At 44.8% G+C, this 57671-nt stretch carries 50 protein-coding genes (1 of these 50 running past the window's edge); 31 read left to right on the forward strand and 19 right to left on the reverse strand.

Going from position 1 to position 57671, the window contains the following annotated elements; all coding sequences use genetic code 11:
• Positions 1 to 301: 301 nt before the first annotated feature.
• The 3 genes from OEV42_03495 (at position 302) to OEV42_03505 (ending at position 1706) form a co-directional block, all read left to right on the forward strand.
• Positions 302 to 736 carry a GFA family protein gene (locus OEV42_03495; protein ID MDH3973323.1) on the forward strand — a complete coding sequence of 145 codons (435 nt, stop codon included), beginning with the start codon at positions 302 to 304 and terminating at the stop codon, positions 734 to 736.
• Entirely contained in the window at positions 711 to 1070 is a 360-nt protein-coding gene (locus OEV42_03500) for a hypothetical protein (protein ID MDH3973324.1), read from the forward strand. Before OEV42_03495 ends, OEV42_03500 begins: the two co-directional genes overlap by 26 nt.
• A gap of 177 nt (positions 1071 to 1247) precedes the next feature.
• On the forward strand, positions 1248 to 1706 hold the full coding sequence (locus OEV42_03505; protein ID MDH3973325.1) for a c-type cytochrome: 459 nt from the start codon (positions 1248 to 1250) through the stop codon (positions 1704 to 1706).
• 205 nt (positions 1707 to 1911) lie between these two features.
• On the opposite strand, the gene OEV42_03510 is transcribed toward OEV42_03505, so the two are convergent.
• Entirely contained in the window at positions 1912 to 2514 is a 603-nt protein-coding gene (locus OEV42_03510) for a DUF445 family protein (protein ID MDH3973326.1), read from the reverse strand.
• A gap of 168 nt (positions 2515 to 2682) precedes the next feature.
• Here OEV42_03510 and OEV42_03515 point away from each other — a divergent pair, with 168 nt between their 5' ends.
• Together OEV42_03515 and OEV42_03520 are read left to right on the forward strand one after the other, a co-directional pair.
• Entirely contained in the window at positions 2683 to 4203 is a 1521-nt protein-coding gene (locus tag OEV42_03515) for a hypothetical protein (protein ID MDH3973327.1), read from the forward strand.
• The gene (locus tag OEV42_03520; protein MDH3973328.1) at positions 4175 to 6766 is read left to right on the forward strand and encodes a hypothetical protein; all 2592 of its coding nucleotides are present in this window, start codon (positions 4175 to 4177) and stop codon (positions 6764 to 6766) included. Before OEV42_03515 ends, OEV42_03520 begins: the two co-directional genes overlap by 29 nt.
• Before the next feature lie 54 nt (positions 6767 to 6820).
• Here the strand turns inward: OEV42_03520 and OEV42_03525 are convergent, their stop codons facing one another.
• From OEV42_03525 to OEV42_03550, 6 genes are all read right to left on the reverse strand, one after another.
• Positions 6821 to 7438 carry a hypothetical protein gene (locus tag OEV42_03525; GenBank protein ID MDH3973329.1) on the reverse strand — a complete coding sequence of 206 codons (618 nt, stop codon included), beginning with the start codon at positions 7436 to 7438 and terminating at the stop codon, positions 6821 to 6823.
• Positions 7439 to 7667: 229 nt separating this feature from the next.
• On the reverse strand, positions 7668 to 10034 hold the full coding sequence (locus tag OEV42_03530; GenBank protein ID MDH3973330.1) for an FtsX-like permease family protein: 2367 nt from the start codon (positions 10032 to 10034) through the stop codon (positions 7668 to 7670).
• Positions 10035 to 10067: 33 nt separating this feature from the next.
• The gene (locus OEV42_03535; GenBank protein MDH3973331.1) at positions 10068 to 10742 is read right to left on the reverse strand and encodes an ABC transporter ATP-binding protein; all 675 of its coding nucleotides are present in this window, start codon (positions 10740 to 10742) and stop codon (positions 10068 to 10070) included.
• A 100-nt stretch (positions 10743 to 10842) separates the two neighbouring features.
• Complete coding sequence (locus tag OEV42_03540) at positions 10843 to 11394, reverse strand: PadR family transcriptional regulator (protein ID MDH3973332.1); 552 nt, start codon at positions 11392 to 11394, stop codon at positions 10843 to 10845.
• A gap of 47 nt (positions 11395 to 11441) precedes the next feature.
• Entirely contained in the window at positions 11442 to 11669 is a 228-nt protein-coding gene (locus OEV42_03545; protein MDH3973333.1) for a hypothetical protein, read from the reverse strand.
• 1016 nt (positions 11670 to 12685) lie between these two features.
• Entirely contained in the window at positions 12686 to 13141 is a 456-nt protein-coding gene (locus OEV42_03550; GenBank protein ID MDH3973334.1) for a hypothetical protein, read from the reverse strand.
• Between the two features lie 90 nt (positions 13142 to 13231).
• On the opposite strand from OEV42_03550, the gene OEV42_03555 reads away from it, so the two are divergent.
• A complete protein-coding gene (locus OEV42_03555; protein MDH3973335.1) occupies positions 13232 to 13399 on the forward strand; it encodes a hypothetical protein in 168 nt (55 codons plus the stop codon).
• Positions 13400 to 13587: 188 nt separating this feature from the next.
• Positions 13588 to 13923, forward strand: coding sequence for a helix-turn-helix domain-containing protein (locus OEV42_03560; protein MDH3973336.1), 336 nt, complete (start codon positions 13588 to 13590; stop codon positions 13921 to 13923).
• Between the two features lie 206 nt (positions 13924 to 14129).
• On the opposite strand, the gene OEV42_03565 is transcribed toward OEV42_03560, so the two are convergent.
• From OEV42_03565 to OEV42_03580, 4 genes are all read right to left on the reverse strand, one after another.
• On the reverse strand, positions 14130 to 14750 hold the full coding sequence (locus tag OEV42_03565) for a hypothetical protein (protein MDH3973337.1): 621 nt from the start codon (positions 14748 to 14750) through the stop codon (positions 14130 to 14132).
• A gap of 91 nt (positions 14751 to 14841) precedes the next feature.
• Positions 14842 to 15864, reverse strand: a complete 1023-nt coding sequence (locus OEV42_03570; GenBank protein ID MDH3973338.1) for an RES family NAD+ phosphorylase — start codon at positions 15862 to 15864, stop codon at positions 14842 to 14844.
• 1 nt (position 15865) lies between these two features.
• Entirely contained in the window at positions 15866 to 16804 is a 939-nt protein-coding gene (locus tag OEV42_03575; protein MDH3973339.1) for a sce7725 family protein, read from the reverse strand.
• A 10-nt stretch (positions 16805 to 16814) separates the two neighbouring features.
• On the reverse strand, positions 16815 to 17705 hold the full coding sequence (locus OEV42_03580; protein ID MDH3973340.1) for a sce7726 family protein: 891 nt from the start codon (positions 17703 to 17705) through the stop codon (positions 16815 to 16817).
• 789 nt (positions 17706 to 18494) lie between these two features.
• Here OEV42_03580 and OEV42_03585 point away from each other — a divergent pair.
• The 3 genes from OEV42_03585 to OEV42_03595 all read left to right on the forward strand — a co-directional run bounded on the left by OEV42_03585 (position 18495) and on the right by OEV42_03595 (position 20626).
• On the forward strand, positions 18495 to 19061 hold the full coding sequence (locus OEV42_03585; protein MDH3973341.1) for a hypothetical protein: 567 nt from the start codon (positions 18495 to 18497) through the stop codon (positions 19059 to 19061).
• On the forward strand, positions 19058 to 20134 hold the full coding sequence (gene serC, locus OEV42_03590) for a 3-phosphoserine/phosphohydroxythreonine transaminase (GenBank protein MDH3973342.1): 1077 nt from the start codon (positions 19058 to 19060) through the stop codon (positions 20132 to 20134). The genes OEV42_03585 and serC overlap by 4 nt, the downstream gene beginning before the upstream one ends.
• 201 nt (positions 20135 to 20335) lie before the next feature.
• Positions 20336 to 20626, forward strand: a complete 291-nt coding sequence (locus OEV42_03595) for a hypothetical protein (protein MDH3973343.1) — start codon at positions 20336 to 20338, stop codon at positions 20624 to 20626.
• A 222-nt stretch (positions 20627 to 20848) separates the two neighbouring features.
• Here the strand turns inward: OEV42_03595 and OEV42_03600 are convergent, their stop codons facing one another.
• Together OEV42_03600 and OEV42_03605 are read right to left on the reverse strand one after the other, a co-directional pair.
• A complete protein-coding gene (locus OEV42_03600; GenBank protein MDH3973344.1) occupies positions 20849 to 22045 on the reverse strand; it encodes an ATP-binding protein in 1197 nt (398 codons plus the stop codon).
• Positions 22046 to 22576: 531 nt separating this feature from the next.
• On the reverse strand, positions 22577 to 24664 hold the full coding sequence (locus OEV42_03605) for a S8 family serine peptidase (GenBank protein ID MDH3973345.1): 2088 nt from the start codon (positions 24662 to 24664) through the stop codon (positions 22577 to 22579).
• 217 nt (positions 24665 to 24881) lie between these two features.
• Here OEV42_03605 and OEV42_03610 point away from each other — a divergent pair, with 217 nt between their 5' ends.
• From OEV42_03610 to OEV42_03630, 5 genes are all read left to right on the forward strand, one after another.
• The gene (locus OEV42_03610) at positions 24882 to 25163 is read left to right on the forward strand and encodes a hypothetical protein (protein MDH3973346.1); all 282 of its coding nucleotides are present in this window, start codon (positions 24882 to 24884) and stop codon (positions 25161 to 25163) included.
• Positions 25164 to 25482: 319 nt separating this feature from the next.
• Positions 25483 to 25926, forward strand: coding sequence for a DUF4231 domain-containing protein (locus OEV42_03615; protein MDH3973347.1), 444 nt, complete (start codon positions 25483 to 25485; stop codon positions 25924 to 25926).
• Positions 25927 to 25998: 72 nt separating this feature from the next.
• A complete protein-coding gene (locus tag OEV42_03620; GenBank protein MDH3973348.1) occupies positions 25999 to 27324 on the forward strand; it encodes a DUF4071 domain-containing protein in 1326 nt (441 codons plus the stop codon).
• Between the two features lie 186 nt (positions 27325 to 27510).
• Positions 27511 to 27639, forward strand: a complete 129-nt coding sequence (locus tag OEV42_03625) for a toll/interleukin-1 receptor domain-containing protein (protein ID MDH3973349.1) — start codon at positions 27511 to 27513, stop codon at positions 27637 to 27639.
• Positions 27636 to 30389: an NB-ARC domain-containing protein gene (locus OEV42_03630; protein ID MDH3973350.1), complete on the forward strand. Its 2754-nt coding sequence runs from the start codon at positions 27636 to 27638 to the stop codon at positions 30387 to 30389. Before OEV42_03625 ends, OEV42_03630 begins: the two co-directional genes overlap by 4 nt.
• A 111-nt stretch (positions 30390 to 30500) precedes the next feature.
• Here the strand turns inward: OEV42_03630 and clpB are convergent, their stop codons facing one another.
• On the reverse strand, positions 30501 to 33098 hold the full coding sequence (gene clpB / locus OEV42_03635; protein ID MDH3973351.1) for an ATP-dependent chaperone ClpB: 2598 nt from the start codon (positions 33096 to 33098) through the stop codon (positions 30501 to 30503).
• Positions 33099 to 33357: 259 nt separating this feature from the next.
• Here clpB and OEV42_03640 point away from each other — a divergent pair, with 259 nt between their 5' ends.
• The 5 genes from OEV42_03640 to OEV42_03660 all read left to right on the forward strand — a co-directional run bounded on the left by OEV42_03640 (position 33358) and on the right by OEV42_03660 (position 40103).
• Entirely contained in the window at positions 33358 to 33708 is a 351-nt protein-coding gene (locus OEV42_03640) for a PilZ domain-containing protein (GenBank protein ID MDH3973352.1), read from the forward strand.
• Positions 33709 to 33799: 91 nt separating this feature from the next.
• A complete protein-coding gene (locus OEV42_03645) occupies positions 33800 to 35035 on the forward strand; it encodes a cbb3-type cytochrome c oxidase subunit I (protein MDH3973353.1) in 1236 nt (411 codons plus the stop codon).
• Positions 35036 to 35291: 256 nt separating this feature from the next.
• Entirely contained in the window at positions 35292 to 36560 is a 1269-nt protein-coding gene (locus OEV42_03650) for a carboxylate--amine ligase (protein MDH3973354.1), read from the forward strand.
• Positions 36561 to 36580: 20 nt separating this feature from the next.
• Positions 36581 to 39280 carry a CoA-binding protein gene (locus OEV42_03655; GenBank protein MDH3973355.1) on the forward strand — a complete coding sequence of 900 codons (2700 nt, stop codon included), beginning with the start codon at positions 36581 to 36583 and terminating at the stop codon, positions 39278 to 39280.
• A gap of 283 nt (positions 39281 to 39563) precedes the next feature.
• A complete protein-coding gene (locus tag OEV42_03660) occupies positions 39564 to 40103 on the forward strand; it encodes a hypothetical protein (protein ID MDH3973356.1) in 540 nt (179 codons plus the stop codon).
• On the opposite strand, the gene OEV42_03665 is transcribed toward OEV42_03660, so the two are convergent.
• A complete protein-coding gene (locus OEV42_03665) occupies positions 40092 to 41288 on the reverse strand; it encodes a phospholipase D-like domain-containing protein (GenBank protein MDH3973357.1) in 1197 nt (398 codons plus the stop codon). The genes OEV42_03660 and OEV42_03665 overlap by 12 nt on opposite strands.
• 334 nt (positions 41289 to 41622) lie before the next feature.
• Here OEV42_03665 and OEV42_03670 point away from each other — a divergent pair, with 334 nt between their 5' ends.
• The 4 genes from OEV42_03670 (at position 41623) to OEV42_03685 (ending at position 44488) form a co-directional block, all read left to right on the forward strand.
• Positions 41623 to 41973 (forward strand): phasin family protein, encoded by a 351-nt coding sequence (locus OEV42_03670; GenBank protein ID MDH3973358.1) that lies wholly within the window; start codon positions 41623 to 41625, stop codon positions 41971 to 41973.
• A 147-nt stretch (positions 41974 to 42120) separates the two neighbouring features.
• On the forward strand, positions 42121 to 42993 hold the full coding sequence (gene dapA, locus OEV42_03675) for a 4-hydroxy-tetrahydrodipicolinate synthase (GenBank protein ID MDH3973359.1): 873 nt from the start codon (positions 42121 to 42123) through the stop codon (positions 42991 to 42993).
• 14 nt (positions 42994 to 43007) lie between these two features.
• Positions 43008 to 43526 carry a YqhA family protein gene (locus OEV42_03680; protein MDH3973360.1) on the forward strand — a complete coding sequence of 173 codons (519 nt, stop codon included), beginning with the start codon at positions 43008 to 43010 and terminating at the stop codon, positions 43524 to 43526.
• Positions 43526 to 44488, forward strand: coding sequence for a calcium/sodium antiporter (locus OEV42_03685; protein ID MDH3973361.1), 963 nt, complete (start codon positions 43526 to 43528; stop codon positions 44486 to 44488). Before OEV42_03680 ends, OEV42_03685 begins: the two co-directional genes overlap by 1 nt.
• A gap of 118 nt (positions 44489 to 44606) precedes the next feature.
• On the opposite strand, the gene OEV42_03690 is transcribed toward OEV42_03685, so the two are convergent.
• Positions 44607 to 45770 (reverse strand): ATP-binding protein, encoded by a 1164-nt coding sequence (locus OEV42_03690; GenBank protein ID MDH3973362.1) that lies wholly within the window; start codon positions 45768 to 45770, stop codon positions 44607 to 44609.
• A 487-nt stretch (positions 45771 to 46257) separates the two neighbouring features.
• On the opposite strand from OEV42_03690, the gene OEV42_03695 reads away from it, so the two are divergent.
• The 5 genes from OEV42_03695 to OEV42_03715 all read left to right on the forward strand — a co-directional run bounded on the left by OEV42_03695 (position 46258) and on the right by OEV42_03715 (position 52403).
• A complete protein-coding gene (locus tag OEV42_03695) occupies positions 46258 to 46839 on the forward strand; it encodes a nucleotidyltransferase family protein (protein ID MDH3973363.1) in 582 nt (193 codons plus the stop codon).
• Positions 46820 to 47035: a hypothetical protein gene (locus OEV42_03700; protein ID MDH3973364.1), complete on the forward strand. Its 216-nt coding sequence runs from the start codon at positions 46820 to 46822 to the stop codon at positions 47033 to 47035. Before OEV42_03695 ends, OEV42_03700 begins: the two co-directional genes overlap by 20 nt.
• A 1107-nt stretch (positions 47036 to 48142) precedes the next feature.
• Positions 48143 to 51232 (forward strand): zinc dependent phospholipase C family protein, encoded by a 3090-nt coding sequence (locus tag OEV42_03705; GenBank protein MDH3973365.1) that lies wholly within the window; start codon positions 48143 to 48145, stop codon positions 51230 to 51232.
• Between the two features lie 31 nt (positions 51233 to 51263).
• Positions 51264 to 51896, forward strand: a complete 633-nt coding sequence (locus OEV42_03710; GenBank protein ID MDH3973366.1) for a hypothetical protein — start codon at positions 51264 to 51266, stop codon at positions 51894 to 51896.
• Between the two features lie 48 nt (positions 51897 to 51944).
• Positions 51945 to 52403 (forward strand): hypothetical protein, encoded by a 459-nt coding sequence (locus OEV42_03715; GenBank protein MDH3973367.1) that lies wholly within the window; start codon positions 51945 to 51947, stop codon positions 52401 to 52403.
• Between the two features lie 478 nt (positions 52404 to 52881).
• Here the strand turns inward: OEV42_03715 and OEV42_03720 are convergent, their stop codons facing one another.
• Together OEV42_03720 and OEV42_03725 are read right to left on the reverse strand one after the other, a co-directional pair.
• Entirely contained in the window at positions 52882 to 53832 is a 951-nt protein-coding gene (locus OEV42_03720; protein MDH3973368.1) for a hypothetical protein, read from the reverse strand.
• A 2-nt stretch (positions 53833 to 53834) separates the two neighbouring features.
• The gene (locus OEV42_03725) at positions 53835 to 54410 is read right to left on the reverse strand and encodes a D-sedoheptulose 7-phosphate isomerase (GenBank protein MDH3973369.1); all 576 of its coding nucleotides are present in this window, start codon (positions 54408 to 54410) and stop codon (positions 53835 to 53837) included.
• Between the two features lie 140 nt (positions 54411 to 54550).
• On the opposite strand from OEV42_03725, the gene trxA reads away from it, so the two are divergent.
• The gene (gene trxA, locus OEV42_03730; protein MDH3973370.1) at positions 54551 to 54877 is read left to right on the forward strand and encodes a thioredoxin; all 327 of its coding nucleotides are present in this window, start codon (positions 54551 to 54553) and stop codon (positions 54875 to 54877) included.
• 71 nt (positions 54878 to 54948) lie between these two features.
• On the opposite strand, the gene OEV42_03735 is transcribed toward trxA, so the two are convergent.
• Entirely contained in the window at positions 54949 to 55983 is a 1035-nt protein-coding gene (locus OEV42_03735; protein ID MDH3973371.1) for a rod shape-determining protein, read from the reverse strand.
• A gap of 245 nt (positions 55984 to 56228) precedes the next feature.
• Here OEV42_03735 and OEV42_03740 point away from each other — a divergent pair, with 245 nt between their 5' ends.
• Positions 56229 to 57671 carry the 5' portion of a SurA N-terminal domain-containing protein gene (locus OEV42_03740; GenBank protein MDH3973372.1) on the forward strand. 453 nt of this gene lie beyond the right edge of the window, so the window shows 1443 of its 1896 coding nt (coding positions 1–1443); its start codon is at positions 56229 to 56231; the stop codon falls past the right edge of the window.

Consider the following 57671-nt stretch of genomic DNA (forward strand, 5'->3'; position numbering starts at 1 on the left):
TCGGAGATCTCCGAATCCCAATTTATTACATTGAATGAGTACTGGTACCGATCTCACTTCCCTCCTTAAAACTATTTACAAAAAAGAATACATCATGTATATAAATAAAGTTAAAAGCCTGGGGGAAAGTTAAATGGGAAAAGTAAAGACATTGAAGGAAAGAAAAAGCCCGGGCCGGTGATGGTTACGGGTTTTTTTGATTTTGGAGGCTCTTTTTTGTGAGACGGCAGGAGGATAATTCCTGGAAGATTGCCCGATTAATTGATAATAGCGACGAGCAGGTTTAAAAAAGGAGAGGGAAATGACTGATAAAAGTAAGGGGGAAGGGCACTGTCTTTGTGGGGCCGTGTATATTACTGCCTGGGCAATGAGCAATAAGGTTGGGGCCTGTCATTGCGGAATGTGCAGAAGGTGGACGGGGGGGCCTTTGATGGCCGTTAATTGCGGCAGTGAAGTTACTTTTGAGGGGAAGGAAAATATTAGTGTTTTTGAATCTTCACAGTGGGCGGAGCGTGGCTTTTGCAAAAAGTGCGGCAGTCATCTCTTTTACCGGTTAAAAGAAGAAAATCAATACATCATTCCCGCCGGTATCTTTGAAAACGGTGAAAACCTTGTTTTTGATAACCAGGTTTTTATCGATAAAAAACCGGCATATTATAGTTTTTCCAATGAAACGCAGAACATGACCGAGGCGGAGATATTTGCCATGTATGGTTCATCGCCTGAAAAGGGATAAAATTGAAAAGGGAAAACAAATCCGATGTCCCTATACGGTTACAGTAGTCGAAGGGATAAGCGAACTGGAAGCGGGAATTCTCAATGATTTGCAGACCCTCATTGTTTCCGGTAAAGAGAGGAAAGAACGCGATGAGATCATCGAAGATTTTGAAGAGGTGACGGGGTATGCGCCGACAGATGAGAAAAAAATGGACAAGAGGATAAAAGAACTGGTAGAGATTATTGGAGAACTTGATGAACTAAAATCAGATACGGATGCCGTCAGACTCCATATGGATAAACTGCTTAAGGTCTACGAAAGGAGATGGACTAAGGCCGTGGAATCGAATTGAAATGAAAGAGAGAATGTAACTATTCAGCGTTTTTACTCATACAGGATTTTTCGCTGAATAGTTACGAAATATTTTTATTACAGAGGGCCGGAAGATATTCCGGCCCTTTTTATGGCAGGTAACATTCTTCCGTTGCTTTCCTTGACAAGATGATGAACACACAAATATACTTTGTCCATGAAGAAACTCTTTTTTATTCCCCTTTTCATATTACTGTTCACGGCATGCTCGAAAGAGGAAGAGCCGCCCCTCATTATTCTTACCAATGAAGTCGCTACAGATAAGGATAAAAAGAAAACAGTTTTTACAAAACCTCCCAAGCAGATGCGCCACTGCACGCCCTGCCATAATTTTAAAAAAGAGGGAAAGCGCAAGATAGGTCCCAACCTTTACGGCATTGTGGGCAAAAAGGTGGGGCAGGCCGAAGGCTTCAGGTATTCTAAAGCCTTTGCCGAAGGGGAGTGGACCTGGACACGTGAGAACATCCGTCTTATTATTAGCCGAAGTACGGGCGCTGCCACGGAAGTCGTCAAGACCTTGAGTGGTGATCCTTCGGCCAAGACGAATATGAAATTTTACGGCGCCGGCGATTCCGATGCCGAGATTATTCTTGATTATCTGGAGACGCTTAAATAAGGGTATTAATCAAAAAAAAAATTGGACACAGATTTACGCTGATTCACTATGATTTTCACAGATTTTTTAATTAATCATTGAAATCCATGTCCTTTCGGCGTGGATTCTTTGCTAACTCTATCTACTAATTTTTATATTTTTTATCTGTGTTCATCATAGCTTATCTGTGCAGATCAGTGTCTAATGAATATTGTTAGATTGAAAACTAATTCAGAAAATGGACGACTGCAACCTGGACAGAGCCGATGATAAAACCGAGAACGGCTCCTACGATCTCAATATGTCTCAGTTCTCTTGCCACCAGCTCGAAGACAAGCTTTTCGAGTTTCTTGATGTCAAAGGCATCCACCCTGGCTGTCACAAGTTCCTTTACATTGACCATGTCGTGAAACCTGTCGAGCAGTTCGGGTTTTTTCCCTTCAACCTGCTTGACGATCTCCTTTGAAAGGTAGTACTTGATGCTGTTCAGGATGGAATCGGAGATAACGCCGACAATGGGGTATTTTTTCACTGATTCCGTTCTGATGTAGTTTTTGATAATCCCCTCGATGGCATGTTCCACCTCATCTTCCCAACCCGAATCTTCCAGTATTTCCGATATGTCCTTTGATGACAGCAGTTCCCTTTCAATGGTTTTTGCAAGGCTGTGTGCAAATGCCTCGCGCCGCTTTGGAAGCACGCCGTGAAAGGTAATGCCGAGAACCTTAACGGGATGATAAGGCTTAAAAAGCATTTTTATGGCGATATAGTTGGTAAGCCAGCCGATAATTGCGCCGATAATGGGCAGAAGTATAAGCCTGTAGTCCATGAAAACCTCGGGTTTGACAATGGCTTAATTCTACTTCAGGGAAGGGACGGAGTCAAGGCGCCGGGGGATTGCTTCCACAGGACAGAGGCGGGTTATACCGCGTTTATTTGTGCATTCCGCAGTTTTTTGTGGTAAAAATAATATATGGCATATTTAAGAGGGAGCGCAATGATGACTATGTTCAAAAATATTAAATTATCTTTTTCTGCTCCTTCCATGCTGCTTGTTATCCTCCTTTTGGCGGTTTTGTCCGGTGGATGCTCGGGTTCCAGGCCTAAAGCCGATGCGGCGCCGGGGATGGCGGGAAAGCAGGAGCTGGAAGAAATCATTCCTTATACAATGGGGAATATCAAATGGCACAAGGCATTATATAAAGAGGGGTGGCGTGTTGTCACGTCCAGCGAAAAGGCATTGAGCTATGCGAAAGAGAAATCCATAAAGTCTTCCGGCAGCGCCCTGTCAGAGCTTCTTGCGAGCTATGGCAAGAGAACGGGAGACCTGGGCCGGGATATGAAGGATGCTGTCGCTGCTGCCGGAAGAAGAACGCAAAAGGTTTTTAGGGAAGGGAAGGAAAAAAGCGGCGACATTATTGAAAAGACCCATGTCCTGGGCCAACGTGAAATTCACTACGGAGAGGAGAATTTCCGTGCTGCCTGGGGCCACCTGATCAAAGGAAATATGTCTATAGGAGCAAGGACCGAGGCGGACAGAAAGGAACTGGCCGCACTTCCTCATAACTATTATTCAGGTATTAAGGAGGACTTCAGCAACATAAAAGAGGCAACTGACGGCTTTCTTGAAAAGGTTACCGGACCCATAAACGATTCATGGGAAGATGCTTTTCAAAAGGCAGGCAATGAATTCAGGGAGCAGTATGAACTGTCGGGACAAAAGGGGAATTCCCTGACCGCTCTTGGGCCTATCCTTTACGGTTATCTCAAGGTTTTTTACGAGGGATTTGCAGCCCCTTCCTCAAAAACGATTGTTAAAAAAGGGATCATCGGCACAAGCCGGGCCCTCTTTCTTCCCGCCTCGGCAACGGTGGTAGCAGGCAGGACTGTTCAGTCTGCCGGGCTCGCTGTTTACTATACGGGCAAGAGCGGCATAAATATTATAGCGCCCACCGTGGAGGGCGGATTTTATACGGGGCTTGCCATGCTCTCTCTCGGCGCCGTTCCTCTTACCTATGCGTCAGGTATTACGCTTGGCGCCATTAACCAGGTAGCCTTCACGGCAGGAGCGCCTGTTGCCGGGACTGCCGAAGGCGCAGCCCGGGGGGTGGGCGGTTCGGCAAAATATGTGGGATTTCTTGCTTATGACAGCGTTAAGGGGACGACGAAAGTCGTTATTAACCAGACAAGCGCCGGTATTGTCCTTGGTTATAACGCGCTCACTGCCATCCCCCTGCACCTTCTTGTCGGCGCCGTTGACAGCGCCATTTTCCTTGCCTGGGACGGGCCGAGGCTTGTTTTAATCAAAGCGAGCGGGCAGGCAGGTAAAAACTATAGCCCCGGAGACCTTCCATCGGGAGTCGTTGTTAATATTGATGAAATGAGGAAGGAAAACGGTATTAAAGTAGAAGTTTTGTCCGAAGATCCTCATGTTATAAAAGAAGTAATCGAGAAAATTCCATGTGATTTAAGGGAAGGAGGCGGGGCCTGTGAACAATTGCAGCAGGAAATATTCTAAATTATGGGCAGTGGCGCTCATTGTCTGCATGGCGGGCTGTGCAAAGAAGGTTGATGATCCCCTCAAATATACGAAGAAGCTGGCAAAAGAAGGCCATTTATCGCTCTATAATAACGGCGCCTTCAGGGTGCCCCATACGTCCATAACGCTTATACCGCCCGGTCCCGATACCCTTCAGTTTGCCGGGGAACTGGCGGGCCTTCGGGCAAAGCAGTCAATGACGCTTTCTCTAAAAAGGGCTGCCGAGTCAGTTGATGTCGTCGTCGAGGGGACAAAAGAGAGCTACGAGCTGGCAAAAAAAATCCATCAAGTGACAGACAGGGGCGCCAAAGCCATAAGGCGGGAGGTTAGCGGTACGGGGATTATACTCGTTTCCAAATCATACAGCGCCGGTAAAAACATTGCCGTCAAATCATGGGAGTTTTCAAAAGAGAGGGTGGCCGACATAAACAGGCTCACATCAGCTACGATTGAAAGCTTTGACAAAAGCGGGAAAAAAGTTAGCGGCGCTATGGGAAAAGCGGGAGAATCGCTGTCTGAAAAATCAGAGCGCCTTGGAGAAAGCATGGCAACCGGCGCTGCTCAAAAAGGGGAGCAGATTGCCGGGGCGTCAGTTATTGAGGGTGAGGAAATAGCGGAAAGCGGAGAGATAAAAAGTAAGGAAATTGCCCGTGGTGCAATCAGAAAGGGTGATGACATTGTTGAAGGTTCCATTGCCAGGGGGAAGGAAATTATGATGGCGCCTGCAAAAGCGGGGAAAGAAATCATCAGGAAGTCGAGCGAAGTGGGTGATGAAATTTCCGCAGAGGCCACTAGGAAGGGCGAAGAAATGGCAAGGCGCTCTGTCGAAAAGGGTGAAGAAATCGGGGAAAAGTACAGGGAGGCAGGCGAAAGGCATATAGATAAATCGCTTGAAAAGGCAAGGGGGATTTACCGGCGGAGCAGGGAAAGAAGCGGAAAAGCGCTTTACTACGGATATGAACAGTTTGTTGTCGGTTATGCCACACTTCCTTCAAAACTGGGCAAGAGAAAAGAAAGCATAGGGGATAGCCTGGAAGAACTCAAACTGGGTGATATAGCCAGGGAAGAGTGGGAAAGGGCAAGAAAGCTGTCTAAAGGTCCTGCCGGACTTGCAGTAGAGACAGTAAGCGATTATGCTGAAGACGTTTCTGAACCCTTCAGGCGGGCAAAGGAAGAGCTTTCCGAAGGTTACAAAACATCAAGCATGAGTTTTTCCATATTAAAATCCATCGGCTGGGTACTTAAAGGGCTCTTATGGGATGCGACTCTGGAGCCTGCCGCAAAAATAACAGCCGCTTCGGTGGGCTATATTGGCGTCAACATGGTTGCTTTCCCGGCAATGGTTGTCATGAGGGAAGGCATAACAACCGTTGAGGTGGCGGCAGAGGTTACATGGAATACGGCAAGAGGCGCTTATGATATTGTGGCGCCTACTCCCATTGCCGCCGTTGCCGGTGTATACAGCCTTGTCGATTATGCCTCTTCCAATGTTGTTGCCGGCGTAACCGCCCTGGGGGGTACCATGGCAGGAATGACTGAAAAGGGAGGGGGAGAAGTTGCCCGTCAGACGGTGAAGGGTGCCGGACAGGTAGCCGGCGCTGTTACAAAGGCCGGCGGCAAGGTGGCCGGTGAAGTTGTCAAGGGAGCAGGCGCTGTAACAGGCGCTGTCGTGGCAGGCGGGGGAACGGTACCGGCGGCAGCGGCAGGCACAACGGTTATGGGCGCCGGCCAGGTGGCAGGTGTTGCAACCAAAGGGGGCGGGCAGGTAGCTGCCGTGGCGACTAGAGGAGGCGCAGAAGCGGCGGCAGTTCTTGTAAAAGGCGCAGGAAAAATGACGGATCTCGTTATTACCGGTGCCGGCCAGGTTGCGGGCGCGCTTACCAAAGGGACCGGAAAAGTGGCCGGAGCAACGGTAAAGGGGGCCGGCAAAGTAACGGGCCTTACCATCAAGGGGACAGGCTATGCAGGGGCAGGCTTGCAGTACATTGGTGTTCCCCTCGCTGCGGCAGGCATTACCGTCACAGGGGGAGCGCTGGGAACGACTGTCGGTACGGCAGGCGGTCTTGCCGGAGGAAGTGTGTCAATCGTCGGTGAAAGCGGCGCAGCGGCAACGCAACTCTTTGGAAACACCATTGCAGGGACGGCATTGGCAGGAGGAACGGCAATCTCAACGGCGGGAGGAGGCGCTCTGGGTGTCTATGAGCTTTCAAAGGCCGTCGTCGTTCCCGCAGGATATGAACTGGGGAGCGGTATTGTTCTCAGCTACGGCACCCTCTCCCATATGGGCGCCCATTCCATCCTGGCCGTATCGGATTTTTCCTATATGGTTCTCTCTCTGGAAGGTCCCCGCTGGGTTGTTTATGCCGTTAAGGGAAACCTCGGCCAGGGAGAAGAGCTGATGGCAGGAACGGTTCTCGATCTCAATAAAATGCAGGAAGGCGGTGAAGAGATGGCCTACCTGCCGCTTTCTGATGAAGAGATGAAAAATGTCGTTGAATCAGTTTATGAAAACCTGCCTGTTTTTGAGGAAGGGCCGCAATAAGTATTGCATCGGTGGCTGATATTTACAGGCAGGGAAGGGCAAAAGAGGTGTGGCTCAGAGTTCGCCTTGCCTTTTATCGGGCTTTTTCGTCCATCGGAGAAATAGCAAAATCACTGCCAGCAGTAAAAAGGCGCAGCCAACCTCCACCAGGAGTCCCGCCCAGATGTAGGTCCTTTTGAGCGCTTTGGGAGAGATTTCTATCTTGATTTTCGGGTTCGTTTGCTGCAATTTAAGGGATGATCGCTCCACAGCCAGAGTGATATTATAGCGCACTCCCTGCCGGGCCGGAAAGCGGCCAAGCAGTTTCCCCATTTTTTCCCTTTTGTAACCCTTATTACTATCCAGTGAATGACCGTGAGCCACCTTTTTCCCGTCCACCTCTACAGTCCAGGAAATAAATAATTCGGCAGGAAAGGGCTCACACCGTTGCGGCGCTACGGTTTCGATACCGAGCAGGCAGATTTGTTCCTGTATATCCAGCTTCCGTTCCGTCTCAAGGCGAATTTCATAAATGGCGTTATAGCGCGCCATATACTCCCTCTCCAGGGTCTCGCCTTTCTCCACTTTGACAAGGAACTCAAGGGGCTCCGCCTTGAGGCTGAAGAAAAGGAAGGCCGCAATTGAAAAGAGCACAACAGCCCCAACAAGAAGAGTAACGGCATTTCGCAGCATAACAAGCCCTTTTCCTTTTTAAATAGAGACGCTTTTTCCCTTTATGCAGTGTGCTAATTTAAGACTTAACAGGCCTTTTTGTCAAATTTATAAATTCTTTTCCCTAATGATGCTGTTTTCAGCCTGAATGCAATATTGCAATAACCTGACCTGATCTTTAGCCGGAAGCATAAATAGAGGTAGATGACCGGGCAATATCATGTTGAGAATATTGGCCGTTGCCCTTCATTTATTCATAGGCAATGGCCTGGCGAACAGTAATCTCTGTGGCTTTATTGGCGGGCACCCGGCTGGCGATATAGCCAAATAACAGCGTTACAATAAGGGTGATGGTAAAGCCCGGGGTGCTAAATGCAAAGTCAAGAGGAGTATCCTCGCCTAATATCAATTCACCAAAAAACCCGGCCGCAAGGCTGCTCATGGGCAAGGCCAGTAACAGGCCGGAGATAATACTTGGTACGCTAATGATAAATCCTTCAAGGACAAACAATTGAATAATCATTTTTGGTGTGGCGCCGATAGCGCGTAAAACGCCAATTTCCCTGGTGCGCTCAATGATATTGATACCCATGGCAGAGCCCATACCCATGGAACTGACGGACAGAACCAGTAAAGAAAGAAAGAGGATAATCATCAAAATGATATTCAGATGATTAAAAATAATGACCGCCCTTTCGGCTTGTGACATTACATAGATCACATTCATGCCGGATTTTTCGATGATATGTTCAACCTCTTTCTTGACCCTGATAACATTATCATAAGCACGATCATTCAGGCTGATCATAAGGCTGTTAATGTTGTTGTCAGGGTTTGCCAGACGGTTATAGTTATCAAGGTCGACGTATATTTTGGCAACATCGAATTCACGCACCACACCTGCCAATTTGGCTGAAACCTGTTTGTCTCCAGGAGCAATGGCGTAGTGCCTGCCGATAATAAGGGGCTTAAGCTCCATTGCCGCCTGTTGATTGACGACAAATTCCAGCTCTTTTGATCCCGTAAGCCAGGTTCCTTGCATCATGTCATGGTCTTTCAGTTTGCTGTCAAAGGGCGCGGCAATCAGTCCAATAGGGGAAGCCGTTGACAGGCTGTCATTTTGAATTCGCCCAACACCGCCAAGCCAACCTTCAATACTTTTAATGGCGTCAATATCTTTAAAAGGCGCTATGGCAATTTCAGGCGGCAGGCTTTGTTTCAATAGGACCTTAATGTCATATTTCATCGATTGACCGGTTTTATCCAAAAACTCACTCAATGATGCGCGCACATTAAAGCCCGTTAGAAAAATCGCAACACCCAGCGCCATAGTCGCCATGGTCCCCATCATTCGGGTTTTGCGACGGCCGACATTTCTTATGGAAAGTGATAAAACGTTTGTGTTTGTAATGCCCGTGGCCTTACTGGAAGCTGTGCCGTCATTCGTTATTATTCCGTAGTCACCAAGCGCGTCATTGACCGATATATTCATGCCTTTAAGCAGCGCAGGCAGTGAAAATATAAGAGGCAGCGCAAAGCCGAGCAAAGTGATGACAGCATAGATGGCAGGCGGTATTTGCGTCGTTAGAATATCAAAATTGAGTATCCCTGCGACAAATGCCGAATAAGCTTTGCCCGTCATTATCGCCAATGGCAGGCCAATGATTATGGAGGCAAGTGACATGGCTAAAATATAGGTAATATAACTTTTTAAAATATGCCCTCCCGTTGCACCAATGGCTTTCATAATACCAATCTGTCTGATCTGCTGAGTTAAAATACTGCTCATCAATTGCGACACCAAAACCATGGCCATTATAAAGGCCAGCATGCCCATAGCGCCGTTTAAATAGAGCAATGTGTTGAGCTGGAACTGATGGGGATGTTCATTAAATTCAGGGATATGAAAGCTTTTTACTTTAATAGCCGAACGTGAAAATTCGTCAGATAGTTTTTCAAATTTAGCCTTTACATCCTGCTTTGTCTCAACATTGCTAAATCGAATGATAAGGCGTTGATTTACCGGTTCTCCCGTCAATTTGCGGTAAGTTTTTTTGTCCGTATAGGCATAAACAAAGGCATCTTGTGTGGCGGGCGCCTGGGCAGGATCAAAGATAATCCCCGATATTTCCGTTTCAATAATTTTGCCTTCAGATTGTACACGTGCGGTAGAATTTACGTCAAAATCAGAAATGAGCAGGCTGTTCCTTTCAACGAGTATTGTTCCTTCAGTGGGCGGGAAACTTCCCCTTTGCCTGAAAAATTTAGCCAACGATAATTGCTCAAAATCATGGACCGAATAAAGCCATAAGGGCAGCCATTCATCTTGATGCACTTCAACGCGCAACACCGCTTTATCCCGAAATTCAGCTGCCAGAATATCCGGTTTTGCAAGTAATTCATGAAGCTTTAATTTGTTAAAATCTTCCGACTCAATTGAGATGTGTACAGGCTCAGTCTGCAAATAATTTTCAGTCAAATCATGGGTCATAATATGCATGGATACCAATAATGAACCAACACCCCAAAGTCCAATGGTCAAAGCCAAAATAGCAACCAATGTCGATCTGTATCTAATTGTCATGTCGCGGATGGATTTTTTAAAAATAATAGGCATTCGATTTACTCCTCATAACCTGAAATGTCGGATTTATTGGGAAATTTCACCATCTTGCAGCCTGATAACCTGATCGAATTGCCCGCCATCGACATTCTCATGCGTTACTGTAATAACTGTTGTGCCCCCGGCAACCAATTCAGCAAATATAGCTTTTACTGATTTGGCGGCGCCGCTATCCAGGTTGCCTGTCGGTTCATCCGCCACTAATATATCGGGATCATTGGCCAGCGCACGGGCAATAGCCGCCCGTTGTTGCTCTCCGCCCGACAGCGCCGCAGGGAATTTCGCAAAATGGTCCAATATGCCTGCCCTCCTGAGCAATGATCTGGCTCGTTCTTGTCGTTCATTTTTGGGTATGGCTTTTACAAACTCCATGGCTAAAAGGGTATTTTCAATAATAGTCAATGTGGGAATAAGTTGAAAAAATTGAAACACAATGCCGATATTTTTGCCGCGCCAGCCGGCCAGTTCACTTTCACCGAGTTCATGAATATTTGTGTCCTTCACTTTAACCAGACCGTCAGAGGGATGATCAATTCCCGCAATCAGGTTAAGCAGGGTTGATTTGCCGCTGCCGGACTTGCCGACAATGGCGATATGCTCACCTTTTTCGATGCCGAAACTAATGTTTTTAAGCGCCGTAAAAATCCTGTCGCCCTGGCTGAAACTCTTGGTCACCTCTTTTAATTCAATAATATTCATCATATTCCTCCCTGGTGTTATAATTAATAATACTTTACGGTATAGTATTGACTGCTAAAAAAAGGGCCCTTTCGCCCTATAATTTCCTAAGTCCGACAGACTTCTAGCGGTGCTCTTTTATAAATTCCTCACGCAATATTTTTACCCATTTCACTAAAACATCAACAACCATCAAATATTGTTTTACAATCAGACGGCCGGCAAAAGTGGCTTTTCCCTTGCCTTCTTGTGAATGAGGTATTAACCAGGATTGTATGGCTTTAATTTCGGCCGCATAAGCATCAATCAATTCAAGCCCTTCTTCATAATCCAACGATTCCAGGCTATAAACGACGCTGTTAATATCGAAGTAAAAGGGGGTAATTGTGCCGGCAAAATGTGTCATCAATTCCCTGAAGTGTTCATGACCCACTTTGCTCACTCTATACATCCTTTTTTCAGGCGCTTCGCCATCACGCCTCACCTCGCCACTTAAATGCCCTTGTTCAAAAAGTCTTTTACAGCTTTTATAAATGGCAGGCGTGCTCAGCTTTACCAGGCGCGTGACTTGATGTTCTTCAACAAATTGCGCAAGCTTATAGGCATTCATGGGCTCTTTGTTCAATATGCCCAATACGACCATGTCGATTATAGAATATGTTTTCTTGTCCACCATGTACTATACTATATAGCACTATTGCGTCTAGTTGCAAGTCCTTTCTGTTACCATGAGTCTTTCCCCTGATCCAAAAGCGCTTCAGAAATCTGCATTGTCGTATCTTCCAGTAAACTGACAAGGAATATCAAACCCTCCCTGCTTCGCCTGCTAAAAGAAACCTCATCGGAATTGTAAGACTGAAAATCCCTCAAAAAGCTCAAAATATAACTAACCCTCTGCAAGGCATCGATGGGATCATCCTCTTCGTTAAAAAGTGGATTTATTCTCTTCATTGTTACCCCTTCCTCAATTTTTTAGTTACCAGTTTTAGTTTATTATCCTTAATCCCTGAAAAGCTCTTTTAGTTCTATCTTTTTTAAAAATCCGGTCAATCCTGTAAATCCTGTCAAAGAAAAAAGACTTAAAGATTTTTATTTAGACCCCGTTAAGAGGTTTAACGGGGCAGGCGGGATTAACGGGATTGACAGGATAAAGCAAAGATTTTTTTACCACGGAAACACGGAAGTCACGGAAAGTTACGATCAAAAGCATCTTTTTCCTTTCCCGCACAGCGGCCCCAAAAAACTCTTTCTATTTTTTTATTCCCATTAAACGCAGCCGAGTGGAGCTGTTCTCTGTGGAAAAAGGGTTTATACTGTCTGAGCGAAGCGAGTTTATAAACCCGCCACAGATAACAGTGGAGCGAGGGAAGCCGCAGGCCAAGATGTCGGGCGGCCTTTCTTTTGCTTACTTTCTCTTTGGCCGTTTGCTATGCCCCTTGGGTACAAAGAAAAGTAAGAAAGTTTCTGCCCTTATTCTGTATTTTTTTCTGCCCTGTGGGTGCTGCACGCTCTACAGCAAAAAGCCCTTTTAAGGTTTTTAAAATCCAGTTGATCCTGTAAATCCTGTCAAAGAAAAAAGATTTTAAAGAGTTTTATTGAGACGGGATTAACGGGATTGACAGGATAAAGCAAAGATTTTTTTTACCACGGAAACACGGAAGTCACGGAAAGTTAGAATCATAAGATTTTTTCCATCATTAAAATATATTCTTACTTTATCTTTTACCCTCAAGGGGCATAAAGGCCGTCAAAGAAAAGTATGAAAGCTCTTGCTCTTCCCCTGCGCGAAACAAAATTCTAATCCGCGTCATCTGCGTCATCCGTGTCCCATTTTTTTTGCCCTTCCCGCGAAGCGGCCCTAATTTATACTTTTTCTTAGTGGTCCTTCGTGACCCTTGGTGGATAAAAAATCTTTTCCCGTGGTTAAATCCGCGCCAATCCGCCTAATCCGCGTTATCCGTGTTCCATCATCTTTTCAACCGCGCCTCACACTGCCTCTTCAATTCCTCCGCCTCGCCCTTAAGCGGCCCGCCCCGCCCGATAACAATATCAAAAGATTCCATAGCGCTTTTCAGCGGTTTCTCTTCACTTGCTCTTGTAATACAGGACCCCTGCAAGACACTCTGCAACTGATTCTTTCCCCGTTGAAAAATCACAAGGTCGAAATCATTGAACTTTTCCGAATATTCAGTAAGAATCCTTTTTTTCTTTTCCAGATAGAGTTCGATAATCTGCTGAATCCCCCAGCGGAGGCTGTCGCTGCGATTATCACTCCCATTTTCACTGCTAAAACCTGTCAGACAGGATGTGGCAATAAGCATCCCCAGTGCCTCCAAAACAGAGGATTGTTGGTCCAGCGCATCATACATATTCCCCACGAGCCATATATCAAATTCACCTTTCTTTGGTTTTGCTTCTGACATGGGTTGCCTCCTTGTGTGAATGATTTGTAGTTTATTATGAGCTCATAATAAACTATTGTCAATTATTTTTTGTTATATTAGATTGAGGGCATGAAAAAGGATGAGGAAACAAAAAGAGGAACGACGGTCTATCTAAGCCCCCGCATTAATAAAACGGTTAAAGATGTCGCTAAAAAAGAAGACCGTTCTTTTACAAAACAGATAGAGCGCATGTTGAAAGACTGGCTGATCGAGCGGGGGTATTTGGATAAGGAGTGAACGTTCTCTAAACTGGCAGATAGAGCGGATTTTGAAAGATTGGCTGCTTGAGCAGGGTAAGATTAAAATTAACGAATGAATGACTATTTGGGAAGGTTTGGAGCCTTCCCTTATTTTTTGGTGCCAGGGTAAAAAGTTTTGTATGACAGGAGACTCTATAATTCTTGGTAGAGTGGAATAGGTATAGGATGATTGGAAAAGATATCTGTTCGAGAATAAAAGGAATTCGTCAAGCAATGAAGCTGACGCAAAGTCAGTTTGCAGAGCTTACTAATATTAGTGAAGATAGCCTTGGAAAAATTGAGAGAGAGGTCAACGTACCGTCGTTAGACACATTGTATAAGGTCGCAAAGGGTATCAAGATGCCTTTGACAGAGTTGCTTTCTCCTTTTGATGAAAAGACAGCCGGAAAGGTTTGCAGGGAGTTAGAGGATTTACTGACTTATTTAAAGACAAAATCACCGGATGAGATAGAACTTATTCATGAGCTTGCTGTAAAAATTCTTGATAGACCCAAAAAGTAATTCTTCCTGTTTTTCACAAACCCTCAAAGCATATTCTTCCTTTTCTTATACCGCTCATTTCACTCGCGAAAAGAGTGCTCTAAGGCGAAAAAGGAGGCTTGTTTAGAGGTTTTATCCTTTAATATTAGGGAGTTGACTTGGTCCGACCCCAAGTTGCGAAGCTTAGTAGGTACACTGGGCCTTTGCATTGACATTCAACGATTGGTTCAAGTGATTTTCATGAGAAAGTAGACTGGCTTATAGCCACCCATAAAAGCCATTGGATGGTAATATCCAAGCCCTCTGCTTTTCATTTTTACGCCCTTAAAAGCTTCTAATGCATCAGGTAAACTCAGCAGATTACAATTGCCAACAATATAATTTAACAAATCTTCTTCAGAGGCAAAAATATGTTTATGTAGTAAAGATTTCATGTGTCCATTATCCATCTCAATATGATAATTTTCACTTGTGCTTTCATACAAGTTAAACCATATGCAATCTGGTTCACTTCCCAATGTCTCAAAATTATTTGCGAGAGGACAGCCCGCGACTACAGGGATTCCATGTTCCAAGGCTGATTTTGCACCTGCAATAATTTCGCGGTTTATTTTGATATGTATTTCCGTACCTTCCGCATTTGCCAATTTAGGGCGTCTTGGATAAAGTCCAACTATATGAAACTTTTCTTTTTCGTGAACTGCTTTTGAAATGTTACTTCCTTCTCTCGTAATCCAAGGAAATATTGGCGTCACAAATTCATATTTTTTTTGAAGAATTTGTTTTAGTGCAGGAATTAATACATATTCCGCAGTACGTTCGCATATGAAACTTGTCGATTTATTCATTTACCAATAACATTGTTTGTCGATAGAAATAAATAGTATCAGCAACGACTGTTTTAGAAACTGACCGCCACTATTGGAAAACAGAACTAATTTATACCACCCTTTCTTCAGCTTCTATCGAAACATCGGTTATATCATAAAGCTGTACTCCCACTATCTCAAGCTGATCGTCATTGAATATGGCGTAATTAACACCATTACCAACAGAGCTTTTATATACAACGCCGTCAAAGCCTGAATGTTTTATAAACTCACTCAGATATTGAGTCGGCAGATATTCCAAGTTTGCTTCACGAGGAAGAATAGGTTTTTCCAGTTCTTCGCCCAGGCGGCAAAGATATTCAATGTCCATATAGAGCTGGCTTAAGTCATCCTCGTCCAGTGCAAAAGGTGAGATTGTCTTGCGTGGAGACCTCAAATCCAGCAAATTCAACTCTCCCGATACTTCAATTTTTGCAACGGATACCCAATCGCTTTTATGAGGCCTTATTTCCGCTATGGCAGTTTCGGGATCGGAGGCGGCGTAAAGATAAGGGATGCCGTGAGGGTTTGCCCGTCCACCACCCACCAGCTTTTCTGGCGGCTTCTTCATTTCTTCTTTAGAGTAGGCCTCATTCTCGGTGTTGCACCTTGCGCGATACATCAATTTAGGCTGTTCATCTGTGGGAAGGATAACAAAATCAAGCAGGTTTTCGAGATGGTCCAGATCGGGTATCTGCTTCGGAAAATAACGGTTCTTGTGTTTCAACTCTTCCCTAAAGGCGTTCCAGTTAATAATGCGAACTGAATCGGGGTACATCTTCGGCAGGTATTTTTTAGATTTAAAGTCTGTTCCGGGGTAGATGGCGTCTAAGATGGCAAAGCTCTTGTCGTCATCCAGTGTATCGAAGAGACTCCAATCCTTTTTCAATAATGCTACAAGCGAAAAAGCGGCATCGTCTTCAGAGACGCCGTAAAGATCGATAACCTGCTGAAAAATGTCCGCAAGGGTTTCGGGCGCTGCGAGATCGACAAACTTGCAGCCGCAAAAGCTGCAATCTCCCTTTTGGGGTGATTCTGTTACAATTTGAGATGATAGGAACCTGTCTGAAAAGCAATTGCCGCAACAAAACATATCATGCCTGCTTCATGTATTCGGCAATCAGTTCAAGGTGGTGTACCATTGAGAGCTTTTTTACTGTGCCAAGACCGGGAAAATGCCCTTTTTTGTGGAGCGCTAAATATTCTTCGCAAGCCGACGACCTGAAGATGGGACAATCTTCGCTTTTAAGTACCTCGACAAGCTTTTCGAGGGCTTCGAAAAACTTGCCCGCCGGGTCGGTCGGTGTGTTCGTCCTATCCGATATAAAATGCCTGACAAACATGTCCCCTTCACCATCGAGGCAAGTCAGGTGGATGGCGATGGCATAGGCAGGGCCACCGGTCTCCATATAATCATCGCCAACAATAAGGAAGTCACCGAAACCATTCATCCCCTCATCTTCATAGGTTACATGAAGGTCAAAAAAGTGATCCTGTTCCTTATAGTCTGCATTCTTTTGTTTTTCGAAGCCGTCGCGTATTAAGACACGGTCAACTTCCTTGAAGTGTTTTTGGTAGAGCTTGCCCGAATAGCCATCGATAAATATATGCTTCGTCACATTGTCTGTTTTCGCCAGCAGTGTGCTTAAATCCTTGCCCTTCGGGAAGCCGTAATGTATCAGCGCTATTGAGTGCCCTTGATAGTCGTCGATGAAGGTCTTGATGTCCATCAGGTTGCAATCGGCATCGGCAATGTAGCCAAGCGAGAATCGCTCATACCCCTTTAAAGAGTCATCTATAAGCTCCGAAAAGAGGGGGAGGGTGTTGGTCTTCAGGTCTCCAAATTTAGGGTTGACTATAAGAATGAAGTTTGCGTTTTTATCGCACAACTCGGCTGTCGTTTTTTTGAGGGAGGAAAGGTTGTCTTTGACAGGCTCTATAATGGGGCAGAAATCATGCTGTGCAATCAACTCGGAGCGTTCCCGGATCGTGATCAGTTCGTACTGCTTGCCTCTGAAATAGGGGTGATACATTTGGGCTACCTCAAGATTTTATGAGCGATTTGTATTGAATTTTCAGCAACTCTTTAAAAGGAAGGAATTCCCTGTCCTTTAACCCAGAATTCAGGGTGTAGGCACGCAGACATTCAGGAGATGTTTCTATAAATTCTTTGAGCGCCTTGCACTGACCTCTCTTCTTCAACGCTTTTACCATACCGTCGTGGGCTGCTTCGGGCGGGAGCTTGCAGAAAAGCTCCCTACAGACCTTGTATATTTGTGTATTCGGAACTGCCGGAATGAAACCGAAATGCTCTTTCACCACAGCCGTGTACTCTTCTTTGCGGAGCGAGTCGAAAACAACGCCCGGTTCGATCAGCCCCTTTCTCGATTTCGCCTCCCGAATGGTGGAGATATTATGCCTTTCGTTGAGGGTTATTATGCCAACATGCATGGGTACGTGTTGCTGCACCTTCTCAATCTGCGAAGGCGCGGTTATAACATGCACCATATCGAAAGCCTTTTCATAGGCGGCAATCTGGCGGTGGAGTCGCTCCATAGAATCGAACTCCGACTTGATCTCATAGACATTTGAAGTGCCGTTGATTACGACCGCATCAGCCTTGCAGTCATCAACGCGGAATTCGGTCAGCATGAAGGAAGTATTCAGGCTGTGTTTGCCGAGCAATATCTTGTTGGCGATGGCGTTTTTGTAGATGTATTCGCTGCGGTAATTCAGGCAGAGGTGCTTATATACCCGCTGAAGAAGATCACCCAGGGTTACTTTCTGGGCCATTGCTTCGTTAAGACCTGCATAAGCGGCGAGTTCGTCCAGTAAAGAAGATGAGCCCTTCCTGAGCAGGTCATTGAGGACACCCGGAGAAAAGAAGCGGGAAAGACCGGGGTTGTATTTGCTGTCGAGAGATAAAGTTGTCATTTTTTAAAGGATTGCAGATTTAGCTTTATCTTTAATGACATAGGGTACCATTTTATTTAAGTGGTGCAAACAAAAAAGCCCGTCCCAGCATTTTGCCGGATCGGGCTTTCAAATTTATCCTTTTCCTTTTTATTTCTTCCAAACTTTCCCCCGTTAGAGCCAATCATTCCCGCTGAGCGTGAGGCTCTAACGGGGTAAACCCCTTAATGGTTTCTTATAAAAACGTTCAAAGAAACATGAATCACATTTTTGTGGATAGAGATATTCATAATACACTATGGCTCTCATATCAAAAGGATAAAAACCTTGTTCTGCCCTGAAAATACCCCGTTTGGGGATTGTTGATTTTCGATTGCGGATTGCGGATTGAAAGGCATATTAAAAAGAAAATTTGCCACGGAGGACACAGCACCCACAGGGCATAAAAGGGAACGGTGCTTAACTTAGCGCCATTCCAGCCTGTCCCCTTTTCCTGTCCTAAATTATCTGAAAAGTGAGAAATATAGCAATAAAACTTTGTAATAGATATCTACTTTTGATATTATCGGGAAAACTAGCTAGTTTTCATCGGTCAAGGGTGCTTTTTCGCAATCTCTGCGTCAATCTTCGGCTTTGCTTGTGCGATGTACAGGAGTACAACTCGGCGAAATCCTTGATTTCCTTGACCTTGCAAAAAATCCCTCCTTTCCGAATTGAAAACAAAGTTTCATTTATTATAGTTTCTGGATGGACACTAGCTAATAACTTTTAGGCATTCTACATTCGTAGCGCAACCACCTTTACGACACAATGATAAAAACAGAACTTCCATGTTTACAGTTGCTTGATACGAGCAATCCAGTCGCTTTAAGGGATTATGAAGAGCGGTTTTATCAAGCATTCATAAAGCTTGAAAAACAGGCTCTTATCCGTCAGATCTGGAGATTTGATGATCAAAATAGACGAATCGAGACAAAGATTCCATATAGCGATCAAGCTATTTTCAATTTTCTGGAAAAAGACCATATTTTTGGTGCGGTTGCTTGTAATGTGGGACAGAAAAAGTTTCAATACAGTGAGTACGGATTCCACTTCTCTACTAATAAAGACAATGAAACAATACGTATTTGTGAAATCCTTACGTTGTTTTCAACCAAAAATATAATACATGGAAAGAAGGGGATAAAAGTTTGCCAAATGTTATTTAAACACGGATTTACAGATGTTTTGGCAACAACGGCCCCCCGTCCACTTCCGCTTCATAAAAGGATTCTTAAATTTGATGTCATTGATACCACCGTTATTGATGGTGAGACACGCTATTTTATTCATATCAATCTCAAAAAACTGCTAAATATAAGAGAATCTAAAAGATGAAAGCGCATAATTTTTATGCCGGGCCGGGAGCTCTCCCAAGGTCTGTATTACAAAAGATTGAGAGCGATCTTTTCTCATATAAAAACAGCGGTGTCTCTGTAATGGAGCTTAGCCACCGCAGCAGTGAAATTGTAGAGCTTATTGATGAGACTGTGGAGGGATTTAAAAGACTGCTGGGGCTTGATGAAGCATGGGAAGTCATGCTCCTGCAAGGCGGCGGAACGATGCAGTTTTTGATGGTGCCGATGAATCTCTCCCAGGCGGGTGATCTTATAGAGTATGCAGATACGGGATACTGGTCGCAAAAAGCGATAAACGAGGCGAAGCTCTGTAAACGGCAGGTTAAAGTGATTGCATCCGGAGCCGACGATAACTACTATAAATTGCCCATAATTGATTCAACTATGACAAATGAATCTGCCAGATATCTTCATCTGTGCACCAATAATACCGTTGTAGGTACTCAGTTCCATGATTTCCCGGATATGGCCACTCCTTTAGTTCTGGATGCCTCAAGTGATATTTTAAGCTATAGGATGAATCTGGATAAGGTAGCCTGTATCTATGCTCACGCACAAAAAAATGTGGGACTTGCCGGCATGACCTTTGTTGCCGTGAGAAAAAAGTATATTATGGATAACAGTGAAATGTCACAGTTTCTTCAATATAGAACTCATATTGAGAGTAAATCAAATTACCATACACCGCCTGTATTCTCCATCTATGTAGCCAACCTGATGCAGAAGTGGCTGGAGAGTGAAATAGGTGGTGTAACTGCCATGGAGGCATTAAATAACGAGAAGGCAAAACTGCTCTACGATGCTATTGACAGCGCCAAAAAGTTTAGATGTCCTGTTCCGGTTAAAAATCGTTCTAAAATGAACGTTCTCTTTACTACAGGATGTGAAGAGAGGGACAATAAATTTGTTGCCTTCTGTAAGGAGAAAAAAATCATAGGCATTGCGGGACACCGAAGCCAAAAAGGGTTAAGGGCCAGTTTATACAATGCTGTGACTCTTGAAAATGTTAAAGTACTCACCGAGGTAATTTCACAATTTGATGCTCAGCACTGATTTCGGTGCTGTTCACTTTCTGCGGTAATGTGGATAGAGATATTCTTAATACACTTTGTCTCTCATATCAAAAGGATAAAAAACTTTGTGTTGTCCTGAAAATGTAACGTTTCGATTGCGGATTTTAAAAGATTTTGAACCACGAAGGGTCACGAAGTTTCACGAAGGGAAAAATAGAAAAGATAATGGTATGCCGATGGTATGGATAAGAATTTTGTTTCGCGCAGAGGCGCAGGGAGCGCAGAGGAAGGTCAAGAGCTTTCATACTTTTCTTTGACGGCCAAAGATAAAGTATGCAAAAGAAAGGCCGCCCTACAACTTGGCCTTCGGCTTCCCTCGCTCCACTGTTATCTGTGGCGGGTTTATAAACTCGCTTCGCTCAGACAGTATAAACCCTTTTTCCACAGAGAACAGCTCCCCTCAGCTGCGTTTGATGGGAAAAAATCAGAGCAAAGCAAAGGTATATCCTCTGTGTTTGGATTCTTTTGCTAAATGAAAAAATCTTTTTTTCTTTGACAGGATTTACAGGATTGACTGGATTTTAAAACCTTAAAAGGACTTTTTACAACAGCACCCGCATGGCATAAAAGAACGCAGAGGAAGGGCAAGAGCTTTTTTGTGGCCTGCCTCTGCCCTCAAGGGGTATAAAGGCATAAGCTCTTGACAGGGGAGGTTATGATGAAGGGGAAAAGAGCTTCGGGAAAACGTTACCCTTTAGACGGGTTGAAACCAGGGGCGCACAAGAAAGCCCTCCCTTTCATAGAGGGCGCCTCCGCCGTGGATAAGGACACCTCTTTTTGAAACCTCTGGTCCCAGTGCGCTCAAGTACTTTAGCCCGTTAAAAAAGGAACCGTCCACGGTTTCGCCTGACTTGATTTCCAGCGGGAGCAGATCACTTCCCCTGTCTATTACTACATCGACCTCATGGCCTGTCCTGTCCCGCCAGAAGTAGAGGGGCGGTGTTTCTCCTTTGTGGGCGAAGTTTTTGTAGAGTTCTGATATGACAAAGGTTTCGAATATCATCCCTCTCAATGGATGCGCCGCTATATCCCCGGGTCCCCGCAGTCTTAGCAGGTAACATAAAAGTCCCGTATCGAGAAAGTAGAGTTTGGGGCTTTTTATGAGCCGCTTTGAAAAATTGGCGTGGTGGGGTTGGAGGAGATGGATGATAAAACCCGCCTGCAGCACTGATATCCAGTGTCTTGCCGTTGTATGTGAGATGCCGCAGTCGGCGCCGAGAGATGAGAGGTTAAGCAGTTGCCCTGTTCTGCCTGCGCAGAGCCTGACAAAACGCTGAAATGTTTCGAGGTTTACGAGATTTACAATATCCCGTACATCCCTTTCTACGTAGGTCCGGTAGTAGGATGACAGCCAGTCCCGGGGATCCAGTCCCTTGTCGTGTATACGGGGATAGCACCCTTTGAAGATGATCTCTTCAAGATCAAATTTCGGATGTTTTCTCGCGGGCGGCAAGATATCCACTTTCCAGGGATCGGGAGATTCCTCTTCCAGCAGTTCGTTTATGCTGAGTGGAAGAAGCTGTACAATGGCCGTTCTTCCCGCCAGCGTCTGGTTCATGCTGTCCATGAGGTGAAACTGCTGTGAGCCTGTGAGGATGAAACGCCCCGGCCTGTCCTCGCTATCGACTATCCCCTGAATATAGGAGAGCAGTGCGGGCGCTCTTTGTATTTCGTCCAGTATGACCCCGCCGCTGAATCGCTTAAGGAAACCTTTAGGGTCTGCCAGGGCAAAGTCCCGCTCGTTGGGCTCTTCGAGGCTCACATAGTCGTGGTCCTGAAAGACCGCTTTAGAAAGGGTCGTTTTTCCTGACTGGCGAGGCCCCATGATGGATACGACGGGGAACTGCCCTGCAAGGCGATTTACTTTTTCTGCAAGGGTGCGATTGAACATAATGAGAGTATAAAAGGAATCTCCTCTTCTTGTCAAATTGAAAGTTTGACTTTCAATTTGACAAGTCTGGTTAGTCCGGTAAAGCTTGTCTTTTCTGGAAAGGCAGTGTTGTATGTTGCAGGGATTAGGGCTTTTCGCCGCAGCGCCCACAGGGCATAAAAGCGCACAGAGGAAGGGTAAAAGATAAAGTATGCAAAAGAAAGGCCGCTCTAATGTCCCCTTTGGTTAGTTCTGTCTGTTAATTTGATCATAACTATTCAGTGTCCATACTTTAGTAACCCCCTCAATCCCCCTTAGCCCAAGGGGGAGGTTAAAAACAAGGAGTTGCTCTAATTTTGACCCAAGATAAGGGATTAAAACTCCTCCCATTGGGCTAAGGGTTCTTTTTAATGCCCCTTGAGGGTAGAGGCTGGGAGGGGTTACTCAAAATTGACTGAATAGTTACATTTGATCATAATAAAATTTATTTCTTCAGGGGATTGAAATAAAATTCTTTAACTCTTTTCTTGTGTTAATGCCTTGATAAAGGTCTCATTTCTTAATCTCTGTGTTTGATAGTGGGAGCTCTATAGGAGTGATGGTTGTTTCCATAGAGTTGTTATTCTCGTTACTCTCGGTAATAGTTTCATTGCTATCAGCCATTAACAGGAAGATATCGTTATTGGTAAAGGGTAAATCGAGGATTAAACCGAAATTTTTACTACTTTGAGGCGAAAGAGAAGGGATGGCTCCGGTATTGATATTACTTCCATTTCTCTTTATTGCATATGCGGAAGCAGGTGTTTTGGACGCTCCTTTGTTCTTTATAGTGAAAGAGACTATGAGTTTTTTTAATTTCAAATCTCCTTTTACCAAAAAATCGCTGACCTTTAAGTCGGGATGCGGAATAATACGGGATTTGGAATTATTGTTTTCCCTGTACTCTTTAACGGCATTATTAAAATCTGCTTTAAGCGTGAGTTTATCATTCGGCTTATGATCAAGGGGAAAGGCCTGGGTTTTACTGTACTCTTCTCCGGGATTAAGGGCAGGTGTTCCACCAAACATTTTAACTTTGCCGTTAATTGAGATTCCAAAAGTTGATAATTTCGCCTTTCCAGGGCCGAAATTTTTTATCGTAATAGGTAAATTAAGTTTATCGGGACTCACTATATTTATTTTAAATCGAGTGACGCGCAAATCAGATATCTGTTTTAATGTATTCATTGCATTTAGCCGCCCTGTTCCCAGTAATCCATCGTACTGGGTATTTCCCGGAATATCATAAATATTATCGGCATTTACCTTTATAAGCATTTTTGAATCATCGGGGCTAATGCCGGGAATGTGGGAGTAGAGAAGCCCTCCGACGGCAGCGGCATGAGGAGATGCCATTGACGTTCCATTACAATTGCCGTATCCGTCATCAGGATCGCCATGGGTTGAGTCTCCACATGAGTTTGTAATATCGGTCCCTGGAGGAAAGGAAGACAAGATTATCTTACCGGGAGCCGAGATATCTACCCATTCGCCATAACTGCTGTGGCCGGCTTTAATATCATCGTCGTCAGTGCTGGCAACGGCCAGAACATTGTCATAGGCAGCAGGATATACTTTTTTGTCGGAATTTCTATTCCCTGCCGAGGCTACATGGAAAATGCCATAGTAATTATAACCATCCTGAATAACTTCATAAAGGCTTTGCTTATAAATAATACCGCCAAAGCTCATATTGAATACCTTTGCACCATTATACCGCCCGTAAAGCAATCCACTTATTATGTTTGATGTATAACCCTTACCATCATCCCCAAAGGCTTTGATCGCCATGACTTTACAATTGGGGCAGGTGCCTGCTCCCCCCAGATTATTATCTTTTTCCGAAGCAATTGTGCCTGCAACATGAGTCCCATGTCCTAAAACATCCATTGGAGGTCCGTTGTAGCCGAAGGCTGTTGTATATCCATGGACATCATCAACATAACCATTGTCATCATCATCTATCCCATTCCCTGGAATTTCACCGTTATTTACCCATAGATTTGCACTTAGATCTTCATGGTTTAAGTCGATACCCGTATCAATGACGGCAATGACGACTTCCTCAGAACCTTCACTAATGGCCCATGCTTTGGGGGCATCGATATCCGCATCAACAGTGCCTCCGCTTTGTCCCGTATTATGAAGGGCCCACTGGTCACCAAATATGGGGTCTGTACTATTTACCTGTACAATATAGTTTGGCTCAATATAAAGTATTTCTTTACTTCTCTTTTTAAGATTGTTCATTACTGATAAGGTAATGGGGTCGATAACTTTTGATGGTTTAACCCTGGGATATATGCGCCCTTTGCCTTTGAGCCGGACAATAAATTCACCGGGCATATAAATATTTTTTTTCGCGGGATGTCGTTTCTTAACGGCTATTTTTAATTCCTCTGAACTTAACAAATACATATCCAGTCTTTTATAAATTAACTTTGACTTTATTTTTTTTGCTTTATCCTTATTGAAGTGGGTTATGCGTGGCATAGAAGAAAGCATCTTGTTGATTCTCTTCTCCCCAAGGGCTATTGAAGTAGACGGAAAGGGAAGGATTATCAAAAAGGAAATGATTAAAAGCAGTATATTTTTTTTCATTTAAATGGCGCTCCTTTATTTGTTTATTGAACTATAATTTTAACTCTAATGGGTGCGGGGATACATACCGGCCTGGCATAAGCGATGCGGGTTTCAAACTGTTAAGCAAGTCCCGCTGTATTGACCACCACTCTTTTTGAGAAACGTTAATAACCATATACCATTATTTTTTGATATAAGTGCTGATAATTGTGAATTGACCTGAAAATACCCTGTTTTGATTGCGGATTTGGGATTGCGGAATGCGGATTTTAAAAGATTTTATCCACGAAGGGCCACGAAGTTTCACGAAGGGAAAAATAGAAAAGATAATGGTATGCCGATTGGCACAGATAAGAGCTTTTCACGGCAGCACCCACAGGACATAAAAGGGAACGGTGGTGAATGGCGCCAGGTTAAGCACCTTTATCATAGAAAAGGAGCAGTGAATATAAGGGCAAAGGGTATAATTGGGTATGAAAAAATATACTCCTTTATTCCCCTGTTTTCATCTGCATAACTCTTCGAAAAGACCTCGTTCAGCCCGGCAGATATTACCTGAAAAGGTGAAATAACAAAAACAGAAATCGATCCGTCAGCTTGACGTAAGGAGTAACATGCAGTGAAATTTTGCCGTTTTTTTCTTGACAGTTTAGCCCATAGTTAATAGTGTGTGCCACATGAATTAATATCTGAGGAAATTCTTTTAATTCATCTTAATTGGGGGAAAGTCGATGTTTTGGATTGCCTATAGAAAAAGCCTGCATTTGGTATAAGCCGATGCAGGCTTTTTTTGTAGTTTTTGTAAAGAGTACGTAAATATTTTATCAGGTTGTTTTATGGATGAAAAAAAGTATCTCCAGGAGAGACTGGATGACCAGATTAACTGGTACAACAAGAAAAGCCAATGGCACCAGAAGTGGTATAAAGGTTTAAAAATTATTGAAATAATAGCCGCTACGTCCATTCCTTTCTTTGTTGGTTTTATGAGTGATGCAAAACCCTTCTTTGGTGTGATTACAGGTTTGCTTGGAGTTATTGTTGCCGTTATTTCAGGAATAATTACGCTTTACAAATTCCAGGAGATATGGACTGAATACAGAACAACTTGTGAAACTCTGACACATGAAAAATTCTTATTTCAAACAAAATGTGAACCATACGATATCGACAATCCGTTCCCGCTCCTGGTCAAGCGAGTTGAGGCGATTATTTCCAGCGAACATTCAAACTGGGGACAGTATATAAAAAATGAGGGAACAAAAGAAGGAAAACAGAAATAACGTTTTTCGTGTCGCAAGTTAAAGACTTATTTAAGCTATCAATCATTAAACAACTCTTATTTGGAGAGCTTAATGAAACCACTCTGCTTTATCCTCATGCCCTTCGGCAAGAAAGCGGATGCCTCAGGAAAGATGATCGATTTTGACGCCGTCTATTCCGATTTGATAGCCCCGGCCATTGAAGAGGCGGGACTTGAGCCGCTCCGTGCCGACGAAGAAATGACCGGCGGTATTATCCACAAACCCATGTTTGAGCGGCTTATTTTATGTGAATATGCCGTAGCGGACCTCACCACAGCCAATGCTAACGTTTTTTATGAACTCGGCATTCGTCATGCGACGCGTGAGTGGAGCACTGTTCTTGTCTTTGCCGAAGGGGGCAGTCAGTTGCCTTTCGATGTGGCACCTCTACGAGCGCTGCCCTACAAACTGGCTGCAGATGGTAAGCCTACTAATATTGATGGGTCTAAAAAAGCCCTGAAAGAGAGATTGTTTGAAGCAAAAGAAGGGGCTACGGATAGCCCTCTTTATGACCTTGTTGAAGATTTTCCTGATATTGACCATAAGAAGACAGATGTTTTCCGGGATCATGTGAAATACTCCCGGCAATTAAAAGATAAACTGGCTGGTGCCCGAAAGGAAGGCCTCGATGCACTCAAGGCGATCGAAGCGGATCTTGGTTATCTTCAAAATATTGAATCCGGTGTTGTACTTGATCTGTTCCTTTCTTACCGTGCCCTTAAAGGCTGGCATGAAATGGTTTCTCTTGTGGACCAAATGACGCCGCCCCTGGCTGCAACAGTCATGGTGCAGGAGCAGCTGGCGTTGGCCTTAAACAGGAAGGGGGAGGGAGAGAAGGCGGAAAAAGTCCTTTTAGACCTCATTGAAAAAAGAGGGCCCGGCAGTGAGACCTATGGAATCCTCGGTCGTGTTTATAAGGACAGGTGGGAGGCTGCGTCAAAAAATGGTGAAATATTTCTTGCCAATTCCTTGCTCGGCAAGGCAATAGACGCCTACCTGAAAGGCTTTGAAGCGGACTGGCGTGACGCCTATCCCGGGATAAATGTCGTAACCCTTATGGAATTAAAAGAACCGCCCGATCCCCGGTGGGTAGAGATAATACCTGTTGTTCGCTATTCCGTGGAACGTAAAATTGCTGCCGGCAAGCCCGATTATTGGGATTATGCCACAGGTCTTGAACTGGCTGTATTGGCAAAGGATGAAGAAAAGGCAATGACTGCTCTCGGTGATGCGCTGGCGTCTATTCGGGAGGTGTGGGAGCCGGAGACGACGGTGAGGAATTTGAGGTTAATTCGGGAGGCCAGGGAAGCCAGGGGTGAGGATGTTGCCTGGGCGAAGGAAATAGAAGTGGAATTGCAAAAGAAAGCGACTTTTTAAACGTGAGTTGTTAATCAGACGGGATGAAAAACTGTTCCTTACGGAATAGGTATGCCGGATTTCGACCTCCCCCTGTTCAACCCTTGGCAAGGAGGGTATAGATTGCTTCCTTCCCTTGCTAAGGGGAGGTTAGGAGGGGTAAATTGTAATACTTTCAATAGCCGTGTTAATAAATGGGAAGAACCAATGAGTGATATTTTTATCAGTTATTCAAGTGAAGGCCGTGAAAAGGTAAAGCCTTTGGCGGAAGTCCTTGCGGAGCAGGGATGGTCCGTGTGGTGGGACAGGACTATCCGAACAGGCGGGGATTTATGAGTAAAATATTCATATCTTATGCTAGAGATGATAAAGATGAAGATTTTATAAAAAATCTTTGCACATGGCTTGACAAGGAGGGACACCATGTTTGGTGGGATAGAGAGTCCATGCCTTCCAGGGCGCTTCAATTCACGGAGGAAATAAGGCTTGCCATAGAAGAAGTAGATCGACTATTCCTGATTTTTGGACCTGCCGTACTTGAATCGAAATATGTGCGAGACGAGATCGATTATGCCTTTCATCAGAAGTGCAAGGTTGTGACGACCATTTTGCGGAAGGGAAAAATGGATGATCTGCCGGAGGAGTTAAGGAGAGCACATGTATTGGATTTTACAGAAACTTCCCAATTAGAGCATGCCTGGAAACAAATCAAGAAAACCCTGAAAAAGCCTGTAGTAATCGGTTTTAATGAGACACCTAAACTCCCGGAACATTATTGGCCCCGTAGTGAAGATCTTGCCTGGTTGAAAAGTGCATTGCTGCCAGACAGAATAGCCCTTAAAAGTAAAATAGCTTTTATCAGCGGAATGGGAGGAATGGGGAAATCTGTGCTCGCTGCTTCATTTGCTAAATCCTGTGAAGTACGCTGGGCTTTTTTTCATGGTATCAAATTAATAAAACTCGATAATTTGGGTGAGGGTAAAAAACCCGATGAAATACTTATAAAAGCATTGCAGCAGGCCGCACTGGCTTTCGGTGATAAAATAACAGAAAAGTATTCTGATCTTGATGGTGCAAAAACAAGCCTAAGGCAATACCTTGAAAAAAAAGCTTCCTTAATTATACTTGATAATGTTTGGGATACTGCCCAAGTTAATACTTTTGTTAATACTCTTGGCTCAGAGTGTGGACTTCTGGTTACCACTCGCAATGAAGCGGTTGCGGTGGGCTTTGAGGATCGATTACATCAGTTGAGAGTGCTTAGTGAAAATTCTGCGATTCAACTGCTTGCTGACTGGTGCAACTCGACAATGGAAGAAATGCCCCGTGAGGCTCGGTCTGTCGCCAAAGCATGCGGTTATCTCCCTTTTGCTCTCTCATTGTGCGGTGCAATGGCAAGCGGCCGCCGTCCTGTTGCCTGGACGAGTTTGCTCGAGGCACTGCAAGAAGCTGACCTTACTTATATTCAGAGTCAACTTCCTGATTATTCGGAGTATCAAAATGTATATCAATGCCTTGAAGTAAGCTTTAAAACCCTGGAAAGTGAAGATAATAGGATAAAATACTCCAGGTGTTACCTTGATATGGCTGTTTTTCCCGGGGGAGAACCTTTGCCGGAATCTGTCATAACAATGTTGTGGTTGATTTCGGACCATTCGAAAAACCTGAAAACGCGTGATTTTGACCTCATTTTTCAGAAACTTGTGAGCCGTTCCTTGCTTCAATTTTATAGAGATACACCGCCATATCAATATTCGCTTCATGATTTGCAAAGAGATCATTTGCTGGCCAAAATAAAGAATGATCACCTGTTGTCTTTGCATGAAAATCTGGGAGGAGCCCTGCTTGAGTGGTGGAAGGAGAATAAATTGATATATAATAAAGAAAATGAGGATAAACAAAAATATATTATGAATAATCTATTTTCCCATTTGGTTCAAGCAGGCTCCTGGAATGATTTGAGGAACTTAATTGCCGATGTTGAGTATTTGAAAAAGCAGCAAAGCCCGGAACGGCAGTATGGTTTCGAGCAGGAATTCAAGACTTTTTTAGAAAAAGAGAATTTAGAAGTAATAAGGGAAATTCTCAATGCTTTGCTTGAGACGCTAAAAAAGATGAAAAACGGGAAGACCAAGGCGGACTGGCTTGATACATTTGCTTATTGGATAACAGTTGTTTGTGAAAATGATGAAAGCAAAGCAGATAGAACTTTAACGTTAAAAGAGATTGCTGCTAACTTTGACAAAGCTTGTGGAGAGGTTTCTCAAAAACTTTCCGACAGCTATTTGAAGAAAGGTGATAGGGGCTGGGCTTTAAGATTTGCAGAGCTTCGCACCTGGGTTTATCAGCGGGCAGGCGAATATGAGATGTGTGCTGAAGCTTGCAGGGATGCTGAAAAACAGTGTCGGAAAGTTGAGATGGAAGATGCCTATCGATATCTTGCCGGAGCAGAGTTTTTACGGGTCCGGGCACAGTCATTAAATAAATTGTCTAAATCACTTTCTGCCGGTGCTAAAAAGGAGAAGAATATTGAGGCCTACAATGAATTAAAGGACCATATTAGCGAATATAGTCCGGGAGGTTGGAATCCCACAATTAAAGAATGGCAACTATTAGAAAAGGTAGCGGAAGAGGACTTGGACAAAGTACTTGTCACTCCCTCTATGAAGAAAAAGGAAAAGTATAAAGCTTTTAAAGCGCTAGTGGTTTCTAATGAACACGATTGTATCAGTGCAATACATATTGTTAGTTTCTTTGAACAAAGCAATGGATTTGTAGAGTGGATTCATCATAAGAATTTCAAAGAAGAGGATTTTGCTTGTGAAGACACATTATTTACAGTCTTGATTGGGGGGCCTAAATCTCCAGGTATATCAAGTGTTGCGGAAGAATTTTACGAGGTTGACAAAAAGGGATTTCTCAGAATGTACTCTGGGTTATATTTTGAAGCAAGTTGTATTGAAATAGAGAAAAATAATTCCCACTGTTACATGCTTGGTGGAATTTCTAAAGTAAATACGTTAATGGCGGCATATAATTTCACTAAGAGTGAAGAGGTGGCGAAAATTATAAGAGAAAAAAGCTAACCAATCATTTACGCTGAATATTTGATTATTGCATATTTCAGCCCCTTCTTTCGGGTGTGAATTCCAATACCGAATTATCCCGGAACATAAGGGCTGGATCTTATTAATTTCTCACTTCTTCTCAAACTTAAGCGCCCTCTCTCCACCCTCTGCCTTATCGACAACAATCACATCCCCCTCAAGAAAGTTTCCCGCCAGTATTCCCATAGCAAGGGGGTCCTGAATCTCATGCTGGATGGCCCTTTTCAGGGGCCTTGCGCCGAATTGGGGATCGAAGCCGATAGTGGCGAGGCTTTCTTTAGCAGCGTCAGTGAGCTTTATGGTGAGCTTCCTGTCGGCGAGGAGCTTTTTCAGTCTTTCAAGCTGAATATCGATGATGACCTTGATTTCTTCCAGACCGAGCTGATGGAAGATGATCACATCATCGACCCTGTTGATGAACTCGGGCTTGAAGCCGGCCTGGAGCTCCGTCCAGACAAGCTTTTTCATGGCTTCATATTCACCTTCTGCAAATTCCTGGATATGCCTGCTCCCTATGTTGGAGGTCATAATGAGAATTGTGTTTTTAAAATCTACCGTCCTTCCCTGTCCGTCGGTGAGTCTTCCGTCGTCGAGGACCTGGAGCAGCACGTTAAAGACGTCGTTATGGGCCTTTTCGATTTCATCGAAGAGGATCACCGAATAGGGCCTGCGCCTTACGGCTTCCGTCAGTTGCCCGCCTTCCTCGTACCCCACATAACCGGGAGGGGCGCCGATGAGCCGTGATACGGTGTGCTTCTCCATATATTCACTCATGTCGATTCTTACCATGGCCTGCTCATCGTCGAACATGAATTCGGCCAATGCTCTGGCAAGCTCCGTCTTGCCCACACCGGTGGGTCCCAGGAAGATAAAAGAGCCCATAGGACGGTTGGGGTCCTGAAGGCCCGCCCTTGAACGCCTGACGGCGTTGGCAACGGCGTTGATAGCTTCGCGTTGACCTACGACGCGCTTTTTAAGCCGCTCTTCCGTATGAAGGAGCTTATCCATTTCCCCTTCCATCATTTTTGAAAGGGGAACGCCTGTCCAGCGAGAGACAATGGCGGCGATTTCTTCTTCATCCACCTCTTCAGAAAGCATTTTCTTGTCTTTTTGCTGCTCTTCAAGGCGCTTGTTTTCATCAATAAGGTTTTTTTCAAGTTCTGTCAGTGTGCCGTATTTTAGTTCCGCCGCCTTGCCCAGGTTGCCTTCTCTTTCGGCTTTTGCAGCGTCAACTTTGGTATTCTCGATCTTTTCCTTGGTTTCCCTGATTTTCTGGATCGTCTCTTTTTCGGCCTGCCAGTGGCCTTTCATGGCGGCGCTCTTTTCCTTAAGTTCAGCCAGTTCCTTTTCTACACTGCTCAGCCTTTCTTTCGAGGCGGCGTCTTTCTCCTTTTTTAGCGCCTCGGCCTCTATCTGGCACTGGATGATCTTTCTCTCCACTTCATCTATTTCGGTGGGGAGGGAGTCGATCTCGATTCGCATTCTCGATGCCGCTTCGTCAATGAGATCGATGGCCTTGTCAGGGAGAAAGCGATCTGTAATGTAGCGGTTAGAGAGTGTGGCTGCCGCTACAATAGCGTTGTCCTTAATCCTGACACCATGATGCACTTCGTAGCGTTCCTTGAGGCCTCGCAGGATGGCAATGGTATCCTCCACATTGGGCTCACCTACAAGAACGGGCTGAAAGCGCCTCTCCAGGGCGGCGTCTTTTTCGATATGCTTGCGGTATTCGTCGAGTGTCGTTGCGCCTACACATCTCAGTTCACCCCTGGCAAGGGCCGGTTTTAGCATATTGGAGGCGTCCATGGCGCCCTCGGCAGCGCCTGCGCCGACGAGGGTATGCAGTTCGTCGATAAAGAGGATAATTTCTCCCTCCGCGCCGGCAATCTCCTGGAGAAGGGCTTTAAGACGTTCCTCGAATTCTCCCCTGAATTTGGCGCCCGCAATGAGGGCCCCCATATCGAGGGCGACAATTTTCTTGTTTTTAAGCGTTTCCGGAATATCGCCGGAGACGATGCGCTGGGCAAGGCCCTCGGCGATGGCCGTTTTGCCGACACCCGGTTCACCGATGAGGACGGGATTATTTTTTGTTCTTCTCGACAATACCTGGATGACCCTTCTTACCTCTTCATCCCTTCCGATGACGGGATCGAGCTTGCCCCTTCTTGCAAGGTCGATAAGGTCTCTGGCATATTTTTCCAGTGACTGGTATTTTCCTTCGGGATTCTGGTCTGTCACTCGCTGGCTCCCTCTGATTTCTTTTAAGGTTTTAAATATGAGATCTCTCGTGAGACCGCTCTTTGCAAGAAGCCTGGCGGCGGCAGTCTCCTTTTCTTCGGACAAGGCGATGAGCAGGTGCTCGGTGCTGACAAATTCATCTTTCAGTTTGCCCGCCTCTTCACGGGCCTTGCTAAAACACCTGTTAAGGGCTGGAGAAAGATAGACCTGGCTGCCGCCGCTGCCGTAGACTTTGGGTGCTTTCTCAAGGACTTTTTTTGTTTCCTCTCTGAGTTGGGAAATATCAATGCCCGCCTTTTTAAGGAGGGGAAGGGTGACGCCTTCTGACTGTTCGAGCAGGGCCATGAGCAGATGTGCCGTGTCGATTTGCTGGTGGTTCTTCTTTTCTGCTATAGACTGGGCCTCGGCAATGGCTTCCTGCGATTTTAGGGTAAATTTGTCAAATCTCATGACTTGCCTCGTCGTTTATTTGTTTTGAACATTCACTTTTAATATAATTACCACTTGCCTGGCTGTCAATATGGCTGCAGGATGATGGGAAGGGCTGATGAAAAGCTCTGCTTTTCTTCTCTTTGACAGGATCAGGGCAGAAAAAGAGGAAAAAAACTGACATCTCCTTTTTTTATTGTTACAATGAGCTTGTCGCCAAAAGAGCGGGGTATGTTTATCGGTTCATTCCTCAAAGACAATCTAATTAGAGGATAGAGGTATGGTTATTACAGGTAAGAGAATTCCCAAAAGAAGGCAACTTATTTATTATTCAGAGGTTGTCGACCAGAATAAGAAGACCCTGGCAGGTTATCTTATTGATATATCGACTTCGGGTATAAAGCTGATGATGGAAGGGGAGGTTGAGACTGACAAGCTTTTTGCTTTTGAAGCAAAACTTCCCTATGAGATAGAAGGCCGCAAAGCGCTTGTTTTTGAAGCAAAATCAATCTGGTGCAAAAGGGACGTCAATCCCGACTATTATGCGGCGGGCTTTGAAATAGAGAAAATAGATATTGCCGACGAAAAGATTATTATAAAACTTATGCTCGAATACGGTTTCAGTAAATAGACGGGCCTTCACGACAAAAGCCGGCGCATAAATATCATCATAAGTAAAGAAAGCTTTTCCTGCCAAGCCTGAGCAAACCGACTAAAATCCCATGAATAAGCATACGAAAAGATTTATCATATCGTCGTTCATCTATTTTTTAGCGGGTTGCACTCTCGGTGTGGTCTCTGTGGCCATGCCTGAACTTGTGACTGTTCTTCGCCCCGTCCATGCCCATCTGAATCTGCTCGGCTGGGTTTCCATGATGATTATCGGTGTGAGCTATTTCGTTATTCCCCTGTTTATCGGAAAAAACCCCTATAGTGAAAAGGCCCTTACCCTTCATTTTGCAACGGCCAATATCGGGATTATCGGTATGGTCTTTTCTTTTGCCACAATGAATTATGGCCTTTTACCGCTTTTTGCCCTTATTGAAGTCTTTTCGTCTTACCTCTTTCTCTTTAATATTATCTCGACGGCCATCAAAGGGGAGGCGGTTAAAGAGCTTCCTTCGAACTGGGATTTTCTCATGGGAGAGGCTGATAAGGAGGTGGATAAATGGGCTTCCTGTTTTACGCAGGCGGCAACGCTTTATTTTGTAATAGGGTGTTCCCTCGGCGCTTACATGGCCCTGTCCGCTTCAGGGTGGGCTTTTTTGAAGGTCCATTTTCACATCAATCTTCTCGGCTGGATAACGATGATGATTTACGGTGTCGCCTACCATATTTTCCCCCGTTTTTCCCGTAGAGATGTAAAGAATAAAGGGCTTGTAAAAACCAACTTTATAGTGGCTAATTCAGGGCTTCTTTTTATGGTTGCCGCTCTTATTTTAGAGGGGAGTTTAAGCTCCGGGCTTTCACAGATGTTTATCGGGATTTCCGGACTCATTGCAGGGTTGGCAGGCCTTATGTTTGTTTATAATATTCTCCCCTCTGTATTGTCTGCCGTAGAGACTATGGGTAAGGCTTCGGTTCGCTTTGTTCTTGCCAGCCTCACTTATCTTGTGCTCGGTATCATACTTGGTCTGTTAATGGCATTCATGCCGGGACTTACTGAAAAAATCATGCCTGTCCATGCCCACCTAAACGTCCTTGGTTGGATTACCATGATGATTTATGGTGTCGGTTACTACATTATTCCAAGGTTTGCCGGCAGGGAGCTTCACAGTCAGGCTATTGCCGGTTTGCAGTTCTGGATTGCCAATGCAGGTCTCCTGTTCTTTCTTATCCTTTATCCCCTGGGAGGTGAGATGCGGCAGGTGGCGACTCTATTTGCATTCCTCGAACTGGTTGCTGCCGTCCTTTTTATCTATAATATAGGCCGTTCCCTCCTCAAAGAAAGTTTCTGACGAAGCAATCTCTAATTTCTTGGTTTATATAAGCCTGAGATTACTTCGCTTCCCTCGCAATGACAGAAGCAGAGGACCTTTTATTAGTTCATCAGTTGCTTTTTTCAGCTTCACAGGTATTTTTTTACAAAAAAAAGTTCCTTTTATCCAAAAAAGCTTGACTTTTTTTGGCAAAATCTGTAAAAGAGGAGTTTTTCATTTTACCCGGTTTGGTTAAACCTTAAGAACTATTAACAAGAAATATCAGGAGGTAATAATGCAACTGACAGGTTTGTTATGGGGAGGAAAACTCCTTGAGAGAGTTGAATTCCCGACAGCGGAAGTCCTCGGGCCAGAGGCAAGCGTTGATGAGATCAAGGATCTTATCAAGAGGAAGGGGCAGGTTTTCATCAAGCCTATCTTCAAAGGAGGTGTCGGTAAAAAAGGTAAGTCCGGCCTTATCGGAAGGGCTTCCGATATTACAACGGCCATTTCAGAAAAGGAAAGACTTTATTTTGCGGAACATGTTCACGGCACGACAAGCGCCAAGGCTGACGGCGTTACTTTCGAAGGGGGAGTAGCGGCAGACCATGAAGTTTACTTTTCACTCAGTGATTCTACAGAATTCCGCGCACCTGTTATGACTATTACCCACCACGGTGGTGTCGATATCGAAGAGCTTCCGGCGGACAAGATCAAGGTTGTTCCCTTCGATCCGCTTACAGGACTGAAATCATTCCACGTATCCAATGCACTGGAAGAGCTGGGCGCTCCCAAGGAGATCATCAGCCCCCTCGTTCAGAACCTTCCCAAACTCTGGGACCTTTACAACAACTACGGCATGAATATGCTTGAACTGAACCCCATCAGGATGAGCCCGAACAAAAAAGGCAGACTCGTTCCTGTTGCCTGTGACTTTAAGGGTTCTTTCGATCAGGACGATCCGGCATGGAAGAGGCTTGAGCTTCCTTCTCACCTCTTTGCTTCCGACTACTCCGAGTTCGAGCAGGAAATTAACCAGCTTAGAACTTATCAGGGACAGTCCGATGTTTTCGTCATGAATGACAAGGGAACCATTACGGCGCCTACCTTCGGTGGTGGAGCCAATGCGCTTGTAACGGAGCTTCTCGGTGACAGGGCGACTATCTCTTCCGACTTCGGTGGTAACCCTCCCTATGAGAAGATGTTCCAGATTTCACAGATCTGCTTCAAGTACTGGCTCAAGCAGTCCAACGTGCTTTTTGTTATCGGTGGCAAGGCGAATAATACTGATATTTATGAAACATTCAGGGCCATGGCTGACGCGCTGAGATGGTATTTCCAGACCTACGGACCGACACCGCTTTATGTTGTTGTCGGAAGGGGCGGACCAAATCTCATCAGGGGTATGGCTTACATGAAGGACACCCTTGAGTCACTGGGTCTTCCATACAGGGTTTTCGGTTTCGACAGTGCCATGAGCGAAGTTGTAAACTATGCCCTTGCAGCGGACAAGTGGATGGAAAAAGAGGGTAGAAAACAAGTTTCAGCCCTCATAGGCGCTTGATAATAAGGAGGAAATGAGCGATGCATAAAGAAGGTGTAAAAGGATTCCCTTACTACGTAGGGGTTGACTCGCTTAGCGAGATAGCGACAAAAGATGACCGCGTTTGCGTATTAAATATTGTTGGTGGCGAGAGCAGGACCGTAACGCCTGTCAGCCATATTTATTCGGGCGGCAATATCGTTTTCGGTACCAGCCCCGGACGCTCGGGGCAGAAGCTGAAAACTTCCATTGGTGATATTCCTGTTTACAACTCGGTTAAAGAAGGACTGGCGGCAGGCCACAAGTTCAATACGGCTGTTATCTATCTTCCACCTTCCGGTGTAAGAGACGGCGTTGCCGAGGTTGTCAGGAAAAATCCCGATCTTAAGAAGGTAATCATTCTTACTGAAAAGGTATCTGTCAGGGATTCAAGAATTGTAAGAGCTATTTGCCAGACTAACGGCGTTGACGTTTTCGGTGGTAACTGCCTCGGTGTGGCCGATTCCTGGAATCATGTAAGGATCGGTGGCGCTCTCGGCGGTAACGCCCCTGAAGAATCTCTCCTCAAGGGTTCCGTGGCCCTCTTCTCCAACTCGGGTAACTTTACGACGACTATCGCCGTTTATCTCGGTACGGAAGGATGGGGAACGACGACTTCCATCTCATCCGGTAAGGATGTTTATATCCAGTACGGCCCGAAAGAATTTACACATGCATTCCATAATGATGACCGTTCAAAGGCGGCCGTTATGTACGCCGAGCCCGGTGGATATTACGAGCATGGCCTCAAGTTCGACAAGCCCGTTGTCGCCTGTGTTGTTGGACGCTGGAAGGCGAAGCTGACCAAGGCCTGCGGACATGCCGGTTCTCTTGCCGGGTCCGGTGATAACGCCATGGCTAAAGAGCAGTGGTTCATGGACTACTTCGATTGCGATGATATTTACACACCGGAAAAGCCTGTATTCACAAAGAAGGGCGCTGTTGTTACAAACATTGCTCACATTCCTGAAGCTCTTTCAAAGGTTATGGAAGCCAACGGCATCAAGCCTGACTTCGAGCCGACAGGTGACCTTTCTCTCAAATGCTGGATGGGTAACAACCAGGGCCTCAACCTTCCTGAAGAACTCGATGTGCCTGTTGTTACGGCAATGGAGCCCTACGATGAGCAGATTGAAGCCATTGACAAGCAGGTTGGTGCTCAGTTCCCGAGACAGGCCATGAAGGACACTTCAGGCGCATCCATGATGGATCCCAAGACGCAGGTTACCAAGGTCCACAAGGTTTCCATCCTCGATTGTTCCAAGAAAAATCTTGAGGAAAACCTCGTATTCTCTCTCATGAAGGAATACCCTGAAGAGAGAGCAACAAAGCTTGCTAACCTCGCTTTTAATACCTACGTTAATATGAATGGTGATGTTGCACTTGCTGCAGCTGATGCATCAAGAGAAGCGGAGAACTCGCCAAATACGGTTCTTGCTTCTGCTATTTCTATTATCGGTAAAGGCCGTGCCAAAAAGGCCACTGCCGCTATCGATCTTATGACGGAGCTTTTCCAGCATGATAAAGTAGAAGATCCTTTTGCCGGTGACGGCGCTGCCAGGGCGGGCGCTCTTTCTGCCGATCAGAAGGCGGTATTAACTGACGGTGAAGATGGTTCCAAATTCCTGGAAAGCGCAAAATCACTTGGTGGTGATTCCATGTTCATCCAACTCCTCGATGCAGCGACAGGCGGCAAGCCTTCACAAGACGCCGTACTTGGCGCTATCTGGGCGACTGTTGGCTGGAGCGGTCTCATGAGGAAGAAAATTTCCAAACTTACCATGGGCGAACTCCCCTGGTATTCGCTTGTATTCAGCGCATTTGTCGGTGCTTCCGTTCCTGCTGCCAAGCATACGGCTGACAGCTTCTGCGGTGTGAAGAGTGATGAGATCATTGATGGCTGGAGCTTTACGGAAACGGCCTTCCTTGCTCTTATCGGTAAAAAGCCGAATAAAGCGGAGCTCTTCGAGTTCAGCGTTCTTCTCGGTCTTATCATCTCCAACGGTCCGGGAACAATCTCTGCCCAGGGCGCTAAAGGCGCCGTCAGTGCAGACGGCCCGCAGGACCCACTGAGAGTCCAGATCAACAAAGCCTTCGTTGGAATGCTCACGCACACCGGTTTTGCCCATGGCGGTAACGGTTACGAGGCGGTTGCCTTCCTTATCGACCTCTTCAAGAGCAGTGGTCTCAAGGACCCTGCCGATAAGGGACACGGTATCGACCTCAAGGCGATTGCAACTAAATACTCCAGGGACTACGCCGACTACAAGAAGCGTGAGAAAGCGGCAGGAAACATCGATTACGCCAAGGTGCCCTGTATTAACCACCCTGTCTTCAAAGGCAAGGATGTTAACTACGACCCAAGAGAGCAATTCGTCTCAGGGCTCTTTAACGACAAGGGGATTTACAACGTATTCCTCGATTTCTACCACAATATAGTTCAGTCCATGTTTGAGACAAAGGTAACGAAGAACGTTTACTGTGTTAATGTAGACGCTGTTATTGCTGTCATCCTTCTCAAGATGGTCTGGGGCCTCTACAACGACGGCAAGATAAGTGACGCTGAAGTTGAAAGCGCTGGTTTCACGACCTTCCTCTTCGGCAGGATGATCGGTACGGCCATCGAAGCGGACGATCACCAGAACAGGGGCAGGAATATGGATACAAGAACTGCGGCAAGCAAGTGCAGCTATGTAGGGTAAGTATCTGAATTATAGATTGACTGAAAAGGCCCTCCCCGATTCGGGAGGGCCTTTTTTTTGATTCTTCCCTCCTGCAACAAACAAAATTATCCTTCTCTAAATGATAGTAGCTTTTAACCGGAAAGTTGCAATTTCTTATTAAATATGATTTAGTTTAAATCAAAATCTTTGCATGGCTGGCTGACGATGCGAAAAAAATACTTAAAGGGGAACAATGATTAAAGCAATGCGAATATTGGTTCTAATGCTCCTGGCTTCATTAGTTGCGACAGGATGTTCGACGATGGATGTTGCTCCCGAGCGCGGCATGGACCAAAATGGTAATCCCGTTTTCAATTCAATTCAGATATATGAGCAATCGAATGAAGAATACGATCTAGTCGCCGGTTACTATACAATTGGTGGCAATATCGCCAATCCCGAATCATCCGTTTTTGTATCGATCGATCCTACAATTGCCGAAATAATGGACTTCGCAACGGGGAGACCTTCCTATTTTTTCGTTGTACACAAGCGTCGGATCACGAAAGCACTTCTTTCATTGAACCCGATCAATGGTGGACGCGGCTATAATTACACACTGGTGGACGCCGAAACCGGCACTGCAGAAAGGGCACCTTCAAAATTGCGTGGCAGCTTGACAGAGCACAGGTACAAAGAATTGACTGGTGCGTTGACTGGTCCTGAGAAAGACACGATTGAATTCAAGGCAGACGAGGCTGTCGGCGTCCCCGTGAATGGCGTATATTACCTGGTGCTTCCTTTTGAAGATGTATTGAATGAAGTGACAGGTATTATTGAAGAGCGGATGTTAATCCAATAACTCTCTCTTCGATTTTTTCAAAACCTTCACTCTTTCCGTATAGATGAAATATTCACTCCAGACCATGACCTGTTCCCAGAAATATTCGATGATTCGTTGAGACCAGGGGCGTTTGACCCATGATGTTAGATCAATTTGGGTGCAATTCTGAAAATCATCGTTAAACATTTCCATAACCTGATGGGCAAAGTCATTATCCCTTACTTCCTGGTTTGCTTCCATGTTCCAGCGAAGACTCCACCGGTCGAGATTGGTAGACCCTATGGAGACCCAGTTGTCACAAAGCATGACTTTCGAGTGGAGAAAAGAGGGTTCATATTCATAGATTTTTACACCGCTTTTCAGCAGTTTGAAATAATAGGTTTGGCTTATTCTTCTTACCGACGGGTGATCCGTGCGGCTGCCCGGTAAAATGATCCTCACATCGATGCCTTTTCTGGCAGCCTTTGCCAGTGTGCGCCTGATCTTCCAGGTAGGAATGAAATAGGCCGTCATGATCCAGACCCTTTTTTTTGAAGTTCTTACGCGGCTTATTAGAGACCTGATGGTGGCATGTCTTTTTCTGCGATCAAAAAAGGCCACCTTCCCCTGCATTATTCCTGCCGTGCCGTGGTTCTTTGCCGGGGAGAGGGATGCTTCCCTTTTGCTCCACCTTTTCCAGAGGTTCAGAAAGGACCTTGCCCAGTCTTTTGTTACGGGTCCTCTGATCTGGACCATTGTTTCCCGCCAATATGTGCTTTTGCCGTCGTTGGCGCTGAATTCGTCGGTCAGGCCGGCGCCTCCCGTAAAGGCTGTTTTACCATCGATGACGAGAAGTTTCCTGTGATTCCTGTGAAGATTAAAGCGCCACTTCCAGTAGCGAAGGGGATTAAAAAAAGCCATTTCTATTTTGCTTTTATTAATCCTTTGCCGGTCCGCATGTCCAAGTTTCCAGGAGCCGAAATCATCGATGAGGAGGTAGACTTTAACGCCCCTTTCAGCGGCCTTAACAAGTTCATTGATAAAGCGCGTGGTTATATCCCCCGATTCCATAAGATACATTTCAAGGAGAATGTATTCCCTTGCCTCCCTGACGGCATCGAGCATTGCCGTAAAAAAAACAGGGCCGTTAACTAAAAGGCTGAAGTGGTTGCCTTCTTTCCAGGGGCTTCCTCTTCTGATTAGGCTTGCTTTTTTTTTCTTCATTTTTATCTTTCGGGAAAAAAGGTGAAATGTGTTCAATTTAGTTCAAGTTATGTGACAAGTCTATTAAATTTTAGCATAGTTTAAAAAAAGGGTTTTGTGGCTATTCATGTCTCCCCCTTTATCAAAGGGGGAATAAGGGGGATTTTCTAATTGCGGTAATTACAAATCCCCCCTCACCCCCCTTTACGAAAGGGGGGAATGGAATATGCTTATGTTTTGTACGCTTTTTCATAGAGTTTCAAGCAGTTCCGACGCTTTACAATTGCATTTGAGGGCGTTTCAGATTATGATATGTCACTGTCTTGAACAGTCAAAGCGTTTAATGGAGGGGATTATGCTGGACCTAATCAAGAAAAGTCTGGAGGCTGCCATCGGAGGTATCTCCAGCACGCAGGAAAAGATGAAAGAGCTTGCCGATGAGCTTGTTGTCAAAGGGCACCTTACAAAGAAGGAGGGTGTTGATCTTCTTGAGGAGCTAAAAGAGACGGTAAAGGAGAGTCATAAGAAACTTTCAGCCATTATTGAAGATCAGGTAAGAAAAATCATGAAAGAGATGGGTGTTGCCACCCGGGCTGATGTAAAGGCTTTGACGGGCAGGATTGATAAGCTCGAAAAAGAGCTTGCAAAAAGTAAGAAAAAAAGCGCCCCTGAAAAGCCTGCAAAGGCGAAAACGAAAAAAAACTGAAAAAGTCGGAAACCTGACAGGGGACAGGTCATCTTAAAACCTGTCTCTTTTATTACGCAGCATTCTTCCCCCTCTTGCAAGGGGGATTCTTTTTCCTGTCACTTTTACCGGAAAAAAGAGTATTAAAGATATTAAGGAGAGTAAAAAATGTTTGAAGGTGCATTTTCGGCGCTGGTTACACCCTTTAAGGATAATCAGGTCGATGAAGAAGCCTTAAGGGGAATTATCGGTTTTCAGATATCGAAAGGGATAAACGGGCTGGTCCCTTGCGGGACGACAGGTGAGTCGGCAACGCTTACCTATGAAGAGCATAAAAAAGTGATCGAGATTACCGTCGATGCGGCAGATGGCCGTGTTCCCGTCATTGCCGGCGCCGGGTCTAATTCGACGGCTGAAACGATAGACCTGGCAGCCCATGCAAAAAAAGCGGGCGCCCATGGGGCCTTGCTTATTACACCTTATTATAATAAACCGACACAGGAGGGGCTTTATCTTCATTATAAAAGCGTTGCTCAAGCCGTTGATTTGCCGCTTGTTCTTTATAACGTGCCGGGCAGGACCTGTGTCAACATGCTTCCCGAAACGTCAGCAAAGCTTTCAGCCATAGAAAACATCGTCGGTATCAAGGAGGCAACGGCTGATATGGAGCAGATCAGCTGGCTGAAAAAACTTTGCCGTGATCAGTTTTCCATTCTCTCCGGTGATGACGCCACAGTGCTCCCCATGATGACTCTTGGCGGCCGTGGTGTAATTTCCGTCGTTTCCAACGTGGTTCCCGGAGAGATGGCCGCCCTTTGCCGGGCCTGCCTCGATGGTGACAGGGATAAGGCGCTGGACATTCATTACCGGTTGCTGCCGCTTACCAGGGCGCTTTTTAGTGAAACCAATCCTATTCCCGTTAAAGAAGCGATTCATATGATGGGGCTCATGAGTGATGAGGTGAGGCTTCCCCTGACGAGGTTGCCCGAAGATAAGAGGCCTGCCTTGTCAGCAGTACTAAAAGAACTTGATGTTATTTAAGAGGGTTTATTAAAGTGGAAAAAATGTTTGAATCTATGCTCTGGAACAGCCGTTATCTGGTATTGCTTGCTGTTATTGCCAGTCTGCTTACGTCGGTTCTTCTCTTTTTTATGGCCTTTTTTAATGTAGGCTATCTGTTGATGAATTCCGTCGCATACATTGGAGATTTCCTTTCCGGAGAGATAACAAAGGAGATGAAGTATGCCTTTCATGCCGATATGGTGGGGCAGATTATCAGTTCCATTGATGATTTTTTGCTCGGTACGGTGCTGCTCATCTTTTCGCTGGGGCTTTATGAACTTTTCATCAGCAAGATAGACCAGGCGGAAGAGGGGAACCAGATCCTGCTCATTAGGAACCTCGATGATCTGAAAAACAGGCTTGCCAAGGTCATACTTATGATCCTCATTGTGACCTTTTTCAAGAATGTTATCCAGATTAATTACCATGAGCCGCTCAATATTCTTTATCTTGCCGCGGGAATCCTCATGGTTGCCCTGGCGCTTTACTTTTCTCACAAACAGGAGCATTAATGCCCATATCGCTTGCGCTCCTTGTCGTCGGATTCGCTCTGCTGGCCAAAGGTGGAGATTTTCTTGTCGATGGCGCTTCCTCCATTGCCAAGCATTTTAAGGTCTCCGAGCTGGTCATCGGCCTTACTATTGTCTCGCTGGGTACTTCCGCGCCGGAACTGCTCGTCAACATTATTGCTTCTGTGGGCGGCAGTTCAGGCATTGCTCTTGGGAACGTTTTCGGCAGTAACATTTGTAATACATTACTCATCCTCGGTGTGGCTGCCGTCATTGCACCCATTTCGGTACAGCGGGGTACCGTTTGGAAAGAGATCCCCTTTTCACTCTTTATTACCTTCGTGCTGGGTCTGCTTTTAAACGATACTTTTTTCGGCAATTCAGGCGCAGACCGTCTGTCCAGGGGGGATGGCTTCGTGCTTCTCGTTCTTTTCGGGCTTTTTATGTACTACGTTTTTACAATCAGCAGCAGTGATGAAGCGGGCGGAGAGGATGGCGAGATTGCCGATATGGGGCTTGGCAAGTCTTCTGTTTTTATTGTTCTGGGACTGGTTGGTCTTGTGGCGGGAGGTAAGCTGGTTGTCACAGGCGCCGTTGATATTGCAAGGACTTTCGGAGTCAGTGAGGCCCTTATCGGACTGACTATTGTTGCTATCGGAACGTCACTGCCGGAACTCTTCGCTTCGGCCATGGCTGCCTATCGCGGCAAGTCCGATATTGCCATAGGCAACGTAGTCGGATCGAATATTTTTAACGTTCTTTTCGTTCTCGGCATCAGTTCCGTTATCAAGACCATTCCCTATCCCTCCTTATTAAATGCAGACCTCGCTCTTGTTGTCCTGTCCATTTTTTTTGTTTTTGCTTTCATGTTTTCAGGCAGGAAGCACCGCCTGGAAAGATGGGAGGGCGCGTTGCTTGTATTTACCTATTTCGCCTACATGGTTTATCTTGGCATAAGGGAATAGTAGAAGCTCTCCCGGCATTTGCTTGTCATTCCCGATTTAGTCGGGAACCCATAAAACCTAAAAGATTATTTTAGACGGGATTAGCATGATTTACGGGATAAAGATGAAAAATGAAATGTCAGGGTAATATTTTGCCAATTGCCTGCCAGGGGATGACTTCAACGCCTGTACGAAGCTGGGTTTCTTTTCCTCCGTAAACAATTCTTGCCGGACCAGCTGTTTCACCCGCGAAAACAAGCCACTTGTCAATACCTTTAAAGTAGTCACGAGTAATGGTTTGCCCGGATTTTATTTCAAGGGGCTCCAGCTTTTCACCTTTCTCCATAATCAGATCGATCTCGTTGCCCGTACTGTCCCGCCAGAAGCACAAATTTGATGCAAGCCCCCGGTTGTATCTGCTTTTCAGCAATTGGGAAATAACAAACCCTTCGAAAAGTGCACCCCTCATGGAATGGATGGAAAACTGTTCTGCATTCTGAATGCCCAGCAAATAAGCTGCCAGGCCTGTGTCATGAAAGTAGAGTTTTGGCGATTTTACAAGCCGTTTACCGAAGTTTTTGTGGTGGGGCGTTAGAAGAAAGACGATATAGCTGGCTTCCAGGATTGATATCCAGGCCTTTGCCGTATTGTGTGTAATACCGCAATCATTGGCAAGTGACGAGAGATTGAGAAGCTGTCCGTTTCTGGCGGCACACATTTTCAAAAAGCGCTGAAAAGTTGTCAGGTCTCTTACGTTAACCATTTGACGCACGTCACGTTCCAGGTAGGTAAGTATGTAATTTGCATGCCATGTTGGTGGTTTTACATCCCTGTCATAGAGCGGGGGATAAAGGCCGGAAAATAGAAGACTGTCGAGAGAGGTTGTCTTCCTGCCTGCTTCCTGGAGTTCACTCAAGGCAAAAGGGAGCAGGTGTACAAAGCCTGCGCGTCCGGCAAGGCTCTGAGTAATGCGGGAAAGAAGGCCGAATTGTTGTGATCCTGTAAGTATGAAGAGTCCGCATCGCTTGTCTTTGTCGACAGTTCCCTGAATGTAGGAAAAAAGTTCCGGACAATTCTGTACCTCGTCGAGAACGGCGCCATCAGGATAGCTTGCAAGAAATCCCCGGGGATCAGTAGTGGCATATTCTCTTTGATCGAGTTCCTCCAGCGAAACATAGGGTTTGTCGCTGAAGAAATCCCGGACGAGCGTTGTTTTCCCCGATTGTCTGGGCCCTGTCACGGTCACAACGGGAAATCCCCGGGAAAGTGAGGCTAATGTATGGGCAGCCTGGCGCTTAATCATAATTTTGATTTTAGCACTTTTTTGCAAATTGTCAATGCAATTTACAATTTGCAAGAGCTTCTGATTGCAAATGTACACTGTCTGATATTATGGCTGAGCTTTACTTTAAGCAAAAAGTAGAACAGGGTTTAAAAGACATTGAAGAAGGCAAGGTTTTAAGCCATGAAGATAGTAAAAGCTTAAATATTTTAAAATCATAATAGTTCTGTGAAGATCAGTGTCGGAGAAACATCTTCAATGTTTTCAAACCTGTTGATCCTGTCAAAAGAAAAAAGATTTAAGGCTTGTTTTTAGACGGGATTAACGGGATTGACGGGATTGACGGGATTGACGGGATAAGGTCAAAGTCGTAGTGAGAATATTAGACACAGATTATTTATGACTGGCTTATGATTTTTACTGAAGGTATTACCTTGGTGTACTATAAGCTCTATCCCTTTTAATCATTCCTGTTGGCATCTCTCCCCATCTCTGGTATAAAAAGTGTATGAAAAAGAAGGAAATCCTTGAACTGATAAAAAAGACTGCCTCTCCTTTGAAGAGGCAGCTGCTTATGGTTTCTCTAATTAGTGCTCTCCTTGAAAAGAGAGGAAAAGTTCCACCCATTCTTATCGGTGGTTGCGCACTTTCTTATTATTCAAGAGAGGTCTATTTTACTGCTGACATTGATCTCGCCTGTAGCGACAGAGAAAGTCTCAATCAGGTCCTCATGGATTTGGGATTTCAAAAAGAAGGGCGCTACTGGTTTAATGATGATCTGGCTATTGCTGTTGAAGCGCCTGCCGGTATACTTGTCGATGAAGACGCTCCTCTGGAAGTAGTCGAGTTTGAAGAAGGTTTAAGTTGTCAAATACTGGGTATGGAAGATCTTCTTATTGACAGGATGAATGCTTGCAAACACTGGAAATCGGAATCTGATTGTGAAATGGTTGAATTGCTTGTAACCCGCTATAAAGAGATTCTTGACTGGGATTACCTGAAAAAGAAGGCATCCAGACCGGAAAATGATATCTATGAAGAATTGTTGGAAATGAAAAGGAAAGTAAACGATGAAAATCAGGAAAACTAAATATGAAGAGGTTTCTCCACTTGAGTTTCTTGCATTACGGGAAAAACTCAATATAGGCAGATACAAAAAAGAACGAAGCCGTGATGACGCAAAAAAGAAGCTTCTTCGTGAACTTGCCTTAAAAAAAATGGATGAAATAGAAAAAGATGATTATATTCTTGTAGGCGAGAGGAAGAGGCGACTCAAGATAGATTGAGGATCTTTTTAGTAAGAATCAGGGTAAATATTAATTGAAATCAGACACAGATTAACACTGATTTCTTTATGATTTGTACTGAAGATAAGAAGGTTTTAATCATATATTATCTGTAAAAATCAGTGTCCGGAAAATATTTTAGAATTTGAAATCCGGTAAATCCTGTTGATCCCGTCAAAAGAAAAAGATTTAAAAGCTTGTTTTTAGACGGGATTGACGGGATTGACGGGATAATGTCAAAGTCGTAGTGAGAATATTAAACACAGATTATTTATGATTGGTTTATGATTTTTACTGAAAAATGGTAGGTTTTTATCTTTAAAATCAGACTTTATCAGTGAAGATCAGTGTCCAGAAAAATGTTTTAGGTCTTGAAATCCAGTGAATCCTGTAAATCCCGTCAAAAGAAAAAAAGGTTTAAAGCTTGTTTTACACGGGACAGGCGGGATAGCCGGGGTAAAATCAGTATCAAAAAAAGATTTCCCTCCAGACTCTCCTCGGAGTCCTCTGCGCTAAATAAACTCCCACAGCTTCTATCCCTTCTTCCGTTCCCAAACTCTTGCAAAACAAATCCCCTTTGTTTTGAACAATATTGCTCTGTCTGACTATGAAAAAACTGAGCGTTCAAAAAAAGATATAGTTTGTATTTTATAATAATATCAGTGTGTTGCGGCTTGTAGCGTTACAATAGTGCTGTATGTGGCGCATTTATTTTATTGACAGATAATGAGAAAATATGTACTTCTATCATCGTTTATTTTTTCCTGTATTTTTTATATTCTTGGAAGTTTAAGGCCATTTTAATGGAAAATATAGGAATACGACGAAATACAGAACTTTCCGGCCAGATATACCTCACTTGATCAAAAAAGATTGATAGCGTTTTGCGGGATCAACGGCATGGAACAACAAATAGGGGAATATCGATAATGGTTAAGTTATTAAAAAATGGGAAAGTTGTCGGGACGGCAGTTGGTCGGAAAGTATTGCCGCAGTAAGCAATGCGCTTAAAAAACAGTGCAGGCCCAGTTGGGTGTTTTGGCATGATGTGTGCCGGGCAAGTATGAATTTTTCATAATGAATATTAAAAAATGGGAGGGAAAACGTATGAATCGTATCTGGAGCAAAGTTATTGTATATAGCTCCTTTCTTATGCTATTTAGCTCACAAGCGCAGGCATTTAAGGTTGATACCCATGTTTGGGTAGGGCAACAGGTCATCAATGACCTGGAAGATGACGGGAAGCTAACATTTAAATTTTTAAATCAATCATCAGTTGAAATAGCCGTAAACAGCGATATTACCAATGCTATTTTAAGTAACAAGTCTGACTTTTTGATGGGGAATATCGGTCCTGACGCTGTTCCTGATGTGGTAGCCGGTCAGATAGCCGTTCATCCCGGCGATACGGATTGGAAAACTAACGGTTGGCTAAATTATTTATTAGGCCGTACTTCCTATAGTGATGATGCCAAGGCCTTTGTTTACGGCTATCTCGGGCATGCCGCAGCCGATGTTTTTTCTCATACTTACGTCAACCAGTATGCAGGGGGCACTTTCCTTCTGACTGATGGAGAAATCCTGGTTGAAGAAAGGCATTTTATCCTGGAGGGCTTTATCAGCAAGCATCTTCCCCCTCTGAAAGACCACACAGGGGCAGATTTAGGTTCGCCATGGAGCCAGATAACACTTGATGACAACTTCGCCACCTTTGCCAGAGATGCCCTGATCTTTAATGACGAGGTTCAAGGTCAATACTGGCAGAATTCCACCGCCCCTCATCTAGCCGCTTACTACGATTACAGAAAGGCTATCCATGATCTCGCTGAAGATCCTATCTGGCATGAAATCGATATGCTGGCCGTGATGATTGTAGGTTATTTCTTCGATATCTCTATTTCTCCTGATGAAGCTGACAAGATTGTTAATGAGGCCCAGCCGATTATCGACACCTTTAATGGGACCATTCCTGATAATCTTCAGCAACTGGATCAGGCTTTATTTGATTTGTCCATGAAGTATGAGGGTAAGGGATTTGCGGCACTTGAACATGCCAATGCCGAGTTGGCCAGATTGGAAAATGATCTTCTGGCAAAAAAACAGGAATTGGATAATAAATTAGTAGAGCTTGCTCTTTTAACTATACCTGAATGTTGCGCTGAGGTTTGTGGTCCGTTTGGCATAGCGTGCGTAGATGTTTGTGAGCCAACTTGCATGGTTTTGCGAGGCCAAATAATTAATCAAATAAATGCACTAAATGATTTTATACACACTCTTGAAAATCAATTATTAGGTATAGAAGACGATTATCATGATGCTGTCAGAGCTGTCAGAGATAATGCTATTATTGCCGCCACTGCTGGTCTGAACATAAAAAATGCCATTATAGATCTCTTGCAGATCCCCTATGCCGATGCATCACCCATTCAAGCAACTTTAAGGTACTGGCGGGATGATGTTGACAAGGCCATGCTTGAATACGTTAAAGCGACGGGACAGACCATGCTTAATACAATGGATCCCAATGCAAGCGCCCTTGAACCGATCACCAATTGGTTCGATTGTTATCACAAGGGGATTATCGGTATACCCACCGCCATCTCCGGCTGTGAGTTCAAGGATTCAGTAGCAGAACTTAAAAATGCACTTGTCAATATAATTTCCATCATTGAAGAGTACTCAACTATGAAAAACGTACTTGGCACTCCCGGTTATACGGAACTAAAGAATCTCGAGCAACAAGTTGTAGATCTGTTTGTGGATGAGCTAAAAGAAGAAGCCGGTGAGCAGCTTTTAAGTATGCTACCCGAAGAGGTAGAGGACATTATTGAACTGATTGATGCAGACCCAAATGATGCGACCTTAAACCTGTATTTCACCAAGCCGGAATCTGGGTCTTACAAAGGACTTGTCATGATTCCTGATATGGCTGAGAGGGTAAAAGCTGAAATGTACTTGAAAGATGGAAAGTTTGATCCTGAAAGGTATGCCGTTGCCTATAATGCCATTGTGCTTGCCAAGCTTGCTCTGCTAGACAAGACTCAGTTAAACGAGTTGGCCACTCAGGCAGGGGTCGATTTGGATGAGTTCGGTGGAAACCTGTTTGATGAGGTAGACAACGCCGTTGCTGTTGCGTTTGAAAACATCGATGCTGATCATCAATGGATGGAAGATCCACCGCCAGTACCGAATACACTGGGACTGCCCTTTGAAACAGCAACTTCATTTGTCTCAGAAACCGGATTTTTGCTCTGGAAAGACAAGGAGAGAGCAAGAGACAAAATGTTCCGTTCTCTTTTCATCGGCCCTCTGTCTCCAGGTATTGATGCACCCAATGAAATAGGAAAGGCCCCTGTTATCAGCAGCGATTATCCCTATAAGCCTTGTTTTGCCCATCCTTATCCCGATGATATTTATGATACGACTTGTACTGACATGATGAGTTTTCCTGTTGTCGTCGTTACGGATGGTGTGGGCCAGGTAACAAGTGCTGATGGCATGATAAGCTGCGGGAGCGATTGTGAGGAATCTTATACTGTTAACACAGTTGTTACCCTGACGGCTACACCTGGAGTTCACTACGATTTTACTGGGTGGGAAGGTGGTGGTTGCGCTGGTGTTACACCATGTACTGTAACCATTGATAAATATCAGCTTGTAAGAGCGAACTTTACCAAAAAGATTTATAATTTAATGATCTCGAAAACAGGATCCGGTACCGGTACTATTTCAAGTGCATCTATCGGGATAAATTGTGGGGAGAATTGTTCCTATGGCTATGAAGCGGAAAACTCGGTAACTCTTACGGCTAAACCAGACATTTGTTGTGAGTTTAGAGGTTGGAATGTTGCTGGCTGCGGCGGACTTGATTGCAGCATCTCAATGAATTCTCCTTTGACAGTATCGGCTGAATTTCAACCTGCAACAGATCTGGTTCGCATCAAAGAGACTCTAATGCCTTTCAACTCGATTCAGGCAGCCTATGAATACGCTCATAATGCTGGAATGACTACTGTTACGATTCAGAGTAAAGCTGTTGAGTTTGCTGAGACTGTTGATCTGCGCTGGCCCATTTCAGTGACATTGGAGGGTGGATATAACTGGAATTATACGGTTGCAGATAATGTAACTATATTGAACGGTGATATAAACGTTAGTAATGGCAGCGCAAATATCGCGAGCTTTGTTCTGCAATAAAAAAAATATCTAAAGGAAAAGAGAGGTAAAAATGAAAAAAACAATATTGGGTTTATTCGGTTGTATATTGTTAATTGGTGTCTCGGTTTATGCCGCTGGTGATCTTTTTTTAACGGGGAACCTGATTGTTGAAAATGGTAATATTGGTGTAGGAACAACCACTCCACAAGCCAGGTTGGATGTTAAAGGCACTATTTCCGGTTTTGGTGTTGTACCTATAGGATCAGTCACCGCCTGGCATAAATCCTTTGAAAATACACCGGTGCTGCCCGATGGCTGGGTGGAATGTAATGGACAGGTACTTGATGATGCAGCTTCGCCTTATAACGGTCAAACAATTCCCAATCTGAATCTAACCAACCAGAGTGACTCGCTCAATGGATATACCAATGGTGCTTTTTTAAGGGGGGGGGAAACTTCCGGTACAGTTCAGACTGCTACTTCCCATGTAAATGTTTTCGGGCATCCATCAGGTTCATACAGAATGACTTATACTCCCAAAGTTGAGACACCTTTCGGCCCTCCAGGAAATGACAAAACGCTAACAACAGGTTGGATTGATGCCAATTGGCAGGGTACAAGTTGGGGAACTGGTGATTTGGTTACTACTTATGCATCCCGACCGGTTAATATGTCGGTTGTATGGATAATGCGAGTGAAATGATTAACTGTTTTCATGAAAATCTTTGGTTTTAGCAGAAAGAGGTAAAAAGTGAAAAAATATATAAAAATAAAAACTGGTATTTTAGGTATTGTATTGTTGCTCATTGGTACCGGATTGTATGCAGCTGATCTGACAGTAACCGGTGCTGTAAAAACGCCTACAATTTGTGATGAAAATGGGAATAACTGTAAAGCAGTATCGAGTATTACCTCACAATTGTTTGGTAATAGAATAGAGAAAACACTTGGAACATACTTGGCTGAGACTGACGGTTTTTTGCATGGATACGTTATAAGTATGGGAACGATAGCTAATAATCTTCTTATATACACCGATTCAAATCCTGATCCGACTAGTTTAATAATTAGAGCAGGTAAGGAAACCACATCAATTCCTATTTGGAACTATGTGCCCTTTATGGTGCCGATTAAAAAAGGAGATTATTATAAAATAGTCTCTGAAAACTCAGTTGTTGCAAGTATTTATTGGATGCCTATAGGAAATTAATTGGGTTTGTCAAGTAATCGTTAAAAGGGTGAGCAGTGCTCATCCTTTTTATTTGAATTAAAATCCGGTTGATCCAGTCAAAAGAAAAAGATTTATTCTTAGACGGGATTAACAGGATTGACAGGATAAGAGCAAAAGAAATAATCGGACACAGATTTATTATGATTATTTAAAAAAGACAAGTTCTTACATATTTACAATCATATTTTGATCAGTGAATATCAGTGTCGGAAAAAAGTTTTAAGGGTTTTAAAAATCCGGTAGATCCTGTAAATCCTGTCAAAAGAAAAAAATTAAAAGACTGTTTTTAGATGGGATCAACGGGATTTACAGGATAAAAAAGCTAAATTTCTTTCTTCGTGAAACCTTCGTGCCCTTGGTGGATAAAGATTGATGCAGAACTTGACTTAATTCCTTCTGGATTCCCGATCTGGCCGGGAATGACAGATTATAAACAATCAGTGTCTAATTATTTTTTTTACTCTTTCCCCAACTCCTCCATCACTGCCGAAAAGAGCAGCGGCAACATAATCTCATGATGCCCCGTGAGAGCATAACCCTTTCCACCGTCCTGTGTGGGGCGCTTTACCACATTGGTGAGGGGCCGGTAGTGCTGCATAAAGTCCATGTTAACGGTAGAGAAGTTTTTCACCTCGTGCCCCAGGTTTCTGACCAGTGTAAGGGCCTTTAAAAAGACTTCCGGCAGGAGGACGGCTGAGCCTACGTTAAGATAAATGCCGCCGTCGAGCCTGGAAATGACTGACGAAAAAAGCCTGAAATCGGTGTAGCTCCCTTGGCCTATCGCTGCGCCGTCGGCATGGGGGTGCATGTGGATGATATCTGTTCCTACGGCCACGTGGATGGTGACAGGCACGTTCAGTCGTGCTCCGGCGGCAAGGATACTCTTGCCGGCATGAGGGAGCTTTTCCCTGTTGATCATCTCGCCCACGCTTTGGCCGATGCCGATGCCCTTCTTTACACCTTCCTTGATGGCAACATTCAGCATTCTGCCTGTCTCCTCGGCCATGCCGAAAGTGCCGCCGTCTATTTCAGCGGCTACGTCTTCAGAAGTTTGTCCCGTATAGGCCAGTTCGAAGTCGTGGACAATGCCGGCGCCGTTCATGGCAATGGAATTGATAATGCCTTTCTCCATGAAATCAATAATCATTGGACCGAGGCCAACCTTGATGACATGGGCGCCCATAGCGAGGGCAATCACTTTTTCTTCCCTGTGGGCCCAGGCCGTTTTTGCGGCAATTTCCTTCAGGTCTCCTGCTGCAAGAATTTGAGGTAATCCTTCCAGGAAAGCGGCAAAGGAATTTCCACTTTTTACAGGATGGCCCAGGTCGTCAACGGATACCTTGCTTTTTCTCCCTTTTATGGAATAGGTTTTTACCTTATCCAGTTCAATTGGCTTAAAATCTTTCATCATTATTTTACCCCGAAAATAATCTGGTCTACCAGATCGCAGATGGCGTGGCCTATGGTAATGTGGACCTCCTGTATTCTTGCCGTTGCTTCCGATTCCACATTAAGGAGAACGTCGACAGCTTCGGCTATCTTGCCGCCATTCTTGCCTGTAAAAGCGACGGTTTTCACTCCTGTGGCGCGGGCTGCTTCCAGGCCCTTGAGCACGTTTGGTGAATTGCCGCTCGTGCTTATTCCAATGGCTATGTCTCCCTTTCCTGCCAGAGCCTTTACCTGCTTGGAAAAGATTTCTGAAAAATCGTAATCATTACCGATGCTTGTAATAATAGAACTGTCTGTCGTCAGGGCAATGGCCGGCAGTGGTGGCCTTTCTATGCGGAACCGGTTGACGAATTCGGCAGCCAGGTGCTGGGCGTCTGCCGCACTTCCTCCATTGCCGAAAAGGAGCAGCTTGTTGCCGTTTTTGAATGCATGCGCAATGGAGACGGCCATATCAACAATTGCATTGACATTCTTTTCTGCAAAACTTTTCTTCAGTTCGGCGCTCTCTTCAAATATTGCTAAAACCTTGCCTTCCATTATTATCTCCCTTTTTCAGGTTTTGCTGTTTTCTTGGTTGCGAAACATTCAATAGTAAATCAGGTTTTCCGCAGTAAAATAACTTGCATTTTATAAGTCCCTAAACTATGATTAGTATCAAAAAAGACAAGGAGGAAATTATGGGCGAAAATACCCTTACCCTTTCTGATGACGGTTTTGAGGCGGAGGTTCTCTCCTCCGATGTTCCTGTTCTTGTAGACTTCTGGGCTACCTGGTGCGGGCCATGCAAGGCGATTGCACCGATTATTGAAGAGATAGCTACAGAGTACAGCGGCCAGGTAAAGGTAGGAAAGCTGAATGTGGATGAAAATCCAAAGACGCCGGGTAAATATGGTGTTAGAGGCATTCCGACCCTCATACTCTTCAAGGGTGGAGAAGTTGTCGACCAGGTTGTCGGCGCTGTTCCCAAGTCACAGCTTGATGAGCTTGTGAAAAAAGCCATTTAAAGCGTTGCCATTTCCAAAAAGCCGGGCCATATGGCCCGGCTTTTTTATTGGTCTATTTAAAAGTCAGGGGCTTAAGCGTTTACCCTGATCTCCTTAAGCAGCGACAACTCATCAAGCGCTTTCCCCGAACCGACGACAACACAGGAGAGGGGATCATCCGCAATGGTCACAGGCAGTCCCGTTTCCCTTCTTAAAAGCTCGTCAAGCCCGTTTAGAAGCGCTCCTCCCCCGGCAAGCACTATCCCCTTGTCGACGATTTCCGCTGCCAGCTCAGGGGGTGTTCTTTCAAGGGCGATCCTTACTGCCTCGACGATAGCGTTTGTAGGCTCGCTCATGGCTTCCTTGATCTCATCGGAGGTGATTTCCAGGGTCTTGGGAATTCCCGCAACGAGGTCTCTGCCCTTGATTTCCAGTATCTTCGTTTCGCTTTTTGGATGAACGGTGCCGATATTCATTTTGATTAGTTCTGCCGTCTGCTCCCCCACAAGAAGATTGTATTTTCGTTTTATATACTGGACGATAGCTTCGTCCAGCTTGTCACCGCCGACCCTTACCGACTTGCTGTAAACAATGCCGGAGAGGGATATGACGGCAACTTCCGTTGTTCCGCCCCCGATGTCTACGATCATGTTGCCCGAAGGTTCCGTAATGGGAAGGCCCGCCCCGATGGCCGCAGCCATGGGTTCTTCTATGAGATAAACTTCCCTTGCGCCTGCAAATTCGGCAGATTCCCTGACGGCCCTTTGCTCTACCTGCGTGATTCCTGAAGGCACGCATATGATGATTCTCGGCCTTACCAGGGTTTTCCTGTTGTGCACTTTCTGAATAAAGTACCTGAGCATGGCCTCCGTTATTTCAAAGTCGGCAATAACGCCGTCTTTCATGGGACGGATTGCAACGATGCTTCCCGGTGTTCTTCCGAGCATTTTTTTCGCTTCATTGCCGACGGCGAGCACTTTCTTGAATCCCTGTGTGTCTTTATGTACTGCCACCACAGAAGGCTCGCTGCTTACGATGCCCTTCCCCTTGACGTATATAAGTGTGTTTGCTGTTCCCAAATCGATGGCAAGATCCCTGGAGAACAGTCCCAGGAATTTATTAATCAACATTTCTTTCTCCTTTCAAACAGAGCGGATTTAAATCGGAAATGCTATCAGATAAAATATCCAAGATCAAGAGAAAACAGTTCCACCGTAGAAATAATACTTGTTTTTTAACCCCTCCCTGTTTTACTATGGGCGGTAATTTTTTCTGAAAAAATATAATCCCGGAAAGGGCGGTTGGATCATGGTTTCCGGCGCAATCGCTTCATTCCGGGATAATAACGATAAGTATAAAGGAGTGGTATTTCATGTTAGGTTTAATGCGCAGACATTCACGTTCAATTTTTATCAAACTAATCTATGTGGGGCTCATATTAAGCTTTGTTGTCTGGGGGATTGGTACTTACCAGAGCAGGGACAGCTTCATTGCAGCCAGGGTGGATGGTGAAGAAATCAGCATGTCGGAATACCAGCGGACCTTTGATAACATGCTCAACTCTTTAAAGGAGAATATGAAGGAAAACTTTAAGGAGGAGATGATCGAGGCCTTTAATCTCAAAAAGCAGGCAATGGACTCGCTTATTAACAACATCCTCCTCCGGAAGGAGGCAAAAAGGCTGAGCCTTCGCGCTGAGGATAACGAAATTCAGGGCAGGATAGACTCATACCCCGCTTTTCAGAAGGATGGCCGCTTTGATAAGGCAACTTACCGCCTGGTGCTCAAGAATAACCGGCTCAAACCTGCTGATTTTGAGGAAGAGCAGAGACGACTGATCCTCATGTGGAAAGCGGAAAGCGCCATAAAGAACAGCGCTGCAGTTACCGATGATGAGGTGCTAGCTTCGTTTGTGGAGCAAAAAGAGACGGTCAGCCTGGATTACATCAAGGTTTCTCCGGATAAATTCAAGGGCCGGGTTAAGCCTTCATCTGCCGAGGTGCAGGAATACTTTGCCGCCAATATGGGCGAATTTACTATCCCTGAAAGGGTAAAAATGGGCTATGCCCTTTTCAAGCCCGAAGATTTTGTCAAGAAGATCAAGCTTACTCCCGAAGAATATGAGGACTATTATAACAGCTATATCGATGATTTTACTATTCCGGGAGAAGTTCGGGCGAGCCATATTCTGCTTAAGTTCAATGACAACCGTGAAGAGGCGAAAGCGAAAGCCGGGGAGTTGCTTGAAGGGATTAAAGGCGGGGAAGATTTTGCGGCGCTGGCTGCGGAGCATTCGGAAGATCCCTTATCTGCCGGCAAAGGCGGCGATCTGGGTTTCTTTGGTCCCGGGGATATGGTTAAGGACTTTGAAGAGGCCGCTTATGCCCTGGAGAAGGGCGCTGTTAGTGAGGTTGTGGAAAGTGTCTATGGTTATCATATTATAAAGGTAACCGATATTAAGGAGGAGAAGGTTACTCCTCTTGCCGAGGTTAAGGGGAAGATCAGGAAGGTGCTTGAATCAGAAATATCGAGGGAGCTTGCCGAGAGCATGGCCGAAGATATTTATTATGAAGCCCTGAGAGGGAAAAACCTGGAAGAACTGGTCAAGGAAGAAAAGATTCCTTTCAAGACAACCGGTTTCTTTAATCTGGATAATATTCCCGCACAATTTGATCCTCTTAGAGAGGTTGTCTTGTCGGCCAATGCGGAAGCGCCGGGATGGGTGAGCAGACCCAGAGAGGCTGAGGGGAAGTTTTACATTCTTACCCTTATAAATAAAGAAGCGCCGAGAGAGCCCAGGCTCGAGGAAGTAAAA

This window comes from Deltaproteobacteria bacterium (assembly GCA_029860075.1).
Lineage (GTDB): Bacteria > Desulfobacterota > JADFVX01 > JADFVX01 > JADFVX01 > JAOUBX01.

Coding starts and splice junctions, on each gene's coding strand:
- OEV42_03495 (MDH3973323.1), top strand. CDS start 302: ATGACTGATAAAAGTAAGGGGGAAGGGCACTGTCTTTGTGGGGCCGTG.
- OEV42_03500 (MDH3973324.1), top strand. CDS start 711: ATGGTTCATCGCCTGAAAAGGGATAAAATTGAAAAGGGAAAACAAATC.
- OEV42_03505 (MDH3973325.1), top strand. CDS start 1,248: ATGAAGAAACTCTTTTTTATTCCCCTTTTCATATTACTGTTCACGGCA.
- OEV42_03510 (MDH3973326.1), bottom strand. CDS start 2,514: ATGGACTACAGGCTTATACTTCTGCCCATTATCGGCGCAATTATCGGC.
- OEV42_03515 (MDH3973327.1), top strand. CDS start 2,683: ATGATGACTATGTTCAAAAATATTAAATTATCTTTTTCTGCTCCTTCC.
- OEV42_03525 (MDH3973329.1), bottom strand. CDS start 7,438: ATGCTGCGAAATGCCGTTACTCTTCTTGTTGGGGCTGTTGTGCTCTTT.
- OEV42_03530 (MDH3973330.1), bottom strand. CDS start 10,034: ATGCCTATTATTTTTAAAAAATCCATCCGCGACATGACAATTAGATAC.
- OEV42_03535 (MDH3973331.1), bottom strand. CDS start 10,742: ATGATGAATATTATTGAATTAAAAGAGGTGACCAAGAGTTTCAGCCAG.
- OEV42_03540 (MDH3973332.1), bottom strand. CDS start 11,394: ATGGTGGACAAGAAAACATATTCTATAATCGACATGGTCGTATTGGGC.
- OEV42_03545 (MDH3973333.1), bottom strand. CDS start 11,669: ATGAAGAGAATAAATCCACTTTTTAACGAAGAGGATGATCCCATCGAT.
- OEV42_03550 (MDH3973334.1), bottom strand. CDS start 13,141: ATGTCAGAAGCAAAACCAAAGAAAGGTGAATTTGATATATGGCTCGTG.
- OEV42_03555 (MDH3973335.1), top strand. CDS start 13,232: ATGAAAAAGGATGAGGAAACAAAAAGAGGAACGACGGTCTATCTAAGC.
- OEV42_03560 (MDH3973336.1), top strand. CDS start 13,588: ATGATTGGAAAAGATATCTGTTCGAGAATAAAAGGAATTCGTCAAGCA.
- OEV42_03565 (MDH3973337.1), bottom strand. CDS start 14,750: ATGAATAAATCGACAAGTTTCATATGCGAACGTACTGCGGAATATGTA.
- OEV42_03570 (MDH3973338.1), bottom strand. CDS start 15,864: ATGTTTTGTTGCGGCAATTGCTTTTCAGACAGGTTCCTATCATCTCAA.
- OEV42_03575 (MDH3973339.1), bottom strand. CDS start 16,804: ATGTATCACCCCTATTTCAGAGGCAAGCAGTACGAACTGATCACGATC.
- OEV42_03580 (MDH3973340.1), bottom strand. CDS start 17,705: ATGACAACTTTATCTCTCGACAGCAAATACAACCCCGGTCTTTCCCGC.
- OEV42_03585 (MDH3973341.1), top strand. CDS start 18,495: ATGATAAAAACAGAACTTCCATGTTTACAGTTGCTTGATACGAGCAAT.
- serC (MDH3973342.1), top strand. CDS start 19,058: ATGAAAGCGCATAATTTTTATGCCGGGCCGGGAGCTCTCCCAAGGTCT.
- OEV42_03595 (MDH3973343.1), top strand. CDS start 20,336: ATGGATAAGAATTTTGTTTCGCGCAGAGGCGCAGGGAGCGCAGAGGAA.
- OEV42_03600 (MDH3973344.1), bottom strand. CDS start 22,045: ATGTTCAATCGCACCCTTGCAGAAAAAGTAAATCGCCTTGCAGGGCAG.
- OEV42_03605 (MDH3973345.1), bottom strand. CDS start 24,664: ATGAAAAAAAATATACTGCTTTTAATCATTTCCTTTTTGATAATCCTT.
- OEV42_03615 (MDH3973347.1), top strand. CDS start 25,483: ATGGATGAAAAAAAGTATCTCCAGGAGAGACTGGATGACCAGATTAAC.
- OEV42_03620 (MDH3973348.1), top strand. CDS start 25,999: ATGAAACCACTCTGCTTTATCCTCATGCCCTTCGGCAAGAAAGCGGAT.
- OEV42_03625 (MDH3973349.1), top strand. CDS start 27,511: ATGAGTGATATTTTTATCAGTTATTCAAGTGAAGGCCGTGAAAAGGTA.
- OEV42_03630 (MDH3973350.1), top strand. CDS start 27,636: ATGAGTAAAATATTCATATCTTATGCTAGAGATGATAAAGATGAAGAT.
- clpB (MDH3973351.1), bottom strand. CDS start 33,098: ATGAGATTTGACAAATTTACCCTAAAATCGCAGGAAGCCATTGCCGAG.
- OEV42_03640 (MDH3973352.1), top strand. CDS start 33,358: ATGGTTATTACAGGTAAGAGAATTCCCAAAAGAAGGCAACTTATTTAT.
- OEV42_03645 (MDH3973353.1), top strand. CDS start 33,800: ATGAATAAGCATACGAAAAGATTTATCATATCGTCGTTCATCTATTTT.
- OEV42_03650 (MDH3973354.1), top strand. CDS start 35,292: ATGCAACTGACAGGTTTGTTATGGGGAGGAAAACTCCTTGAGAGAGTT.
- OEV42_03655 (MDH3973355.1), top strand. CDS start 36,581: ATGCATAAAGAAGGTGTAAAAGGATTCCCTTACTACGTAGGGGTTGAC.
- OEV42_03660 (MDH3973356.1), top strand. CDS start 39,564: ATGGATGTTGCTCCCGAGCGCGGCATGGACCAAAATGGTAATCCCGTT.
- OEV42_03665 (MDH3973357.1), bottom strand. CDS start 41,288: ATGAAGAAAAAAAAAGCAAGCCTAATCAGAAGAGGAAGCCCCTGGAAA.
- OEV42_03670 (MDH3973358.1), top strand. CDS start 41,623: ATGCTGGACCTAATCAAGAAAAGTCTGGAGGCTGCCATCGGAGGTATC.
- dapA (MDH3973359.1), top strand. CDS start 42,121: ATGTTTGAAGGTGCATTTTCGGCGCTGGTTACACCCTTTAAGGATAAT.
- OEV42_03685 (MDH3973361.1), top strand. CDS start 43,526: ATGCCCATATCGCTTGCGCTCCTTGTCGTCGGATTCGCTCTGCTGGCC.
- OEV42_03690 (MDH3973362.1), bottom strand. CDS start 45,770: ATGATTAAGCGCCAGGCTGCCCATACATTAGCCTCACTTTCCCGGGGA.
- OEV42_03695 (MDH3973363.1), top strand. CDS start 46,258: ATGAAAAAGAAGGAAATCCTTGAACTGATAAAAAAGACTGCCTCTCCT.
- OEV42_03700 (MDH3973364.1), top strand. CDS start 46,820: ATGAAAATCAGGAAAACTAAATATGAAGAGGTTTCTCCACTTGAGTTT.
- OEV42_03705 (MDH3973365.1), top strand. CDS start 48,143: ATGAATCGTATCTGGAGCAAAGTTATTGTATATAGCTCCTTTCTTATG.
- OEV42_03710 (MDH3973366.1), top strand. CDS start 51,264: ATGAAAAAAACAATATTGGGTTTATTCGGTTGTATATTGTTAATTGGT.
- OEV42_03720 (MDH3973368.1), bottom strand. CDS start 53,832: ATGAAAGATTTTAAGCCAATTGAACTGGATAAGGTAAAAACCTATTCC.
- OEV42_03725 (MDH3973369.1), bottom strand. CDS start 54,410: ATGGAAGGCAAGGTTTTAGCAATATTTGAAGAGAGCGCCGAACTGAAG.
- trxA (MDH3973370.1), top strand. CDS start 54,551: ATGGGCGAAAATACCCTTACCCTTTCTGATGACGGTTTTGAGGCGGAG.